The sequence below is a fragment of the Glycomyces sp. MUSA5-2 genome, from assembly GCF_037034145.1.
GTDB lineage: Bacteria > Actinomycetota > Actinomycetes > Mycobacteriales > Micromonosporaceae > Glycomyces > Glycomyces artemisiae.
The window spans coordinates 111,823-153,571 of the sequence record NZ_JBAGKG010000011.1; the positions used below are offsets into that span (position 1 = coordinate 111,823).

The following is a 41,749-nucleotide window of genomic DNA, read 5'->3' on the forward strand; positions in this document are numbered from 1 at the left end:
GTCGCCTTCAGGTCGCCGGAGTTCAGCCCGGAGATGACCAGCACGATGTCCTCGCGCCCTCCCGCGATCACCTGAAACGAATCGGGCGCCTCCGCACTCGACGCGCGGACCGTATAGCTCCGATAGTCGTCGCGGAACGAGCCCCGCACCAATTCGGCCTTGTCAGCCATGCTCGTACTCCATTCGGGAGTGTCGGATATCCGATCGAGCGGCGCCGGAAGGCCGCCGCCCGCAAGAGCGTTGACCCGGCCTCCCGGCTTTCCCACCAGACAGGAGCCGCTTGTGCGACTCCCGATGCACTAACGATATGGAGAGTTTCCGCTGGTAGCAAGTAGACTCGGCCAGCTAGTTCCTTTCCCTCTCTCCCCCCCTCAAATTTTTTCGCCAAATTTTTTGGAAGCCCGAATCCGCTTCCGATCCGGACCGAGGGGTTGGCGATTGACGGACGGCATGTCATCATGAGCGGCTACAGACCGGCTCCCACCGAATGCGGGGTACTTTTCGTGGCACGCTCGTCGATCCCCAACTGGTTCTGCACCACCGCGCTCATCGACTGCATCGCACAGACAGACGCCTCCGTATCCGAGATCGCTATGGCGCTCGGATACTCAGAGCAGACACTCACCAACTGGAAGAAGGGAACCGGGCAGCCCTCGGTCGGCGATGTGCGCGAACTCTTCACCCAGTTCGGCAACGCTGACGAGGAGCAGATTCTCGGAGTCCAGGGAGTGGTCCGCGCGAAGAAGTTCGACCTGAAGGAGCTGGAGCTCGATGCTCGCTTCAACGGGCTGCTGATCGAGAAGTGCGAGCGCCACTACAACCGGATCTTCGTATGGGAGCCCGATCGGATTCCCGGTCCCTTCCAATGCGCGCCATACCATTTCGACATCCTTCAAGTGCTCGAAGGCACCCCCGATGATCGAGCGATCCTCGGCCGCAACCGCAAGGAGCGCCGCGGGAAGACCCTGAGGGGCCGCACCCCGCCCTTTCTGAACCGGTACATCATCGGGGAAGCCGCACTACTGTGGCTTCGGGAGCTCGCGCCAAGTGAACGCCGTGAGCAACTCGAAACGCTGCGGGAGTGGAATTCGCTCCCGATCTTCGAAATCCGAATCATGGCGCGCCCCAACACCCTTGATGAGCACTTCTTCCACTTCGACCCGGCCGGAAGCGCCACCGCCGGACCGGAATTCGTGCTCATCCGGTCCCGCGACCGTACCCGCTGCGTCGAGGACCCCACTCTTGTGAAGCTGTACACCGACCAGATCGAACCCAACTGGCAACGAGCCACCTCGCTCGAAGACCACTTCGCCGCGAACCCCGACCTCTTCGCATGAGGGCGAGCGGGGTCCGCTGCTCAAAGCTCGGCCAGGTTTCACCGGTGTTCAACCTCCCGGCAGCCGACTTCGTCGGTCTCCTCGACGCCGCCCGCCGCGGGTAGCGCGTCCCAAAGTCAACGAGTAAGGGGCCCATCCTTTCCGGATGGGCCCCTTACTCGTGCCTGCTAGATGCCGGTGTCCATATAAGACTTGGGAACACGCCGCGCGTGGGGGTTGACAAACTCAACAACCACTCCTCATGCTTGCACCGACACGTTCCGTGAACATGTCGCACCAACTTCACACAAGGCGTTCATCAGAAGCGCCGCCCAGTGGCCCAGAGCTACCAACTTTGTCCACCGGGCGGCATGACACAGAAGGTTGAGTTCAATGTCGTTCACGACAGTACCGCAGTCGACGCTACCCAAAAACCGCCCGACACCCACCCAGGTGAGCCTTTCGGGCTACCAGTTCCGAACCACCCCGTACGACGCGTACGACCCCGGTCCGTGGCTCTGGCGCGCCGACCCCACCTACCAGCGCGACCTCCGCACAGGCCGCCACCGCCGAGACGAAGCCCCGGACCCACTCCCCACCACCCCCAACCACCAGGTCGTCGTGATCCGCGACCTCGCCTGGGCCCGCTTCCTCGAATCCTCGGCCCCACTCGCCCAAGCCCACATCACCACCCGCCCAACCCGCCCCCCACTCCGCAAACGCCTCACCCGAGCCCTCCGCATAGCCACCGCAATCCTCCGCGGAGCCCCATCCCCCACACCTGTTAGTTCTCGCTAGCCTTGCCCCATGCGAAAAGGCTGGGCGTGGACGGTATTCGGCGCCTTCGCGCTCCACAACCTCGAAGAAGCCCTCACCGCCCCCGCCTTCTTCGACGACCTCCCGCCCAGCCTCCCCCTCCCCTGGCCCTCCGCGGCAGCCTTCCAACTCGCCACGGCGGTCGTCACCTTGCTCGGCCTCGCCTTGGTGCTCTTCGCCATCCGCCGAGACCGCACCTGGCCGGTGACCACCCTCGCCACGATCATGCTCATCAACGTCGCCGTCCCCCACCTCCCCCTCGCAATCCTCAACAACGGCTACGCCCCCGGCGTAGCAACCGCGGTCCTCCTGAACCTTCCGATCGATCTGCTCTGGCTCACAAGGTTTCGGAAGTAAGGACCGGTTCGTCGGCTTTGCGGAGGAAGTTGAAGACCTTGTCCGGGACTTGCAGGGGTTCGGTCGGGTAGAGGGCGCGGGAGTCGGCGGCCGTTTCGGGGTTGGTGGTGAGGGTGGCGAGGTTGTCGAGGAGAGTGGTCAGGTCGTCGGTGAGGGGGTCGGTGGGGCCTGGCATGGCTCCCCAGACGTCCCAGGGGAGGAGTTCGAGCTTGGAGAGGGCGGCGGTGTCGCGGATGAGGTTGCTTGCGATCCACCAGGGGCCGTGGGTGTCGGGGCCCGGGAAGCCGCAGTGGTGGGGGTCGAGGTCGCCGGAGCGGTATCGGAGCCAGGTGGTTCCGGCGACTTCGAAGGCGTCGCGGGGGACGTCGATCGGGTCGAAGTCGATGCCGAGGTCGGCGATGAGGGCGGGGTGGAGCTGGGCGTCGGCGAGGTGCCAGGCGCCGTCGTTCCAGTACTCGGCGACCCAGTGGTCGATGTGCCAGCCGGGGACGAAGTAGGTGGCGAAGCCGCAGCGGGCGCGGGCCGGGATGCCGTGGGCGCGTAGGGCGGCGACCACGAGGAGGGTGAAGTGGCGGCAGGAGCCGAGCAGAGGCCGGTCCGGGTGGGCGAGGATCTGGTCGGTGCGGCGGAGGTGGCCGGTCGGGTGGTCCGGGTGGCCCGGTTCGTGGACGAGGCGGTCTTGGACGGCCGCCAGGAGTTCGCGGATGTCGGAGGGGAGATTCTTGGCGCCCTTGGTGAGCGGGCCGGGTTCGGCGTAGTAGGCGAGGTCGTTCATGAGGACGGAGGCTAGCGAAATTTCGGGGCGGATTTCAACATTTCGCAGGAGCGATGAATCCCGCGCGGGAGCCTCGTCTACAACTTCAACCGCATGAATCACTATGACACCGAAAAGGCGCTCATCGACTGGCTCAAGGCCGAGCACGGGCTCGGGCACGGGCACGCGAACGCTTTGGTCGCCTACCACGTGAACCCGGGCAAGTGGCCGACGTACGCCGCATCCGAGTAAGACGCCGCCCGGTCAGCCTTTACCCGATCAGGTGCCATTGGGCCGGACAGGCCGGCCGATGGTTCGCGGATGGGTACCACGGCCGTTTGATGCCGGTAATCTGCCTACTTCCTGCCTCGACTTCCCGACTTGCTGCCTAAATGATGGATTCTGTGTCCATTCGACCGTCTGCCCGATCGTCCCGTTACATCGACCTGACAGGACTCGGTCTGATGAGCACGCAAGTGATCCCGGAAGGGAAGGGACAGTTCATGAAGCTCAGATTGAGACTCTTCGCGTCACTCGGCGTGGCCCTCGCAATGGTACTGGCGGCCGGATTCGGTGTCGCCGGGCCTGCCGCGGCCGCCGAAGGCGCTGATACGGCGGTGGCTGAAGAAGCCGACCTCGGGGCGGTGCTGGACGTCCAGTACGAACCGCAGCCGGACGGCTATATCAAGATCACCGAATACGAGACGGCCACCGAAGTGACCGCGGTCGCCGCCGCATGCGAACTGGTGGTGCGCGCCTACAAACCCACGAGGTCCGGATCGTACATCCGCGGCGAAGGCTACTACAAGCTGACGGGATGCGGCTCCAGCCCGTTCGAAATCATCATGAGCCTCGACATCTACGTCAACGGCTATTGGGTGTCGGTGGCGAGCTACGACTACAAGGTCACTCCGCCGGCCAGCGGCTACCCTCGTGTGGCCGCGACCTGCAAGCGGGGCTCCTACAGCGCCGCACTGCTCGTCCAGCGAAGCGACAGAAACAAATACGTGACCAGCGACGTGCTCAATGTGTCGTCATGCTGACCAAGAGCGGAACTAGGAGCGCCATGAAGTCGCGACTACTGATCGCCAAGGTGGCGATCGCATTGATGGTCTTCGGGATCGGATCGGCCGTGGCGGTCATACCGGCGTCGTCCGCATCAGCCGCCGCCTGCACCGTCGACACCAGCATCAGCGGACCGAACAAGGTCGGGTCGAAAGTCAACGGCGTCTTGACCATCAAGGTGACCGGATGCTCGGGCCGGTACTGGACGGAGTACAGCTACCTCAACGGCCCCTCGAACGACGGACGTACGGTGACCTACAAGGGCGACCGCTCCTACTCGGTCCTGCTCAGCGCGCCGTGCCGGACCGGGACCTACAGGCTCATCCTGAAGATCATCGGCGACGGGTTCGACTCCTATGACGAGCAATCGAAGTACATCCGCTGCTGATCGCAGCATCTGAGCCGGTTCCGGATCCGCCCGGGTCCGGAACCGGCCGCGCCCCTGTTCTCAAACGCCGCCTAGCCGAAGCGCTCGGTCTTGATGCGGTGGGAGTTGTGGCCCATCGCGACGAGGGCCTTGGCGGCGGTTTCCACGAAGCCGGTCGGGCCGCATATGAAGCAGGCCGGGTCGAAGCCCGGGGTCCAGCCGTGCTCCTTAAGGTCGGCGAGGCTGATGCGGGCCGGTGGGCGGCCGGAACCGGCTGGGGCTGTCCTCGTGTAGAGGATCGTGGTCTCGACTCCGTCGGCGGCGTCGCGCAGTTCGTCCCTGTAGATGATGTCCGCCGAGGTTCGCACCGAGTAGATCAGGCGGAAGGGAACGTCAGAGCCCGACTCGCGGCGCTGGCGGATCATTGCTTGGAGCGGAACGATTCCCGACCCGCCTGCCACCAGCAGTACTGGGCGCGTTTCGGTCTCGCGCCAGATGAACCAGCCTCCGATGGGGCCCTTCAGTTCTACGTCGGCGCCCACCGGGAGGTCGTCGCACAGGTAGGTCGAAACCTCGCCGTCGTTCACCCGTTGGACCGTGAACTCCACCAGGCCGTCCCGCACCGGGGCGGCCATCGAGAAGGAGCGGACCGCCGTGTAGCCGTCGTCGGCGGTCAGGCGGATGTCCGCGTGCTGGCCGGCCAGATGGCCCGGCCAGTTCTCGGGCCGGAAGACCAGGGTCACGGCCGTGGCGGTCTCGGGGCGGCGCTCGACGAGGCGGGCGCGCTGCCAGAGGCCGGTCACCAGCCCTCCTGGTAGCGCTGTTCGAGCCAGGGGTCGCCGTAGTCGTGGTACCCGGCGCGCTCCCAGAAGCCCGGCTGGTCGTCGGTGTGAAGGGTGAGGGCCGAGACCCACTTCGCCGATTTCCAGAAGTAGAGGTGCGGGACGAGGAGGCGCGCGGGGCCGCCGTGCTCGGCGGGGAGCGGCTTGCCCTCGTACTCGGTGACGACCCAAGCCTGGCCGTTCCGTATGTCCTGCAACGGCATGTTCGTCGTGTAGCCGTCGAAGGAGTGGGCCACCGCGAAGACCGCGTCAGTTTCCAGACCTGACAGCAGGGTATCGACGGAGACGCCCCTCCACGTCGTGTCGAGTTTTGACCATCTCGTGACGCAGTGGATGTCGACCACCGGCGTCTCGTGCGGCAGCGCCGCGAACTGCGCGCGGTCCCATTCCCGGCGCTCGCCGGTCTCCGTGACCACCGAGAACGTCCAGGTGTCGAGCGCGACCGAGGGGGTCGGGCCGGCGCTCAGGACCGGGAAGTCCTCCGTCAGGTACTGGCCCGGGGGGACCCGGTCGTCGACCGTGCGCCGCCGTCCGCGGAACCCGGGTGTCAATGCGTTCATGCCGCCTCCCGCCGCAATCCTAGGCCGCGGCGGGAAGCGGCGGCGCGCGATCAGCGCATGGCGTGGACCATGCGGGTGTAGTCGCCGAACGCCTTGTCGATCATGTCGGGGTCGAGGCCGTAGTGGCGGAGGCTGTACTCGTGGCCGCGCTTCATGCCGGGGCGGGCGAGGACGTCGGCGAGGTTCTGCTCGTCGCGGGGCGTGAAGGCCATGCCGAGGCGGCGGAAGATCTCGGGCAGCTCCTCGTAGGGGTTGGCGGTGAGCTGGTGGTACGAGACGTCGACGACGCGGTCGCGGGCGAGGGTGGTGCGCACGTTGCGACCGATCTCGACCATGCGGGAAAGCATCTGAAGCCAGTCCTCGCCGATCTGGTGCGGGTCGTACTCGCGGTTGCAGATGGCCACGCCGGTCTCCATGAGCGAACACCAGGAGCCCATGACGGTGTTCGGGTCGCGGTGCGTCCAGACGATCTGCGCGTCCGGGAAGACCTTCATGAGCACGCCGAGGTGCTCAAGGTGATACGGGGACTTGAGGACCCAGCGGCGGCGGGGCGCGCCGAACTGGAGGACCTGGAGCACGGTCTTGTAGTACTCGTAGTCGGGGAGGAAGTCGTGCTCGTCGAGCCAGTTGCGGTAGCCGGGCATGCGGAACGTCACGAGCTGGTTGCGGCCGTGGGGAATCGCGAACACGCACTCCTCGGGCGACTCGGGCTCCATCGCGTGGATGTCGGGCAGCACGGGCGAGAAGAAGTGGCCGAAGCGGGCCGAGGCGCGGGAGACGCTGATGCGGCGCTTGCGGATCTTCGGGTCGATGTCGGCGCGGTCGGTGGCCTGGAGCTCCCACATGAGAGGCGCGCGGTTGCCCTCGGGAAAGGCGAGGATCTTGTGCGCCAAGGTGGTCGCCGTGCGGGGCATGCCCGTGACGACGATGGGGCGCTCGATCGGCTCGTCGAGGATCTCCGGATACTCGGCCACCAGGCGGCGCACGCGGAAGCGGTTCGTCATGCGGCCCTTGAGGTCCGCGGTGAAACCGGTCCAGCCGAGGGGCGAGATGGTGCGGACCTTGGCGACCTGGCGGAGCAGGAACCGGTAGCCCTCCAGGAACTCGTCGTCGCCCGCGGCGCTGCCGCCGGAGGCCGCCTCGGCCTGGCGCACGAGCTTGTCGAAGAAGCCGTCGACGTCGGCGGTCTGGCGCCGCATCTGGGACTGCATGGCGGCGTTGACGGGGACGACCAGGCGGGATACGCGTCGCACGGGACGGTCCTTCCGGGGAGGGGACAAGGGGGTCTCGCGCGAATCCTCGCACGCCGAGCGAAGTTGATCAAGGGCGACGATCCATTGAGGCCGTTCTCACCCCGGCGCGGGAACGGCCTCTCCCCTTCAGCGCGAAGGCAGTCCGAACGATTCGAGGACCGCGCGGAGCTTGTGCCTCCCGCCCATGGACTCCGGTCCGCGCAGGCGGGCCAGGACCCGGTCGGTCCAGTTCCCCTTGAGGCCGTACCGGGCGTTGTAGGCGGCGAGGCGCTCGTCGTAGACGTCGAGGTGGGCGTCCGATGCGTCGCTGTACTGCTCGCGGTGCAGCACCGCCTCCTGCGGCAGGCGCGGCTTCACCCCCGCGCGCTCAGCAGGGTCCGGCTCCCCCACGGCCAGGCCGAACGCGGCCACGGTGTGCGGCGGGAGCTTCAGCTCCGCGGCCACCTCCTCGGGACGGTTCCTGATGGCGCCCACGAAGACCGAGCCGAGCCCCAGGGACTCCGCGGCGGTCACCGCGTTCTGCGCCGCCAAAGCGGTGTCGATGAAGCCGATGAGCGTCGTCTCCAGGTAGTCGGCGGCGTGCACGTCGGTGCCGCGGCGGGCCGCGAGGCGCCGCGCGCGGCCGAGGTCGGCGACCCAGACGAGGAACAGCGGCGCCTGCGCGATGAACGCCTGCTCCCCCGAGAGGTGCGCGAGGCGGGCCCTGCGCTCGGGGTCGCGAACCGCGATCACGCTCCACGGCTGGAGGTTCGAGGACGTCGGCGCGGACTGCGCGGCGGCCACGAGGGTCGTCAGCTCGTCGTCGGTCACGTCGCGCGGCCCGAACCGGCGCACCGAGCGGTGCGCGAGCTGGATCCGCACGGTGTCGTTGACGGCCTCCAGCCGGGCGTCCGGGTCGCCGTAGCGTTCGGTGACCGACATGTCAGCGGGCCAGGCCGGTGCCGTGGACGCCGTGCTCGTCGATGACGGCGAGCTCCTCGTCCGTGAGGTCGGGGAAGTCGAGGGCCTGCACGTTGTGGTCGAGCTGCCAGGTCGAGCTGGCGCCGATGAGCGCGGAGGTGACCTCGGGGCGCCGCAGGACCCACTGGAGCGCGAGCTGCGCGAGCGACTGGCCGCGCTGCTTCGCGAGGTCGTTCAGGGCGGCGGCGCGGGTGCGGTAGACGTCGTCGATGACGTCGGGCTTGAGGAACGCGCTGTTCTCGGCGCGCGCGCCCGACGGGATGTCCTGGAGGTACTTGTCCGTGAGGAGGCCCTGCGCGAGCGGCGAGTAGACGACGAGCCCGAAGCCGTCGGCCGCGGCGGTGTCGAGGAGGCCGTTCTGCTCGGGGCTGCGGTCGAAGATCGAGTAGCGGGGCTGGTGGACCAGGAGCGGGACGCCTTGCGCGCGAAGGAGTCCTCCGATCTCGTGGGCCTGCTCGGGGCTGTAGTTCGAGACGCCCACGTACAGGGCCTTGCCCTGGCGCACCGCGTCGGCGAGGGCCCCGGCGGTCTCCTCCAGGGGTGTGGTCGGGTCGGCGCGGTGGTGGTAGAAGACGTCGACGTAGTCGGTGCCGAGGTCGCGCAGGCTGTGTTCGAGGGAGTTCAGGAGCGACTTGCGGGAGCCGCCCTTGAGGTACGGACTCGGGCCGATCGGGTTGCCCGCCTTGGTGGAGAGCACGAGCTCGTCGCGGTACGGCGCGAGGTCCTTGGCGAGGACGCGGCCGAAGACCTGCTGGGCGGCGCGGTGCGGGGGCCCGTAGCGGTCGGCGTTGTCGATGTGGGTGATACCGAGGTCGAAGGCGTGCAGGATGATCGCGCGCTGCGTCTCGTACGGGTGGTCGGTGCCGAACTTCTGCCAGAGGCCGAGCGAGAACGCGGGGAGGTCGAGGCCGGAGCGGCCCGCGCGGCGGTAGGCGAGGCGCTCGTAGCGGTCCTCGGCGGCGGCGTGGGTCGTCTCGAATGCGCCGTATGACACGGTTACGCCCTTTCAATCGGGAGCGGTGATGGGTGGATGGTAGCCCTCTCCAAAACTATACTAGCTTGATAGGAGAACTAGAATTCCCTGCGAGGAGACACATGAGCGCCGAATTCCTCTGGTACATCCCCAACCAGGCCCGGCCCGGGCACCGCGGCGACGACGCCGTCGAGGGGCACAACAGCCTGGAGACCCTCACCAGCCACGCCAAGGCCCTGGAGGACCACGGCTGGGGCGGCGCGCTCCTCGGCACGAGCTGGGGCCGGCCCGACACGTACACCGTCGCCACCGCGCTCGCCGCCCGGACCACGACCTTCAAGCCCCTCATCGCGATCCGGCCCGGCTACTGGCGCCCCGCGAACTTCGCGTCCGCCGCCGCCACCCTCGACCACCTCACCGGCGGGCGGGTCCTCGTCAACATCGTCTCCGGGCAGGACAACCTGGCCGCGTACGGCGACAGCGAGGGCGACCAGGCTCACCGCTACGCCCGCACCAAGGAGTTCATGCAGATCGTGCGGCGCCTCTGGACCGAGGAGCGCGTGACCTACGCGGGCGAGCACTTCTCCGTCACCGACTCGGCCCTGGAGCTGCGGCCGGTCGTCAAGGGCGAGCGGACCCACCCGAAGCTGTACTTCGGGGGCGCTTCCGAAGCGGCCGAACGGGTCGCGGCCGCCGAGGCGGACGTGCAGCTGTTCTGGGGCGAGCCCCTGGACGGCGTGCGCGAGCGCATCGAGCGGCTCAAGAAGCTCAGCGAGGAGGTCGGCCGCGAGCACAAGCCGCTGGAGTTCGGGCTGCGCATCACCACGTTCGTGCGCGACACGACCGAGGAGGCGTGGGCCGACGCCGAGGCGAAGGTGGCGACCATGGCCGCCGGGAACCAGGAGTACCTGCGGGACGCCCACCGCCGCAACGCGGTCGGGCAGCAGCGCCTCCTCGACCTCGCCGAGCGCGGCGAGGTGCTCGACGACAACCTCTACACGGCCCCGGGCAAGTTCGGGGGCGGCGGCGCGGGCACCACGTGGCTCGTCGGCTCCGCCGCCGACGTGGCCGCGTCGCTTCGCAAGTACGCCGAGCTCGGTATCACGCACTTCGTGCTCTCCGACACCCCGTACCTGCCGGAGATCAAGCGGCAGGGCGACCAGCTGCTGCCGCTTCTGCGGGATTGAACGCAGCGAGGCCGCCGGGCGCGGGTGCGCCTGGCGGCCTTCGGTTCGCGTCGCCTACTGCTCGGCGCGGCGCTCGCGCGCCTCCTCCACGAGGCGGCGCGCGAGTTCGCGCGCGCGGGCCGACTCGTCGACGAAGCCCGCGACGATGTCGTGGGTGCGGTCGCGCGCCGCGTCGGCGGCCCGCTCGTACGTCTCGATGACGAGCCCGGCCTGCTCGACCGGCGACAGGGCCGCCGCTGGAGGCAGGAACTCGACGTCGACGAGCGCGCCCGCGATGTTCGCGGTCACCGCGACCTCGCCGCCGTCGGAGACGAGCCGGACGCTGGTCGCGTCGACCAGGTGCCGGACGGGCGCCGCTTCCCCGCGCAGCACGCCCATCCGCTTCTCGAAGTCCCGCATGAACGCCGCGAGGTCGAACTCCTCGGCCGGTTCCGCATGCTCGGGGGTCTCGCTCACTTGCTCTCCTTGCTCTCACGCGGCCCTTCGGGAGCGGTGACCGCTCCCCCGCGACGTGGTCGGACAATGCTATTGCGTTGCGGGTTAACAAGAGTGGTAATCCGGATGGCCGCGGCGCCTCTGCCGCGTTCCGGTTTCACAAAACCTTCGCCTTCCGGTGCCGGGCCGCGGTCTTCCACGCCTCCATCACCAGCAGGGCGCCGAAGGCGATCCACAGTGGCACGACGAGCACCCAGACGGCCGTCAGGACCCCGATCTGCTCCGGCACGAGCGCGTCCCGAAGCGGCGACGCCAGGAACACCGCGTCCCAGACGCCGCCGAGCAGCAGCGCGATGTAGGTGTGGCGCGGCGGGTAGAACTCGTGGTAGCGCTTCATGACCTCGGCCTTGTAGCGGGGGTTGTTCTTCCAGGCATCCCAGATGATGAAGCGGCGCTCCTCGCCGATCGAGGAGGCGAACGCCCCGACCTCGTTGCGCACCACCCGTTCCCGAAGCTCTGCCTCGGTTCTCGGCAGAGTGTCGGGCGGGAGCTGCGTGAACAGCCCCTGCCGCTCGGCGACCTCGAACTGGAGGTCGTCGAGCCTCACTCCCGGATAGGCGAACCCCTTGAAGAACAGCGCGGCCACACCCGCCAGCCAGAACACGATCCCGCCGACGATCACACCGAGCTCGATGGCGCCGACCTGCGTGGCGGTCACCCGCCGTCCTGCACCGCTCCCGGCGTGCCGCCGAGGAGGCTCTTCAGCCCGGTCATCGGGTAGCCGGTCAGGAGGTCGCCCAAGGGGTTCCCGAACACGTCGAGGTTGTAGGCGCCCGTCATCCCCGGCACGTTGAGCTTGCCGGAGCCCCACAGGTTCCCCATGACGTCGTACGCGTCCTTGGCGATGTCGCTCTGGTAGCCCGACCGGTAGCCGTTGCCCGGCAGCGGTATGTCGTTCTTGATCGCCGAGGACAACTGGTCGAACTTCAGGTTCGTGCCCTGCTTGAGGGCGTCGAAGCCGAGGTCGATCTGCTTGTGGGCGGCGAACTTCGAGAGCACGCGGCCGAGGTCGCCGACGATCTCGTTGAGCTTCGTGAAGCGGGTGTTGAGCATCTGCATGGCGTCGCCGAGCTTCGTCAGGTGCTTCATGATCTTCGCGCCGACGCCCATGGCGTCGACGATGATCCCGCCGATCATCGCCGCGAACGACCCGCCGAGCGTGATCCACGAAGAGGCAAGGGCCGCAAGGGCGTACATGATCGCGCGCGACACGAAGTCGCAGATCAGCTCCAGGATCAGGCCGCGCGTGACGGCGGTCCAGATCCCCATGACCATCATGTAGCCGCCCATGACGCTCGACGCGGTGCCCGCGCCCTGTATGGCGCTGCCGAAGTCCGCGGTCAGGGTCCGGTACGACTCGGCGGCGTCGCCCTGCCACTCCGAGAGCGAGGCGACCTCGGCCTGGAGGTCGGCGCCCGCCTGGTCGAGCGCGGCGGCGATGTTGTTCCAGGTGTCCTTGGTGGCGTTGATGGCACCGGGGTCGCCCGCGACCCATTCCAAAGGCTCCCTGAGGAAGTCGACGTGCTCGATGAGGAACCCGACGCCCGCCATGATGAACTCCTTGAAGGGGTTCGCCACGAACGCCAGGAGGTCGAGCGCGGCCACGGTCCCGTTGAGCGCGTATTCGAGGCCGGAGTCGGAGTTCAGGAGGTCCTGGGCGCTCGCGGCGGCCCGGGCGCCGTCGAGCTCGCCCCACGGCGGCGCGTCGGCGGTGTCGTTGACGATCAGGTCGTTCACTAGTTCCCCCTGATGTAGACGTTGAAGGTCTCGGCGACCGAGGAGTCGCACTCCTCGTAGGCGTCGCAGGTCGCCTTGACCCGGTTGGTGGTCTCCTGGGCCGCCTCGCGGGCGGTCTCGATGAGATTGGTCGCGATCTCGGAGATCGCCATCGCCACGCCCGCGAACTGGATGTTGACGAGCCCGAAGTCGAGCACCGAGCCGAAGCCCTTGGCCTCGGCGGCCGCGTAGCACTGCGCCACAGGGCCGATCACCTTCGAGTCCACATTGTCCACATGCGTCTGGAACGCGGCCGGGTCCGGGACGTTGAAGCCGTCTCCCACGGTCAGTCCTCCCCCTGCGTGCGGGCGCGCGCCTGGCGCACGAGGTCGTTGTCCTCGCCGAACACGTCGGCCAGCGCGCCGGTGGCGTTGCGCCCGGCGTCCTCGGCGGCCTCGCGGTAGACGGCCTTGATCATCTCCGCGAGGGACTGGGCGGACATCTGCTTGATCGCGGGGGTCAGCCGCAACTCCTGGAGGGACCCGCCGACGGCCACGGTCACCTCGACCTCGCCGTCGGGCGACGCCGCCGTCGCGGAGGCGGTCGCCATCGCTTCGTTCAGGGAGGAGGCGCGCTCGACCATCGCGGCCATGCGGCCCTGGAAGTCGCGCATATAGCCTTCGGGGTCTTCGAACACGGAGGGCAAGGTTCGGTGCCTTTCGCTTTGGGGGGAGGCGGATCCGGCGACCAACGTACTGCGGTCGGGGGCCCGTTTCTGACCTGTTGACATCTCCTTGGCGACTCTCTGACGGCCCCTTCACGGCAGCGGGGGCCTGATCTTCAAGACGCCCGGGACAGCGGGTGGGCGATGCCCCGGGTGGCTCGATTCACACAAGTTTCACCATCATTACGTCGAGGTGAAACCTGATTTTGTTGATTTGCGTCAAGAGGGTGTCAAGACGCGTCAAGACTACCTACGCCGCGCCAGTGCCGCAATCCGTTCCAGGGCAGGGGTATCGAACGGATCGGGAGGTGAGGGCCGCGGCCCTCGCCTCCCGATCTCGGATGTTGTGGTCATCTGGATGTGGTGAACACTAGGGTTCGATGACGAGGCTCGCGATCTTCCCGTCCTGCAAGCGGAACCGGAGCGGGCCGGTCCCGTTGAACCGGTTCCCGGTGACCTTGAGGGTGACGGTCCAGCCGTCGCCCGCGCCTTCGGCGTCGAGGACCTCGAAGCGGCTCTCCATGCCGATGTTGTCCGTGCGGTTCCACTGCGCGGCGCCTTCGATGCCGTGGAACTCGCGGCCCCAGTCGCTCAGGAAGGCGTCCTCGGTGAACACCTTGAGGAAGCGCTCGGTGTCCCCGGCGTTGGTGGCGTCGATGAACTCCTGGATCGGCGGCGGCAGTTCGGTGTCTGGCATGGTGTTCCTCCGCGGTCGTGGTGCCTTCCGACGCTACCGCCGCCGCGCGGGCCGCCGCCGGGAATCGCCGATCCCTGGCTAGGGCCGCTCCTGTGCGACGGCGCGGCCCGCGCCGGCGCCGATCGCGCGGGCGGTGATGATGCCGTCGCTGATGCGCAGGGCCGCTTCGGTTCCGTCGCCGGTGTTCGCGAATCCGATTGCGGCCGCGAGGGTGCCGTCGTCGAGGACGACGCGCAGGCGCCGCCCGGTCGGGAAGGCCGGGCGCAGGCAGGCGGCGAGGTCGGTGAGCCTGAGCCGCACCAGGTCCGCGGTCTCGCCGTCTGCTGGGACGACCACAGTGGCCTGCTCGCCGGGACCTGCGGCGCGGAAGGCGTCCTCGGCGGCGGCGAGGCGCGAGACGCCGAGGACCGCGATCACGCCGTCGGCGCCGAGGTCGATGCGGCCGCCGAGGAGGTCTGCGGGCGAGTCGAGCGGCGCGAGGATCTCGCGGGACGCGGCCGCGGGCGCGGCGGGGTGCGCGGGGGTCCAGGCGTCGGCGAGGTCGAGGCGGGCGAGGTGCCCGCAGGCGCGGGCCCGGTCGGCCGGGTCGCCGAAGCCGGGGACGGCCTCCGCGAGAAGCCCCGAGCCGTGCAGGAGCGTGAGGGCGAGTTCGGCGAGGCGCACGCGGCGCGCGGCGCCGTCGCAGGCTTCGAGGGCGGCGGCGAGCAGCAGGGCCTCCAGGCGGGCGATCTGGGCGAGCGCGTCGCGCCCGCCCTCGTCGAGGACCCCGGCGAGGGATCGCAGCCGCAGGCGGCCTCCAGGGGCGCTGTCGGCCGCGGGCGGGAGGCGTGCGAGCCAGGCGCGGGCGAAGCGCGTGAGGGCGTCCTCAGCGGTCCGCGGAGGCGCGCCCGCCGAAGATCCCGCAGCCGGTCCGTCCCCGCCCTCCTCCACCAGCGCGACGAGCACCGCCAGGTAGAGCGCCCGCTTGCCCGGGAAGTTCGAGTAGACCGCGCCGCGGGTCAGGTCGGCGCGGTCGGCGATGCGGTCGACCTTCGCGGCCGCGTACCCGTGCTCGGTGAACTCCGCGCGCGCGGCGGCCAGGACCGCCGCGCGGGTGCGGGCCTGCTGCTCGACTCGTGTGAGTCTCGCCATGTTCACTCCTCCGCTCGACGGGCGTTCAGGATACGGCGGCATCCCGATGACGTCGCCATTTAGAGTGCCTGGGAGAGGTTTCCCAGGTCGTCGCCCGGGGAATCCTCTCGCACCGAGGAGGAGGCGAGCATATGAGCGCACAGAGGGACCTGCCGGCCGAGGCAGGAGCGGAGGCGGACGCGATCCGCATGGCCGATCTGACGGCGAACGAGGGCGCCGACATCGGTGAGCTGCACGGGAAAGAGATGCTCGACCCCGACGACTGGGAGCCGCGCCGCGGCGTGAACCCGGTGGTCGTGGCGCTCGTCGCGGCGGGCGTCGCCGCGGTCGCCGTCGTCGTGCTCAAGATCGCGTACGACCGCCGCAAGTCGGCCAGCGTCTACCGGCGGGCGCTCGATCAACTGGAGGACGCCCGGGACGCGCTGATATCAGCGGCCTCTGAGCTGCCCGAGCGCGGCCGCGAGGTGCTGCACAAGGTGGCCCGCCACTAGTTGGTGTAAGGTCGGGCAAGCTTCTCGACGCCGCCGGCACGTTGGCAGAGCGGCGTTTCATCACTTCGAACGAATCAAGGCGACCATCTCTTCGAACACCAGGTCCCAAGTCGCATCACCGAACCGGATCACTCTGCGGCACGCGGTCTCCCGACCGCGGCCGGTCGCCGCATGCCCCGACCACCCCTACACCGACTTCCGCGCCGGCGTCATCGGCGCGGGACAAGGGCCGCCCCGGCGGCCCGCCGAACAACAGGAGGAACACCAATGGCTACCGGCACCGTGAAATGGTTCAACGGCGACAAGGGCTTCGGCTTCATCGCCCCCGACGACGGCTCCGCGGACGTGTTCGCGCACTTCTCCGCCATCCAGGGGACGGGTCGCCGTGACCTCGAAGAGAACCAGCAGGTCGAGTTCGACATCGAGCAGGGCCAGAAGGGCCCGCAGGCCGCGAACATCCGTATCCTCCGCTAAGAGGCATACAAGAAGGCGGGGCGGCGGCACAAGTGCCGCCGCCCCGCTCCGCTTCCCGCTCACACGGCCTGCGGCGTCTTGCGCGCCGTGCGGGCCCGGAGGGTGAGCACGCCGCCGACGATGGCGGTGACGGCGCCGATCTGCTGCACGAGCTGGCCGATCTGGGCGCCGAGCCCGGCGTCCCCGGCGAGGTTCGCGAAGCCGGTGCCGCTGGTGATCCCCTCGATCATGAACCCGGCCTGGATGAACGCGCCGAGGACGATGGGGAGGGCCGCGGCCCAGCGGACGCGGGTCCGCATGGCCGCGAAGGCGACCGCGCCGGTCCCGAGCAGGATGATGCCGGGCGGCGGGTAGACGGGGAACTCGATGCCGGCGGCCCAGAGGGTCGCGATGCCCGCGGCGCTCACGAGCAGGCCGGTGACGGCGGTGGTCTCGGTGCGGGTCCAGTGCTGCTTGACGTTCATTTCAGGGGCTCCTCTGCGAGGTGTCGGATATCTCCATGCTCGCGGCGCGGGCCCCGGCCGGACATCGTCGCGGCGGCGTAAACCCGCCTCAGCGCCGCGGCGTAGCCCGTTGAGGAGCCCCTGAAGACCGGTCAGCGGAAGTCGGCGGCGTGGTCGACGGTCCACTGCTCGTACGTGCGGGCCGGGCGGCCGGTGACGGCCTCCGCGGTGGGCCCGTAGGCGACCGGTTCCGCGGCCGCGAGCATGTCGAGCAGCGACGCGGGCAGGAACCGCTCGGCGGCTTCGCGCGGCAGCTCCTCGACCGCGAGGTCGCGGCCGATGGCCTTCCCGATCAAGGCGACCTGCTCGCGCTGGGCCAGGTGGCCCGGCCCGTCGACGATGTACTTCTTGCCTTCGTGGCCGCCGCCGAGGAGCGCGGCCACCGCGACGTCGGCGATGTCCCTCTCGTGGATCGGGTTGACCGGCGCGTCCGGGTACGGCAGGCGCACAACGCCTTCGGACTTGATCGATTCGGCCCACCACAGCGAGTTGGTGGCGAACATGGCGGGGCGCACGAACGTCCACGACAGGCCCGACGCTTCGAGCGGGCGCTCGACGGCCAAGTGGACCTGCGCGATCGGGTTGCTCTCGGGGCCGACGACGGCCGCCGAGGACAGCAGGACCACGTGCTTGACGCCCGCGGCCTCCGCGGCGGGCACGAAGTGCTCGATGCCCTCGTGGGCGGCGTACAGGAAGACCTTCTCGACGCCTTCGAGTGCGGGCGCGAGGGTCTCGGGGGCGGTGAGGTCGAGGCGGGCGGGCAGCGCGCCGCCCGGCAGCTCGACGTCGACGGGGTTGCGGCTGGCCGCGCGCACCGGGGTGCCCGCGAGGATCAGCTGCGCGATGACGTTGCGCGCGATGGAACCTCGCGCGCCGGTGACCAGGACGGTCATGGGTGGTCTCCTTCGGTTTCCGTGGTGCTTTCGGTGGTGGTGTCCGCGGCGAGCCGCGCGAGGATGCGCGACAGGGTGTCGCCGTAGCGGGTTTCGAACTCGGGATCGTCGATGTCGACGCCGAACAGGCGCCGGGCCGTGGAACGGAAGACGGCGGGCGCGAAGACCATGCCCATCATGGCGAGCTGCACGGCGGCCGTGTCGAGGTCGGGCGCGAACTCGCCCTGGTCGCGGCGCTCGCGCACCCGCTCCTGCTCGGCGTCGATGTCCGCCTGGGTCTCCTCGTCCGGGGCGTCCTCGGCGAGCGCCCGCCACAGGGTGAGCCGCACGAGCCGCACGTCGGCGAGGTTCTTGCGCAGGTACCAGCGCATGAGCTCCGCGGGCGGGACGCCCGCGTCGGCGTGGTCGCGCTCGCTGTCGAGCCATTCGCGCTGGAGGGCCCGGTACAGGCCCTCCTTGCCGCCGAAGTAGTAGCTGACGAGCTGCTTGTTCACGCCCGCGCGCTCGGCGATGGCGCCGACGCGGGCCCCGTTGAAGCCGTGCGCGGCGAACTCGGTCAGCGCCGCGTCGAGCAGCTTCGCCTTGGTGCGCTCCGCATCGCGCACCCGTTCGCCGGGCTCGGGGGCCCGCTGCCGGTTCGTCCTGGGTTCCACAGGACGAACCCTACCACGTAATTATCCGTCTGGTTGATTGGGTCAACTTGATGGTTGATTAGCTGGCCGCGAGGTCGCGCACGCGGTACGTCAGGTGCGTGCCGGACTCGGTCGCCACGGACGAGACGGGTTCGAGCTTGATCCGGGCGTGGTCGATGCCGCCGAACAGGGCGTCGCCCGCGCCGAAGAGCACCGGGCGCAGCGTCACCGAGAACTCGTCGACGAGCCCGGCGTTGAGGTACTGGAGGATCGTCGTCGCGCCGCCGCCGATGCGCACGTCGCGGTCCCCGGCGGCCTTGCGGGCCTGTTCGAGCGCGCTCTCGATCCCGTCGTTCACGAAGTGGAAGACGGTGCCGCCCGGGCGCTCCCATGGCTCGCGGACCTCGTGGGTGAGCACGAAGACGGGCGTGTGGAACGGGGCCTCCTCGGGCCAGCCGCCCTCGCCGCCGTCGAACATGCGCTTGCCGAGGACGGTGGCGCCGGTCCGGTCGAACACCGCCTTGAGGGCGTCGTTGTCGGGGCCGGTCTTGCCGCCCGAGCCCATCTTGAGGTTCTCGCGGAAGAACGCCTGCCCCATGGCCCAGCCCTGGAGCTCGGCCCACTGCGACATCCACTGCTTGTACTCGGGCGCGTGGGTGCGGCCCTCGTTCATCGCCTGCATCGCGCCGCCGTCGACGGGCGCCATGTACCCGTCGAGGGTCATCGTCACGCTGAAGAACACCTTGCCCGCCATCAGATCTCGCCTTCTTTCTCGATGTAGGCCGCGAGGCGGCCGAGTGTCTGCTTGCCGCCTTCGACGGCGCCGTACTGCTCGACCACGAGGTCCTTGTGCGCCTTCGTCGGGAAGACCGTCCGCATTTCGAGGTCGGTCCGCTCGCCGAGGTCGGTGAAGGTGATGACCTGGTCGAAGCGCTCGGGGTCGTCCTTGAACGTGCCGTGGACGAGGCGGATGCGCTCGGGCGCGACGATCTCCTGGAACGTGATCCAGTTCGGGAAGTCGGTGCCGTCGGGCCCGTGCATGGTGAAGTCCCAGTCGCCGCCCTCGCGGAACGCGAAGGCCCGCGTCGTGGTCGTGAACCCGTCGGGGCCCCACCACTGCGCGAGGTGCCGCACCTCGGTGAACGCCTTGAACACGAGGCGCCTGGGGCCGTTGACGATCCGGGAGAGCACGATCTCCCGGTCGGCCGTCTGCTCGTCAGTCGTCATCTCGCCCTTCCTCTTCCTTCAGTTCCTGCACGTACTCGTCGAGCCGGTCGAAGCTCGCCTCCCAGAACTGCGCGAACCCGCCGATCCACTCCTGGACCGGCCGCAGGGCCCGCACGTTCAGGCAGTAGAGGCGCTGCTTGCCGTCGCTGCGCACCCGCACCAGCTCGACCTCCCGCAGCACCCGCAGGTGCTTCGACACCCCCGGCTGCGGCAGGTCGAGCTCGCCCGCGAGCTCGGACACGCCCATCTCCCGCCCCCTGAGCAGGTCGAGGATGCGCCGGCGCTGGGGCTCGGCGATCGCGTTGAACGCGTCGGAGGTGGTCGCGGCTCGTGCCATGCATCGATCATATACCCATAACGGAATATGTCAAGCGGAGTCCGGGCCGGACCCCTGAGCAGGTCGGTTCAGCGCAGCGCGCGGATGTCGGCGAAGACGCGCTCGTGCGCGGCGGCCGCGGCGGGCGAGGTGAGGTCCATGCCCTGGATGAACCCGTGGACGAGGCCGGGTTCGCAGCGGTGGAGGACGTCGTTCCCGGCCTCGCGGAGGCGGTCGGCGAAGACCGCGCCCTCGTCGCGCAGGGCGTCGTCCTCGGCGGTGACGATCACCGCCCGCGGCAGGCCGCGCAGGTCGGGGACGAGCATGGGGCTGTTCGCGGGGTCGGCGCGGCGAGCCGGGTCGGGCTCCCACTGCGCGACGGCCCACGCGAGGAAGTCCGCGTCGAGCCCGAAGCCGGTGCCCTTCTCCGCGACGCTCGGCTGCGAGAGCGTCAGGTCCGTGTTGGGGCACAGCAGGATCTGCGCCTCCGGGAGCCGCTCCCCGCTGTCGCGCAGCCGGATGCACGCCATCGCGGCGAGGAACCCGCCCGCCGAGTCCCCGGCGACGGCCCACGGCTCGGCCCAGCGGAGCACCGCGGCGACGTCGTCGATCCCGGCGGGGTTCGGGTGCTCGGGCGCGAGCCGGTAGTCCACGGCGAGGACCTCGACGCCGCAGGCCGTGGCGATGCGGCGGCAGGTGCGGTCGTGCGTGTCGAGGTCGCAGACGACCCACGCGCCGCCGTGGACGAACACCACGACCGGCCGCGGCTCACCGTGCCCGTACCGGCGCAGCCGCAGCCCGCCGGGGCCGGTGAGGTCCTCGACGTGCGGCAGCTCGGGACCGCGGGCCCGCTGCCCGCGCCGGGCCTCGATGTTCGCGCGCAGTTCGTCCAGGTCGGGGATCGTCATGCGAGTCATTCTCACACCATGCGCCCCGTGCGCCGCACCCGTCCCTACGAGAGCAGGCCGATGCGGAACCCGGCGGCGACGGCGTGCGCGCGGTCGCGGGCCCCGAGCTTGCGGTACAGGTGCCGCGCATGGGTCTTGACGGTGTCCTCGCTGAGGAACAGGAGCCGCCCGATCTCGGCGTTGCTGTGCCCTTCGCTCATCCCCCGCAGGACCTCCAGCTCCCGCTCGGTCGGGGCGGCGCCGAACGTCGGGGCGGTCCGCCGCTGCGCCGGGACGCCGGGACGGGGCCAGTTCGCCAGCATCGAGCACGTCAGCGCCGACACGAGCTCGTCGGCGTCGGCGCCGGAGCCGAACACGCCGCGGGCGCCGAGGGTCACCGCCTCGGCGGCGGTCTGCGGCGCGGTCACGCCGACGACGATCGCCGCGGTGCGCGGCCAGGTCCGCCGCACCCGGGTCAGGAACGCCGCCCCGTACGCGAGCGCCACGGCCGCATCGAGGATCGCCACCTCCGCGGGGCGCTGCGCCTGCATGGCGAGGGCGTCGTCGCCGGTGCCCGCGGTGCGCACGGCGTGGTCGATGCCGTGCCGGGCGGCGACGGCGGCGAGGCGCCGCGTCCCGGCGAACGTGCGGGAGCAGATGAGTACCGAAAGCATGCTTTTCCTGTCGGCCGTGGACTCGCAGGGCGGGCCCGTGTGGTGATCGAGCTGGTCGGCACGGGCCGGGACCGTCCCATGCGGTCTGCGACTGTGGTTCGTGCCATATAGATTGACGCGTGAGCGCGCTTCCGGTCATTGGCAGGCGGGACAGCGTTTCGGCCGGCGCGTTGTTCCCCGATACAGCACGCGCACCGGCGATCCCGGCGGAGGTGACGGTGGAGACCATCGAATCGACAAGCAGGACAGCGGAAGAGGTCATCCGGCGCATCGGCGGCGGCGTCCCGGCGCTGGCCGAGCGCATCACGGCGCGGATCTTCACGGAGATCCCGGTCTACGCGGCCGGGGCGGTGCCGCGGGAGGCGGTGCTCGCGTCGGTCGTCGGCAACGTCGAGGACGCGTTCGACCGCTTGGCGGGCCGCAAGTTCGACCTGGCCGCGGCCGTGAAGACCGGCCGCGAGCGGGCGCAGCAGGGCATGCCGCTCGCGGACCTGCTGTCCTCGTTCCGGATGGGCTACGACGAGACCTGGGACGCGATCATCGCGGCGGCCCGGCTCGCGCCCGCGATCCCCTCGGACGACGTCGTCGACCTCTCGCGCAGCTGGTTCCACCTGCACAACCTGGTCGGCGACACCATCATCCACGCGTACCGGGAGGAGGCCCAGCATCTGCTGCTCACCCGCGAGCGCGAGCGGGCGGCCCTCGTGAACGTGCTGCTGACCGGGGACATCGGCCTGGCGACCGTGGTCGAGGTCGCGGGGAAGCTGCGGCTGCCCGTGGAGGGCGTGTTCGTGGTGGTCGCCGCGGCCACCGGGCTCGGCGAGGACCCGATCCCGCGGGTCGGCTCCAGCCTGTCGGCGATCGACGTGGGCTCGGTGTGGCACCTCGCGCAGGACGCCCTGGTCGGCGTCCTGTCCCTGGAGAAGGCGTCCCGCATGCCGTCGGTCATGGAGGTCCTGGAGCGCCACGCGTCCGGGCCGATCGGCGTCAGCCCGGTGTTCGGGCCCTTGCGGCGGGCCGCATGGGCGCTGGGGCTCGCGCAGCTCGTGCTGCGCCGCCAGCCCGGGACGGCCGCGGTCGAGCAGTTCCGCGACGACCCGATGAACGTCCTCGTCGCGTCGGCCCCCGATGCGGCGCAGGAGACCTCGCGGACGGTCCTCGGCGGCCTCCTCGACCTCGCCCCCGACCGCCGCGACCTGCTCCTGTCGACGTTCAACGCCTGGATCGAGGCGGGCGGCTCCGCGCAGGCCACGGGCGAGGCGCTCACCTGCCACCCCAACACGATCCGGCACCGCCTGCGCCGCATCGAGCTCGTCACCGGGCGGAACCTCGCCCGCCCGGGCGACATCGCCGAACTCGTCGCGGCCTGCCACGCCTGGACCCAGCTCCCGCCCCAGTCCTGGGACCGCTGATGCGGCTGCGGGACCGGCCGCGCCGACGCCGGGCAGGTCCGCGACGAGCGCTTGCAGCGCTAGTGGAGGACGGTGGTCGCGCCGTACCAGACGTTGCCGTGGTCGAGCTCGACGACCTTGACGACGGTGCGGGAGTTGGGGGCGTGGACGATCAGGCCGTTGCCGATGTACATCCCCATGTGGGAGAGGTCGTTGTAGAAGACCAGGTCGCCCGGTTGCAGCTCGTCGCGGCTGATGGTCGCGGTCTGGTTGTACTGGGCGGCGGCGTTGTGCGGCAGGTCGATCCCGATCTGCGCGTACGAGCGGAGGATGAGGCCTGAGCAGTCGTAGGAGTCGGGCCCGGCGGTGCCCCACACGTAGGGCTTGCCGACCTGGTCGAGCGCGAACGAGACGACGGCGTACTCGTCGTCGGTCATGTAGGGCAGGTCGTAGTCGGTGATCGCGTCGCCCGCGGCGGCCTGCCACTCCTCTTCGAGGTCGTCCATGCGCGCGTTCAGCTCGTCCTGCTGCAGCTCCAGCTCCGCCTCCTGCTCGTCGAGGTCGGTCTGGAGGTCGTTGAGGAGGTCGAGCTGGACGGTGTACTCCTCCGACGCGGCCTTGAGCTCGTCCATGAGGTCGAAGCTGTAGAGGTTCGCGGAGTTCAGCCGGTCGAGGCGCTCGACGAACGCGTCTGGCGAGCCGGACTCCAGCAGCAGGGCCGCGTCCCCGATGCCTTGGTCCACATAGGTCGCGGTGATGTAGTCGGCGAGCTGCTCGCGCAGGGCGTTCAGGTCGGTCTCGGCCGCGGCGAGGGACTCCTCGGTCTGCGCGACCATCTCGCGGTTGTCCTGCGCCTCCTGCGCGAGCCGGTTGTACTCCTCAACGGCCGCAGTGAGATCCGCGTCGGTCTGGTCGATCTCGTCGTTGATCTCGTCGGTGCCGCGCTGGCCCCACGCGGGGGCCGAGCCGACCGCGGAGACGAGGAGGCCGCCCGCGACGGCGACGGAGGTCCATTTGCGACGGAGAGAGGGCGGCTTCACGAGCGGCGTGCTCCTTCGGGGAAGTCGGGGATGCCGCGGCGACGGGAGGCGGCGGTCGAACACGCCTACAAACTACTATCATGGTTAGTAGATGACAAGGGGCGGGGCCGGGCGTCGAGTCGTCCGGCCCCGCGGGTTTCCTGATTCGGGTCAGGCGGCGGTGGTCACCTCGGCCTTCGTGCGGCGGACCGTCGCGAGGGCGAGCACGACGCCCGCGACCGCGATGGCCGCGGCGGCGGTGAACGCGGCCGAGAAGCCGTCGGTCAGCGCCTCGGGGTTGCCGAGTTCGTTGGCGCCGAACGGGACCGCGATGGCGGTGACCACGGCGAGGCCGAGCGCGGAGCCGATCTGGTAGCTCGTGTTGACGATGCCGGAGGCCAGGCCGCCCTGTTCGGGCGCGGCGCTGGAGATCGCCATCTGGAGCGACGGGATGAACGCGAGCGACATGCCGAGCGCGGCGACGAGCGAGGCCGGGAGCACGTCCGCCGCGAACGTCCCGTCAGGACGGACGAGCGAGAGCCAGCCCAGGCCCGCGGCCAGCAGGAGCAGGCCGGTGGAGATCATGGCCTTCGAGCCGAACTTCGCCGTCAAGCGCGGGGCGATGACGACCATGCCGAGCATGATGAGCGCGGTCATCGGCAGCAGCGCCGCCCCCGAGGGGAAGGCCGAGTAGCCGAGCACCTGCTGCAAGTACAGGTTCAGGAAGAACCACATGGGGATCCACGCCGCGCCGAGTAGGGCCTGGGCGAGGTTGGCCGCGCCGAGGTTCGCGGCGCGGAAGACCGCCAGCGGCATGAGCGGCTCGCGGCGCTTGGCCTGCACGACGAGGAACAGCGCGAGCAGCACCGCGGCGCCGGCCAGGACGCCCCAGGTCTGGACCGAGGCCCAGCCGGTCTCGGGGGCCCGCACGATCGAGAAGACCGCGCCGCCGAGGCCGAGCGTGGCGAGGACCGCGCCGAGCACGTCGATCGAGCCGCGGGCGCCCGCGCCGCCGGGCAGCAGCGCCGGGGCGGCGGCCACGGCGAGCACCGCGATCGGCACGTTGATGTAGAAGACCCAGGGCCACGAGGCGTACTCGGTGATGAGCCCGCCGAGGAAGACCCCGGCGGTGCCGCCCGCGGGGGCCGCCGCGCCGTACACCGCGAACGCCTTCATGAGCTCTTTCGGGTTGGCGCCGAACAGCATCATGAGCAGCGTCAGCGCGGAGGGCGCGATGAGCGCGGCGCCGACGCCCTGGACGGCGCGCCCGGCCAGCTCGACCGCCGCGTTCCCGGCCGCCCCGGCCAGGAGCGAGCCCGCGCCGAGGACGATCCAGCCGAGGCTGAAGACCCGGCGCGCGCCGAGCAGGTCGGAGAGCCGCCCGCCGAGGAGCAGCAGGCCGCCGAAGACGACGACGTAGGCGTTGAAGACCCACGACAGGCTCTCCTGCGTGAACCCGAGTTCGGCCTGCATCTCGGGCAGGGCGACTCCGATGATCGAGGTGTCCATGATGACCATGAACTGGGCGAGGGCGATGAGCCCGAGGGCGGTCCAGCGCCGCGAGGCGGGCGGTGTCGATGTCCGTGACATGACTGCTCCTAAATACCGGTAGGGGGTATGTGCAGCAGTAGTTCTAACATACCCCCTGGGGGTATTGCAACCGCGGTGTCGCGGATCGCATGGCCGCCCCCGCTCAGCCCGGCCGGTCGGCTACCATGGGCGCGTCTACCCCCTCGGGGTATCGGGAAGGGCTGGTGCATTGACCGGGTTGCAGGCGCTCTGGAAGGCCGCGCTCATCGTGCTGGCCATCGGGGTCGCGCTGATGCACTCGACCGGCCACGCCTGCGCCGGGGACGTCTGCCCGCCGGAGTCGGCGACCGTGGCCGTGCTCGACCCGCACGCGTCAATGGCGGACGACCGCGGCCACGAGGAGGCGCCCGGCAGTGGCATGAGCCCCATGCAGGTCTGCATGGCGATCCTCACCGGCCTCGCACTCGCGGTGTCGCTGTGGGCGATCCGGCGACTCGCGCGAACGATTGCCGACTGCGACGCGCTGATGCAGTTGCGCCGGGCCGTCGCCGACATGCCGCCGTCACTGCCTCCCGGGGGACGACTGTCCTACATAGAACTCTCGGTGTTCCGCATATAGGCCGAACCGCTGGTCCGCTAGACCGCTTCGACCCGTATACGCGACAACACCTTCGACAGGAGAGTTCTCACACCATGAGCAAGACCTTCACGCTGCGCCGCGCGCTGTCCGCCGGCCTCGCCGCCTTCGCCGCGCTGTCCCTCGCCGCCTGCTCCGACAGCGGCGACGACGAGGGCCACGACATGGACTCCATGGAATCGGAGTCCGAGTCCGCGGCCGACGCCGACTTCAACGACGCCGACGTCTCGTTCCTCCAGATGATGATCCCGCACCACGAACAGGCCGTCGCCATGTCGGACCTGGCCGCCGCCCAGGCCGAGGACCCCGAGGTCGTCGCCCTGGCCGCCCAGATCGCGGCCGCGCAGCAGCCTGAAATCGACGAGATGACCGGTCTCCTCGATGAGTGGGGCCAATCCGCCGAGATGGAGGGCCACGACGGGATGTCCATGGGCGGCATGGCGACCGACGCGCAGATGACCGAGCTCGAAGCGGCCCGGGGCGCCGACTTCGACCGCCTCTTCGTCGACCTCATGATCGCCCACCACCAGGGCGCGGTCGACATGGCCGAAGAGGAGCAGGCCGAAGGACAGAACGCCGAAGCCGTCGCCTTGGCCGACGCGATCATCACCGCCCAGACCACCGAAATCGAGACCCTGGAAGCGATCCGGACCAGGCTCGGGTAACCGCAGACGGGGGCCCTGCCGGATCGGCATGGCCCCCACGGCGCGCCGAAGCGGCGCGCACGCCTTGGTTACCGCCTGGTCCACTGCTGGTTGGCCTGCCCGCTGCCGCAGGCCCAGAGCTGGACCTTCGTGCCGTTGCCGGTGCCCCAGCCCGACGCGTCCAGGCACAGGCCGGACTGCACCCCGGTGATGGTGCCGTTCGCGTTGACGTTCCACTGCTGGTTGGCTTGTCCGTTGCAGTCCCAGATCACCACCGCGGTGCCGTTGCTGGTGCCCTGGCCGACGGCGTCCAGGCACTTGTTCCCGTACACCATGAGCTGCTTGCCGGCCGTGTAGGTCCACTGCTGGTTGGCGCCGCCCCAGCAGTCCCACAGCTGCACGCCGGACCCGTTCGCGGTGCCGGCACCGGCGACCTCAAGGCAGCGGCCGGACTGGGCGCCCACGATCTCGGTGCCGTCCGCCGAGCCGATGCTCCCGGGCACCGATCGCAGTGCGGCGTACCAGACCGCGGCCATCTTGTCGTATCCGGCGGCGGTGGGGTGGACGCCGTCGTCAAGGTCGGCGGCGGTCAGGGCGCTGTGCATGTCGACCATGTGCACGTGCTTGCCCGCGTTCACCTTGCTCTGCACGATGCCGGGGATCGCCGCGTTGAAGCTGTTCACCGCCGCATCCCCCTCAGCCCACCCGAGCGGGGTGATCTGCGCGACGAACACCTCGGCGTTCGGCGCCGCCGCGGTGATGTGGTCGATCAGTGCGGACAGCCGGTTCGGCGCGCCGGCGACGTCGTAGTTCTGGAGGATGTCGTTGGTGCCGATGTGCAGCAGCACGGTCTGCGGCTGGTAGGTGTTCAGCCAGCCGACGACGTTCGCGTCGATCTGGTCGATGCGCCAGCCGGGGTGGCCTTCGTGGTCGTGGTCGCCGAGGCTTCCCGGGCCGTTGAACTGCGACCCGACGAAGTCCGTGGTGTACCCGCCGCCCGCGAGGCGCTGCCACAGCCCGATCCGGTATCCGCCCGGCGTGGCCGTGCCCTCGGTGATGGAGTCCCCCAGCGGCATGACCCGCACCCCGCCGTTCGACTCCGCGCTGGCGGTGCCGATCGGCGTCGCCGCCAGGCCCACCGCCAAGAGTCCGAGCGCCACGATCCGGCCGAGCCACCTTGCCCTTGTTCGCATCTCTTGCTCCTCGAATTCGTAAGACCGTTTCCGTTCCAGGTGGTCGTGGGGACTCGACCGGCGGCGCGGTTATCGCTCACATACCGCACCTTTGGCCATGAAACATCTGATGATTTTTCCGGCTATCCAAACTATAGAGAGATATCGATGTGTAAGTCAACGGCTCGGCCGGGGTTCGGGCGGTCCGGTGGAGACGACTGTGGGGCCCTGCCGAATCGGCAGGGCCCCACAGGCCACGTACGTCGACATGCGATGAGTGGCGGAGGATATGGGATTTGAACCCATGATCGGGTATCACCCGAAACCCGCTTAGCAGGCGGGCGCACTAGGCCACTATGCGAATCCTCCAGGATTCGCATGAAGACGTACGAGCATCGAGCATACCGGTAGGGCGCAGGCAGGGCCAAGCGGGTTCGGGTCGGTCAGAGCCAGCTCACGTGGGGTGCGACCAGGAGGTATCCGACGAAGGCGGCGATGTCGAGGAGGGTGTGGGCGACGACGAGGGGGCCGGTGCGCTTCCACTTGAGGAAGCACAGGGCGAAGACCGCGCCCATGACGGCGTTGCCGATGAAGCCGCCGAAACCCTGGTAGAGGTGGTACGTGCCGCGAAGCAGCGAATGCGCGGCGACGATCGCGACGGGGCGCCAGGCGAGCTGCTGGAGGCGCGTGACGAGGTAGCCGACGCCGACGACCTCCTCGACGATCGCGTTCTTGAGGGCGGCGAGGACGAGGACCGGGACGGCCCACCAGACGTCGTTGAGGTTCGCGGCCGCGATGGTCGCGTTCAGACCCAGGGCTCGGGCGGTGAAGTAGAGCGCGAGGCCGGGGATGCCGATGCACGCCGCGAGGGCGGCGCCGCCGAGGAGGTCGAAGGCGGGGCGGCGGGCGTCGAAGCCGATGGCGCGGAACGGGTTCCCGCGGTCGAGGCTGAGGAGGTGGAGCGCCAGCGCGACCGGGGCCATCGCGAGGGCGAGGCTGACGAGCTGCTGGGCGAGGTCGTACCAGGGCCGCTCGGCCTCGGCGCGCGCCGAGTTCATGGACTGGACGGAGTCGGCGAGGCCGCCGGGCTCGGTGAGGGTGCCGACGATGGAGACGAGCGACCAGATCGCGGAGGCGCCCAGGGAGAGCAGGAGCACGATGACGACCTCGCGGCGGATCACGCGCGGGGCGAGGAGGGGCGCGGCCTCGGTGCGGTTCGACATGCGACCAGCGTGCCAGAGCCCCGAACGGGGACGCCGCGACGGGACCGGTCGCACCTCGTGTGCGACGCGTCGCCGCAAGTCAGGGGCATGATCGAAGGCGTTAGGCGAGGTGCTGTGAATCTCATCCCACTCGGCGACGCTCACCCTCACGGCACCTCGCCTGCCTACACCCCGTCGCCGCGCCGCCTCTGTCGGTTTATTGACACTCCGCCGTTCGCATCGGGTAAGGTTAGCCAGTCCTTACCTGAGAGGGGTATCCTGATGCGGCTCGCGACTGCGGAAGCCTTCACCGGCGCCCCCGTGCTCGCGGCGATGCCGCTCCCCCACCCGATGCGCGCGCTCCGCACCGTTGCCGCCCGGGTCGAGCACGAGGTCAGCCCCCATCCGATCGCCGGGATCAGGTCCTGGCTCTACGGGGACGAAGCCGCCGACGCGGTCGAGTTCCCCGCGATCGAGCTCGCTGCGGGCGAGCGCGTCGAGGAGCTCATGGCCGCGGCCGGGGACCTGTGGGGCGGCTCCGCCCACGCGAACGCGGCGCTGGCGTGGAAGACCTACTGCTACTGGACCCTCGCGCCCGCCGTCCTCGGCTACGTCGCGGCCCGCCGCGTCCCGGTCATGGACGCCGCGAACACCGTCTTCCGCGTGAGCGCCGACGCCCCGATGTTCTCGGTGCGCCAGGTCCGCCCGCGGTTCCTCGCGCTCCCGCACGACCCGTGCGCGGGCCACCCCGACGTGGAGGTCGTCGCGAACGAGGAGGTCCTGCTGGACCGCTTGCGCGCCACGGCCTTCGATGGGCATCTCGCGCCGGTCCTCGACGCGTTCCTGGCCCGGGTGCGGGTCGGGCGCCGCACGCTCATGGGGTCGCTGGCCTCGGGCCTGTCGTACGCGGTGGCGTCGATGGCGGCGGTCGTGCCCGACGCCGACGAGGTGATCGCGAAGACCCTGCTCGACGCGTTCGACGTCGCGCACCTGGTGGACGTCTCCACCGGCGAGGACGGCCGCCTGGCCTACCGGCGCCGGACCTGCTGCCTGGCGCTCACCATCGAGGGCGGGCGCACCTGCTCGACCTGCTGCGTCCAGACCGATCGGTGCTAGCGGCCGCGTTTGATAGATTGACGCGTGCCTTCACCGGCGCTGGAGAAGTCGCATAGTGGACTAGTGCAGCGGTCTTGAAAACCGTCGTGGGTGTCACAACCCACCGTGGGTTCGAATCCCACCTTCTCCGCCAGAGCTGCAACGATGGCCCTTGACCAGGAGTTTCCTGGTCAAGGGCCACCCTTGTGTGAAGAGACCGAGTCCGGCTAGGTCCGGCCGGGGACGGCCGATATCGGCTCGCCGGTCAGATTCCGGTCAGATTTCTTCCTCACCTGCTTGCTTCCCTGCGAGTCGCCGGATGAGCTGGTCAGCCTCTTCAGGCGACATCATGTCGAAGAGGGTCAGCAACAGCTGTGCGCGCTTCTCAGCTTCCCGCTCTTCCTGGCTCGGCTCCTTCGCCTCTGCTGGCATCGAATCGAGGATGCGCCTCATTGCACGCCTCGCACTGCCATCGACGCACTTTGCGTAGATTCGCAACAGCGTCTCGATGCTGTGCCCGGCCCACTCGGCGACCTGTGCAGGGTCACCGGTCGCTGCCAGCCAGCCGGAGACGCAGGCGTGCCGGAGGTTGTAGGGCACCGCGGCGAGGTTGCGCCCAAGCTCCTCGGGCGTGAGCGCTTCGGCCCGTGCTTCGCTCCACTTGCGGCCGTAAGTCTCCCTGCTCGGTGTCGCGCCACGGGGCCCGACGAACAACTCACCATTCGGGCCGAAGCCGAAGCGGGAGATGTGTTCCCGAATGCGTCGCACCAACTGCGGGTGAATCGGCACCACTCGCACCGTCTTCTCGGCCCGGTGCTTGAGGCGGCGACGGGCGCGGCGTCTACGGCTGTCGTTGTAACGGGCAGTGACTGACGGTTCGGCCCGGTGCAAACGGAACTCCCCGAATGCTTCCAGGTCGTCTTCGGCCGGGAGCGTGAAGTCTCCCTTGCGAAGGGCAACTACCTCCTCCGGGCGGAGACCGGCGTAAGCCATGACGGCGAAGAACGTCTCTAGCCGCTCCCCCAGCTTGCCGAGTCTGCCGACCGCGGCCAACAATCGGGTGATCTGCTCCTGATTCGGCACGACAGCCGGGTCGACCGTGTCGTCACTCTGCTCCTTAACCCAGGTGACCGAACCGAGTGGGTTGGTCTGCAAGGCCCGAATTTCCTTGGCGTACTTCATCGCCGTGTTGAAGGTGGCTCGGCGGCGCTTGAAGTAGTTCACTGCCGCCTTGGTTCCGTCTTGCTTGCGGCTAAGGCGGTCAAGGACTGCACGGACCAGGCCCGGTCCCTGCTCGTCGTCTTCGAGCAGGGACAAATCAACGGTGTTTGCCTCAAGCCAGTTGATGGCCGTGCGGTGCTCATCGGAGAGGGCATCCCCATGGAGGCGGTCGCCATATGCCCACTGTTTAAGGGCCGCCCGGACCTCGGCGTCGCATGGACTCGCCTTGTCCTCGATGACAAGTGCAAGGGTCGCTTCGCTCAAACCCTCAGCGATGCTCTGGCGCTGTCCACCGCCGATGTGGGGCCACCGCACATCCGTGTACTGGAGTGTGAAGGCGTACCAGGAAAGAGCCGACTGCTCCCGCAACTCCGACTCCGGAAGGCCGGATTCTACATCGAAACGCTCACCACGCTTGTGCGCGGCAATCAGCTCGGACTTGCGGTTGTCGGCGGCCGTCTTGCTGCGAAGCGGCGCGCGCTGACGCTCTCCCTCGACTGTCCATCGAACGGTGTACGTCTTGCCCTTCTTGCGGCTGGTCACCTCGTGGTCCCAGAAGGTGACCTTGTAACTCCACCGTGGCATCAGGCGTTCGCCTCTTCGAACTGCTCGATCCACTTGTCGAAGACGGCGCGGCGGATGCGGACTTGGTTGTTCGGGAGCTTGATCGTGGCGGGCGTCAAGCCTTTGTTCTTCCAGTCGTTCCAGGTGCTCTTGGCAATGTTCAGCTCGGCGTAGACCTCTTGCAAGGTCATGAACTTCCCGCTGGACGTGCGCACGGCGTGTGCGTTGACGGTGGCGGTTGTGGGTGTCATGCTGGGTGTTCTTCCTTTCTTGGCGGACGGGAAGACGAGAGCCGGTGACGAGCTGCTAGGCGAGGTCATCGGCTTTTGCCATATCGGGATGCAGGTCGTAGCGCGGCGAGGGCGGACGTCCGCCCTTGCGGCGCGGCTGGGGCCGCTCGCGGAGGTAGCCGTGGTCGACCAGGCGGGCGGCGGCGTCGCGGATGGCGTCGGCGGTCGCCAGGCCCCGGCGACCTCTCAGGGCGCGGTGCATGTCGCGCACGCTCATGCCCGACTGCCCGTGGCGGGCGAGCCAGTCGAGCAGGGCCGCCGCGGGGCCGGTCTCGGCACCGGCCCCCATGTACGACCAGACGCCCAAGGCGTGGTCGGCGAAGTAGTAGCCGAGCATGGTCGCGGCGTCGAGCGTGTCGGCCTCGACCGGCGTCGCCGCCCCGGTGTTGGGGTACTTCGCGAGGTGCAGCAGCCCGGCGAGGCGGACCACGGCCCCGGTCCACTTGTTCGCCCATGACAGGACCGGCTCCCATTCCCCGCCGGGCCCGAGCCGCGGCTCCCGCTCGCGCTCCAGCGCAACGACCTTCGCGCGCGCCTCGGCCGTCAGCTCCAGAACCACGGGCTCGGTGCGCGGGTGCATGGCGTAGACGAGTCCGGCGAGCTTGCGCGCATACTCGGCCTTGACCGCAGCCGGGACCGGCGACGGGGACGGGTTACGGGACCCGACCTTGGAGGCGGGGAGCGTGAACAGGAACCGCGCCAGCAGGCCCCGGTCCTCGAACCCCGGCATCCGGGCCGCGTCGCGAAGGACTTCGGGTTGGACGGCGAGACCCAGGGTCAGCGCCGGGGCGGCGACGTACTCGGCCGGAGCCGACTTGCGCACGACGCGGAGCATGTCCCCGGCGTGGCCCTTGAGGAACGCGTCCAGGTCCGGGACGCCGGAGTACCGACCCGCGATAGTCGCGAAGATCCCGCCCTCGGCCGACAGGATCGCCAGCCGCCCGCCCTGCTCGGCCAGCAGCGTCTTGGCGGCCTCGGGCGTGATGTCGTCGGCGACCAGCTTGGGCGAGACGGGGACGGCGACCTCGTCGGCCTCGCGCGCGGCGGACTTCGCGCCGTTGGCGAGGTCCGGGTCACCCGGGTTCTTGGAGGCGGCGGCAAGGGCCTGCTCGGCGGCGCGGCGGGCAATCTCGGCCTCAGTGACGGCCTCGATGATCCGCGGCCGCGCCTCCTCGGCGAGCGTGGCCTCGGCGTCGAGGATCGGCCGGACCATCGCCGCGAACACCGACGACTTCCGATTGCCCGGCGGGAGCGCCGTGCAGGTGAACAGGTTGCACGGCTCGGCCCAGTCGGGCCCGGCCTGGACGGCGAGCCGCCCTTGCGCCGCGGTCGAGAGCGCGGCGAGGGCGATCGATCCGGCGAGGTCGGTCGGGGTCTGGGTGGCCTCGGCGACGGCCTCGACCATGTCCCCGACCCAGTCGGGCAGGCACGCGGCCGGAAACGCGGGCAGAGCGCGCGCCTCGGTCAGCGGGACCGGGGCAGGCCACGCCTCGCCGGGCCCGGCGAGGGTGTTGAGCGCGTCGCGGGTGCGGTCGAGGACGGCGGCGACGGTCTCGCCAGACAGGTCGGCGTACTGGCCCAGCCGCGTGGCAACGGCCTTGATTTCCCGGCGGCGGGCGGCCTCGGCGATGCGGCGGGCGTAGTACGCGCCGCTGTCGGCGGAGACGACGGCGGTGACGCAGTCGTGGAGGTAGGGGCCACCCCCGGCCTTGGCGAGGGTGCCCTCATCGGCCAGGCGGGCGGCGACGGCGACCGGTTCGGTCGGGTCCCCGGCGGTGTGCTGGGCGGCGATGGCCTCCCAGATCAGCCCATGCCGGGGCACCTCGAACGATCCGGCGTCGACCAGAGCGGCGATATCGGCGACGGTGCGGCCGTCAAGCATCGCGGCACCGAGGACGACGCGCTCGGCCTCGTGATTCGGGTCCTTGGCTTTCATGGCATTCGGTCTCCTTGTCTGGGGCCGGGGCCGCCGCACGGCGGCCCCGGCGTGGATGTGGTGGCTAGTGGCGGTCGAGGTGGCCGTCACGCAGCAGGGCGTAGGCGGCGGCGAGGATGTCGGCGTGGTCGAAGGCCATGCGGCCGGGGACCATGGCGTCGTCGGGCGTGACCCAGACGGCGCGGGCGGCGTCGGAGCCGGGCCGCACGTACGGCCGGTGGCGGAAGGCGACGACGTAGGCGACGGAGACGACCCGGCCCCGCGGGTCGCGGTCGACGGCGTCGAAGATGTCGACGCGGCGCAGTTGGGACGCGCTGACGCGGAGGCCGGTCTCCTCGGCGGTCTCGCGGACGACGGCGGCGAGGCTGGTCTCGCCGTGGTCGACGTGCCCGCCGGGCAAAGCCAGGCGACCCTTGAACGGGTTGGTACCGCGCACGATGGCGAGAACGCGGTCCTCGGCAAACACGACAAGGTCAGCGGTGTAGCGAATGAGCGCGCGGCCCTGGGCGTCTACGAGATTGGTCATGGTGGGTTCTCCTTCGATCGGTTGGCGGAAGGGTCGGGTTACTTGGTGCCGTCGCGGTATTCGCGGCGGGCGGCTTCGTAGAGGCGGCGGCCGAGGCGGACGCGTCGGCCCGAGCCATTGCAGGCGTTGCAGTAACCGGCGGCGTTGCGGCCATCGGCCTTGCACCACCAGCAGCGGCCGTAGGGGAAGGCCCAGCAGCGCAGGACGTAGGCGACGGCGAGGCTGAGGGCGATAGCAGCGGCGAAGAGGGTCACGGGTGCTCCTTCCGGACGGTTTTCGGGTGAGGTCGGGGAGGGGCGCTAGCGGCTAGCGCCCTGGTCAGTGATCGTTGTGAGCGCTAGCGGGCCTGCTACCGGTAGCGGAGGGCCCGCTAGCGCTAGCGGCCCCTAACGGCCTCCCGTCCGGCCCTCACGGGCCGCGTCGAGGTCGCCGCGGTTCAGGCCGCGGCGGTTGATCTGCTTGGCGCCCGAGCGGCGCGAGACGCCCTTGGAGGCGAGGCCGAAGGGCTTGACTGCGGCCGTCAGCGCCTCGGTCTTCTCCTCGTCGGCGAGGTCGGCCCAGTGCCCGTACACCTCGGGGCGCAACTGCGCCAGCCGGTCCACCAGCACCGTGTTCCAGACGTTGTCCTGCCCGTCGGGCCAGACGGCGGCGAGGTCGGCGAGCAGGTCGAACCGGGGCCCCTCGGCCTCGGCGACCTCCCCGGCGGCGTGGCCGGCAAGGGTCCCGCGGGCGACGCGCAGCGCGCGGGCGCGGGCGGCGATGGCCTCGCCCTTGGGCCCGTCCACGAACGCGCCCTTGACAATCAAGGCCGTGTCGGCGGCCCCGACCAGGTAGAACACGCCCCGGTCGCGCTTGGTGAACATGGTGGCGCGGATGCCGTTCTTGTAGGCCGAAGTCCCCAGGATCATGTCGTTCTCGACCTGCCCCATCACCCGCAGGCACGCGCGGGTGCCGACGTTCGCGCTGACACCGGTCGGAAGCGAGTCCTTGTCGGGCCGCTGGGTGGCGAGGATGAGGATCACGCCGAGGGCGCGCCCGAGCTTGACGATCTTCTCGGCGAGCACCGCGGCCTCCTTCCCGTACTCGGGGTGGGAGAACAGCTCCTGGCACTCATCGATCGCGACCACCAGCGGGTGCAGGCCGAGGTCCTTGCGGGAGGCCAGTTCGGGCGTGACCTTGTTCTCCGGGCACAGGTCCCTCGGCAGGTCCTTGATGATCCGGGCCCGCTTCTTGCACTCCTCTCGCAGGTCGCGCAGCGCCTTGAGCGCGGCCTCGATCTCCTCGTCGTCGGCGCCGGAGGCGTAGCGGGTGGCGTACTGCTCGGCGAAGGCGAGGTCACCGGTCCCCTTGAGCTCGAATACCTGGACCTCGGCGCGGGCGTCGAGTCCGGCGGCGAGGACCGGGAGCTTGACCAGGAACGTCTTGCCCATGCCGGGGATGGACCCGACCAGCCAGTTCGTGAACATGAGTTCCCCGGTGACGGCCTGCCCTCGGGGGTCGATGCCGAGGGGGAACGGCTGGAACAGGTCGACGGTGCCGCCCTTGGCGAGGGGCCAGGCGACGGCCTTGGCGTCGGCGAGGTCGGTGTCTCCCACCCAGAGCACGAGGCGGCCGGGGTGGGCCTCGGACTGGCCCTCGGGCCAGACGCAGCCGAGGGGGCGGGCGAGGGCGGCGGCGAGCTTGTCGCGCCGGTCGATGACTTCAACCGCGGTGGTCCCGGCGGGAAGGTCGAGGACGGCGCGCCAGCCGGAGCCGTCGCGGGTGATCGGGTCGACCCAGTGGACGCCGTCACCGCCCTTGGACATGGCCGACAGGGCGGCGATGCCGATGCGCGACAGGGCCTTTTCGACCATGGGCGCGGTCAGCGGGCGCAGCTTCGCCTTGACCACCGCGCGGGTGACGAGCGGCTTGTCTGCGGGCTTCCCGGCGAGGCCGAGGGCGGCGACGGTCCCGCCGAGGGCCGACCACGCGACCGGGTCGGGCGCGCCGAGGCCGAGGTACAGGCCCGCCCCGGCGAGGCCCGCGGCAGCCGTGAGTGACAGCGCGCCGCGGAACCGGACGTGACGGTCCCGCAGCCGCACCAGGCCCTGATAGGCGGTGTAGTCGCGGGCGGTGACCGCGTCGGCCCGGACCGGGCGGCCCTCCGCATCGGAGGCCCACCGCCACACCGACCCGACTACGCGGGCCGTCCCGACCGGCGACCACGCTGCCAGGCGCAGCCCGTAGAGCGGCAGGCGCACACCGTGGTACGCGCACCGGTACGCCGCCAGCTTCCCGAACCGGGTCGCCTCGGCGACCAGACCGGACCGGGACCGGACCCAGGCCGGGAGGATCGGCGCGCGGCGCTCCGAGGTCGGGGCGTTCCACGCGGCGTGCGCGGCGGCGTCGTCCACGGGGACGGCGGCGGCGTCGGTGTAGTCGTCGTCGGGTGTGATGGTCTCGACCTCGGGGCGGCCCGTGATGTCGGCCTCGGCGGCCTGCCAGTCGAAGTTCTCAATGGTCATAGTCGTTGGCTCCCTTCCAGTTCAGAGCGGTGAAGGTGGGGCGGTGCGGCGAGCAGCAGAGCCGCACCGCCCCCGGTGAGCAAGGTCAGTCGGCGGCCGGAGTCTCGGCCGGGAGGGCGTAAGAGGAGTCGGCGGCGAGGGCCAGCAGGCGCTTGGCCCGACCGGTCCCGACACCGAGGACGGTCCGGGCCCGGTTGATGGACACGGCCGTACCGGTCTCAGCGGCGAGAGCGCGGAGCCGGGCCACCATGGCGGCGTCGTCGGCGGCGTTGGTGCGCTTGGCCTCGGCCGTACCGGTACGGGCCCGGCGGGCCTTGACGGCCGGAGCATCCTTCTTGGACTCGCCCGCACCGGTCTGCTTGTCCGCCTTGGCCTTGGACCGGTCGAGCTTGACCGCGTCCCGCTTGGCGGCCTTCCCGGCGGCCTTGGCGGTACGGGCGGCCGTCCGGTCGGCCTCGGTGGCGGCCTTGGCCGCTTCGGTACGGGCCTTGGCGGCGGCGCGGTCGGCTTCCACGGTGGCGAGGAGTGCGGCGGCGTCGGCGCCGACGCGGGATTTCACGTCGAGGGACCAGGCGGCGAACGTCGAGGGGAAGTAGCGCAGCCACCGCCGCACCCCGAACCGGACGCCGGGCTCGGGGATCAATCCGAGCTTGCGGAGCGCGTCGCGGTGCTTGGCGCCCGAGCGGACCTCGAACACGATGATTGCGACCAGGCTGGAGGAGCCCATGATCGCGGCCATGAGCGGGTCCTCGGCGTGGGCGATGACCTGGATGGCCGCCGCGAACAGTGCCGCGACCCAGGTCATGACGCGCGGCGTCAGCGCGCGCTCACCCTTGAGGCGCTGCTGACTGGCCGTCAGCGCCATGGCGAGGGCGGTGCCTTCCAGGAACGCGGCCATGCCGATGCCGAACCACAACGGCCAACCGCGCTCGGTCGCAGCATTGATCTGGGAGTAGACCGCGACACAGACGGCCATGGCGTAGATGCCACCGGAGTAGACGCCGGGCATGTTCCCCGCGACGTAACCGGTCACGCGAGCCACCGCGGCAGTACGGCGAGCAGAACGGGCCGCGCGGGCCGCGCGGCTCGCCTCCGCCTTCCGTGCGGCCTCGGCGGCCTTCGCGGTCGCCTTGGCCTCGCGCTCGGCGGTGCGGTTGGCGATCCGCTTGGCCTCAAGCTCGGCCTCGGCGGCGGCGGCCCGGATCTTCCGATCGGTCTCCGCGTCGCGGACGGCGATCTTGGCGTCCGCCTCGGCGGCGAGCTTGCGGGCCTTGGCTTCCGCCTCAGCCTCAACGTAAGTAGTCACCACGGCGCACCCCTACGACAGCGAGAACGTCGGGAAGCCGGAAGCGAGGGTGTCGCCGAGGGCGCGGTCAATGTCGAAGGCCACGAACCGCTCAGGGGCCGGACCGGCGAGAGCCGTCTCCAGCTCGGCGAGGTCGGCCTCAATGCCGGGCCACTCGATCTCGATCGCGTCGAGGTCGGACACCGTGGGTTCGGCGTCGAACCAGTCGGGCCGGTCGGGGGTCGCGAGTGCGGTGCTCATTGGTTGTCTCCCTTGATGTCTTGGCGGACGGGAACGGCTTGGCTTCATCAGTGCCGGAGGAGCCACCTGCCGACAGACCACGGGCCCGAGGGCCCGGGTTTCGCCGCTAGTGCCAGCGGGGGCGGTACGTTTGGCCGTTAGCGGTGATCTCGCCGGACCCGGCAACGCCCTGGTCGACCTCGCCGGTAACGGTGTGGACGCGGATGTCGCCGGAGCCGGAGACGCGGAGGCGGGCTTTGCCGGTGACGGTGCCGCCGTGGCGGATGTCGCCCGAGCCGGTCACCTGGGCGCGCAGCCGCGTGGTGGTCCCGCCCTGCACGGTCACGTCGCCCGAGCCGGAAATCTTGAGGTCGGCGGCCCCGGCGACGGACCCGAGGACGCAGGTACCGGAACCGGTGACCTGGACGTCGGCGTCGAAGGCCACCGCGGCGACGGTGACGCGGCCGGAGCCGCGCAGCTCGCCCTCGAAGTCGTTGACACCCGCGGCGACGAGGTCACAGCGGACGGACGGGGCGAAGTCGAGGAACCCGGCGAGGTCGTCGGTGATGCCGACAGCACCGATAAGGTCGCGCACCGCCAGGTCGAGGCGCGCGGGGATGACCACGACGAGCTGGATGGAGCGGTCGAGGTCGACCTCGCGGCCGTCGAGGATGACCGTGTCGCCGAGGCTCCCGGAGCCGGTGACGGTGGTCCCGGAGACGACGCGGCCGTTGATGACGGTCATGCCGGTGACGGTGACGTTCCCGCCGATGTAGTTCACCGAGCCGGAGGTGCGGGCGGTGCCGGGCTTGAACGGGAGGGTGCCTTCCAGGCGGAGGGTGCGGCCGGTGACGGTGCCGCGGAGGGCGGCGAGCATCGCGGAGTCGCCGCCGTGGGCGACGACGGTGATGGTGTCGACGCCGGGCATGGGGACCACGGCGACCTGGGCGAGCATCTTGCCCAGGATGATCTTGTCGACCTCGGCGGCGGCGTACTGCTGCTGACCCAGGCCGGGGCCGGTCGGCAGGCTCGCGCGGTTGGCGAGATCCGTTGAGGCGGTGGGGAAGCGATGAGCGTTCAAGGTGTTTCTCCTGGTGTCTTGGCGGACGGGAACGGCTTGGCATCATCAGCGGGTCGGGTGCCACCCGGGCCCGGACGCGGGAGAAACCCGCGTTTCGCCGGTCAGAGGGTGACGGTGAGGACCGCGGAGACCAGGAGCCATCCGAGGTGCCAGGACTGGTCCAACTTGTAAGCGGCCTCGGGGTCGCCGGAGTCGATCCAGCCGCCGTGGCCGGTCAGCCGGGCCAGGAAGACGAGGGGCTTGCGGCGGTCCACCACGTAGTGCGTGAGGCCGTTGACGACGAGACCGACGACGACGCCGGTCGCCGTGAGGGTGTCGAGGATGCCGAGAGCGGCGGTGACGGCGAGAACGGCGACCAGGCACGTCGCCAGGTAGGTGAGGACGTGGGTGAGGCACGCGCGGTGACCGGCGGCCCCCGCGGTGCCCTTGGCGCACGCGGAGGTGTGCGACTGCACCCAGTGGTCCCCCACCGCGTGAGCGGCGTACAGCGTCGGCGCGACGGCACCGAAGGCGATAGCGGTCTCGATCTGCTCGGGGGTCATACCTGTGTGCTCCTTGATGTCTTGGCGGACGGGAAACGCAACGCGTGTCATGTCGCTGATCACTCAAGGTGATGAGCGATACAAGGAAGTTATCAGTTGATAAGCCAACGAGTCAACTGATAGCTCAAATGTTCCCGAATATTGAGATTTCGGGATTGATCTTGCAGGTAGGGGAGTTGACCGGAAGCGATCAGATGATAAGCTCATTCTCAACTGAGAGGACCCGCATGGCAGACGAACAGGCCCTGACGACGGGGGTTGCGAAGCACGAGCAGATCGCTCGGATCATCAGGAACGACATCGAGGCGGGCAAGCTCCGACATGGGCAGAAGTTGCCTTCCGACCGCGAGCAGGCAGAACGCTTCGGGGTCAGTTCGCCCGTGGTCGCGAAGGCCATGAGCATCTTGACGGCCGAAGGGCTCGTCCAGTCCAAGCCGAGAGCTGGCCGCATTGTCAACGCGCCCAACCAAAACGAGGCGCGAGAGGTGGAGACAACTGTGCCGCACCTGATCGTGATCGGCGGTTACGCCGGGAGCGGGAAGTCCGAGCTTGGCCGCACGTTGGCCCGCCTCACAAGCTGGGCAATGATCGACAAGGACACCACGACTCGTCCCGTGGTTGAGAAGGCTCTTGAGGTGCTGGGGACCTCGCCGAACGACCGTGAATCACCGATCTACCTCAATGAGGTGCGGCCCCGTGAATACGAGGCCATGATGGCAACCATCACTGAGAACCTGAACTCAGGGAGCAACGTGATTGCAACGGCTCCGTTCATTCGAGAGCTGCACGATGAGGCATGGCTCCAGCGCCTCCAATCGTTGTGCGACAGCACGGGAACCCGCCTGATTGTGGTCTGGGTGCGTTGCGATGCGGAATCGATGCACACCTATCTGAGGGGACGTGGCGCGGCGCGCGACACGTCCAAGCTCGATAGCTGGGACACCTACCTGAAGGGCGTTGACCTTCAGTACCGGCCTCTCGTGGATCACTTCATCATCGACAACTCTCTGGGCGGTGCTCCGCTGATCGATCAGGCAAAGGACCTCGTCGCGAAGATTGCCCATGGACAGAATTGACAGAATGGACAGAACTCGGTAAAGCATGTCTTGACCTGCGGATACGCGAGCGTCGCGGACATGGACAGAACTCGGACAGAACCGTGACAGAACTCGGCGGCCAGCCCTAGCCGCCGAGTTCTGTCCATGTCCGGCCGGGTTCTGTCACAGTTCTGTCCATGCCGACGCTCGGAGCGTTTCACCAGGTAGACCGCTCCTGTACCGAGTTCTGTCCATTCTGTCAGTACTGTCCCGGGGCCGTCTCGCGTCAGGCGTGGCTAGGCGGCGAGGTAGCCGCGCACGCGCTCGTACTGCGTGTCGCGCCATGTCTGGGGGCGGCCGGTCGCGGTGCCGCGCCAGACGACGCCGCCGAGGCGGCTGCCCGTCCAGTAGAACGTGGCGACCTGCTCGTCAGGGGCGCGGCCGACACACAGCACCAGAGCCCCGTCCAGCCGGTTGGCATCGAAGTACAGTTCGACAATCTCGCTGCGGTCGTCCCAGGTCC

The 41,749-nt window shown here is 69.8% G+C and carries 51 protein-coding genes and 2 tRNA genes (1 of these 53 cut by a window edge); 14 read left to right on the forward strand and 39 right to left on the reverse strand.

The features are described 5' to 3' along the window. A protein-coding gene (locus WA640_RS25425) for a hypothetical protein (RefSeq protein ID WP_106363127.1) crosses the window boundary here: on the reverse strand, window positions 1-170 show its 5' portion. 121 nt of this gene lie to the left of the window's left edge; the window shows 170 of its 291 coding nt (coding positions 1-170); it begins with the start codon at window positions 168-170; its stop codon lies off the left edge, out of view. Window positions 171-458: 288 nt separating this feature from the next. Between WA640_RS25425 and WA640_RS25430 the strand changes: the two genes are divergently transcribed. Both WA640_RS25430 and WA640_RS25435 read left to right on the forward strand, forming a co-directional pair. After that, entirely contained in the window at window positions 459-1,337 is an 879-nt protein-coding gene (locus WA640_RS25430; protein ID WP_335991607.1) for a Scr1 family TA system antitoxin-like transcriptional regulator, read from the forward strand. Window positions 1,338-2,123: 786 nt separating this feature from the next. After that, window positions 2,124-2,489 (forward strand): HXXEE domain-containing protein, encoded by a 366-nt coding sequence (locus WA640_RS25435; RefSeq protein ID WP_335991610.1) that lies wholly within the window; start codon window positions 2,124-2,126, stop codon window positions 2,487-2,489. On the opposite strand, the gene WA640_RS25440 is transcribed toward WA640_RS25435, so the two are convergent. Next, window positions 2,470-3,264, reverse strand: a complete 795-nt coding sequence (locus WA640_RS25440; protein WP_335991613.1) for a transglutaminase domain-containing protein — start codon at window positions 3,262-3,264, stop codon at window positions 2,470-2,472. The two genes, WA640_RS25435 and WA640_RS25440, sit on opposite strands and share 20 nt — an antisense overlap. Before the next feature lie 93 nt (window positions 3,265-3,357). Between WA640_RS25440 and WA640_RS25445 the strand changes: the two genes are divergently transcribed. After that, complete coding sequence (locus tag WA640_RS25445) at window positions 3,358-3,495, forward strand: DUF4287 domain-containing protein (RefSeq protein ID WP_335991615.1); 138 nt, start codon at window positions 3,358-3,360, stop codon at window positions 3,493-3,495. Window positions 3,496-3,707: 212 nt separating this feature from the next. Then, a complete protein-coding gene (locus WA640_RS25450) occupies window positions 3,708-4,286 on the forward strand; it encodes a hypothetical protein (protein ID WP_335991619.1) in 579 nt (192 codons plus the stop codon). Here WA640_RS25450 and WA640_RS25455 read toward each other — a convergent pair. After that, window positions 4,267-4,482, reverse strand: a complete 216-nt coding sequence (locus WA640_RS25455) for a hypothetical protein (protein WP_335991622.1) — start codon at window positions 4,480-4,482, stop codon at window positions 4,267-4,269. The two genes, WA640_RS25450 and WA640_RS25455, sit on opposite strands and share 20 nt — an antisense overlap. Between WA640_RS25455 and WA640_RS25460 the strand changes: the two genes are divergently transcribed. Further along, window positions 4,475-4,696 carry a hypothetical protein gene (locus WA640_RS25460; protein WP_335991624.1) on the forward strand — a complete coding sequence of 74 codons (222 nt, stop codon included), beginning with the start codon at window positions 4,475-4,477 and terminating at the stop codon, window positions 4,694-4,696. The genes WA640_RS25455 and WA640_RS25460 overlap by 8 nt on opposite strands. Before the next feature lie 71 nt (window positions 4,697-4,767). Here the strand turns inward: WA640_RS25460 and WA640_RS25465 are convergent, their stop codons facing one another. The 5 genes from WA640_RS25465 to WA640_RS25485 all read right to left on the reverse strand — a co-directional run bounded on the left by WA640_RS25465 (window position 4,768) and on the right by WA640_RS25485 (window position 9,284). Beyond that, complete coding sequence (locus tag WA640_RS25465) at window positions 4,768-5,508, reverse strand: ferredoxin reductase (protein ID WP_442904830.1); 741 nt, start codon at window positions 5,506-5,508, stop codon at window positions 4,768-4,770. Then, entirely contained in the window at window positions 5,475-6,077 is a 603-nt protein-coding gene (locus WA640_RS25470) for a molybdopterin-dependent oxidoreductase (RefSeq protein ID WP_335991629.1), read from the reverse strand. Before WA640_RS25470 ends, WA640_RS25465 begins: the two co-directional genes overlap by 34 nt. Before the next feature lie 50 nt (window positions 6,078-6,127). Beyond that, window positions 6,128-7,330 (reverse strand): sulfotransferase family protein, encoded by a 1,203-nt coding sequence (locus tag WA640_RS25475; RefSeq protein ID WP_335991631.1) that lies wholly within the window; start codon window positions 7,328-7,330, stop codon window positions 6,128-6,130. A 126-nt stretch (window positions 7,331-7,456) separates the two neighbouring features. Next, the gene (locus WA640_RS25480) at window positions 7,457-8,251 is read right to left on the reverse strand and encodes an NADPH-dependent oxidoreductase (RefSeq protein WP_335991634.1); all 795 of its coding nucleotides are present in this window, start codon (window positions 8,249-8,251) and stop codon (window positions 7,457-7,459) included. A gap of 1 nt (window position 8,252) precedes the next feature. Further along, window positions 8,253-9,284 carry an aldo/keto reductase gene (locus WA640_RS25485; protein WP_335991635.1) on the reverse strand — a complete coding sequence of 344 codons (1,032 nt, stop codon included), beginning with the start codon at window positions 9,282-9,284 and terminating at the stop codon, window positions 8,253-8,255. A gap of 101 nt (window positions 9,285-9,385) precedes the next feature. Here WA640_RS25485 and WA640_RS25490 point away from each other — a divergent pair, with 101 nt between their 5' ends. Further along, the gene (locus WA640_RS25490) at window positions 9,386-10,450 is read left to right on the forward strand and encodes an LLM class flavin-dependent oxidoreductase (protein WP_335991637.1); all 1,065 of its coding nucleotides are present in this window, start codon (window positions 9,386-9,388) and stop codon (window positions 10,448-10,450) included. Between the two features lie 54 nt (window positions 10,451-10,504). Here the strand turns inward: WA640_RS25490 and WA640_RS25495 are convergent, their stop codons facing one another. The 7 genes from WA640_RS25495 to WA640_RS25525 all read right to left on the reverse strand — a co-directional run bounded on the left by WA640_RS25495 (window position 10,505) and on the right by WA640_RS25525 (window position 15,213). Next, a complete protein-coding gene (locus WA640_RS25495; RefSeq protein WP_335991639.1) occupies window positions 10,505-10,906 on the reverse strand; it encodes a hypothetical protein in 402 nt (133 codons plus the stop codon). Window positions 10,907-11,042: 136 nt separating this feature from the next. Next, the gene (locus WA640_RS25500; RefSeq protein WP_335991641.1) at window positions 11,043-11,603 is read right to left on the reverse strand and encodes a hypothetical protein; all 561 of its coding nucleotides are present in this window, start codon (window positions 11,601-11,603) and stop codon (window positions 11,043-11,045) included. Continuing rightward, complete coding sequence (locus WA640_RS25505; RefSeq protein WP_335991643.1) at window positions 11,600-12,682, reverse strand: WXG100 family type VII secretion target; 1,083 nt, start codon at window positions 12,680-12,682, stop codon at window positions 11,600-11,602. The genes WA640_RS25500 and WA640_RS25505 overlap by 4 nt, the downstream gene beginning before the upstream one ends. Then, window positions 12,682-13,005 carry a hypothetical protein gene (locus WA640_RS25510; protein WP_106363103.1) on the reverse strand — a complete coding sequence of 108 codons (324 nt, stop codon included), beginning with the start codon at window positions 13,003-13,005 and terminating at the stop codon, window positions 12,682-12,684. The genes WA640_RS25505 and WA640_RS25510 overlap by 1 nt, the downstream gene beginning before the upstream one ends. A gap of 2 nt (window positions 13,006-13,007) precedes the next feature. After that, window positions 13,008-13,358, reverse strand: a complete 351-nt coding sequence (locus tag WA640_RS25515; protein WP_106363102.1) for a YbaB/EbfC family nucleoid-associated protein — start codon at window positions 13,356-13,358, stop codon at window positions 13,008-13,010. Window positions 13,359-13,755: 397 nt separating this feature from the next. Next, window positions 13,756-14,082 carry a nuclear transport factor 2 family protein gene (locus tag WA640_RS25520; protein WP_335991647.1) on the reverse strand — a complete coding sequence of 109 codons (327 nt, stop codon included), beginning with the start codon at window positions 14,080-14,082 and terminating at the stop codon, window positions 13,756-13,758. A 78-nt stretch (window positions 14,083-14,160) separates the two neighbouring features. After that, complete coding sequence (locus tag WA640_RS25525) at window positions 14,161-15,213, reverse strand: helix-turn-helix domain-containing protein (RefSeq protein ID WP_335991649.1); 1,053 nt, start codon at window positions 15,211-15,213, stop codon at window positions 14,161-14,163. 131 nt (window positions 15,214-15,344) lie between these two features. On the opposite strand from WA640_RS25525, the gene WA640_RS25530 reads away from it, so the two are divergent. Continuing rightward, complete coding sequence (locus tag WA640_RS25530; protein WP_335991652.1) at window positions 15,345-15,704, forward strand: hypothetical protein; 360 nt, start codon at window positions 15,345-15,347, stop codon at window positions 15,702-15,704. Window positions 15,705-15,971: 267 nt separating this feature from the next. After that, entirely contained in the window at window positions 15,972-16,178 is a 207-nt protein-coding gene (locus WA640_RS25535; protein WP_106363098.1) for a cold-shock protein, read from the forward strand. A 59-nt stretch (window positions 16,179-16,237) separates the two neighbouring features. Here WA640_RS25535 and WA640_RS25540 read toward each other — a convergent pair whose 3' ends face one another. From WA640_RS25540 to WA640_RS25575, 8 genes are all read right to left on the reverse strand, one after another. Beyond that, window positions 16,238-16,642: a hypothetical protein gene (locus tag WA640_RS25540; RefSeq protein ID WP_335991655.1), complete on the reverse strand. Its 405-nt coding sequence runs from the start codon at window positions 16,640-16,642 to the stop codon at window positions 16,238-16,240. A 131-nt stretch (window positions 16,643-16,773) separates the two neighbouring features. Beyond that, complete coding sequence (locus WA640_RS25545) at window positions 16,774-17,574, reverse strand: SDR family oxidoreductase (RefSeq protein ID WP_335991657.1); 801 nt, start codon at window positions 17,572-17,574, stop codon at window positions 16,774-16,776. Then, entirely contained in the window at window positions 17,571-18,227 is a 657-nt protein-coding gene (locus tag WA640_RS25550; RefSeq protein ID WP_335991659.1) for a TetR/AcrR family transcriptional regulator, read from the reverse strand. The genes WA640_RS25545 and WA640_RS25550 overlap by 4 nt, the downstream gene beginning before the upstream one ends. 58 nt (window positions 18,228-18,285) lie before the next feature. After that, the gene (locus WA640_RS25555; protein WP_335991661.1) at window positions 18,286-18,960 is read right to left on the reverse strand and encodes a dihydrofolate reductase family protein; all 675 of its coding nucleotides are present in this window, start codon (window positions 18,958-18,960) and stop codon (window positions 18,286-18,288) included. Then, a complete protein-coding gene (locus WA640_RS25560; RefSeq protein WP_335991663.1) occupies window positions 18,960-19,433 on the reverse strand; it encodes an SRPBCC family protein in 474 nt (157 codons plus the stop codon). Before WA640_RS25560 ends, WA640_RS25555 begins: the two co-directional genes overlap by 1 nt. Continuing rightward, entirely contained in the window at window positions 19,423-19,770 is a 348-nt protein-coding gene (locus tag WA640_RS25565) for an ArsR/SmtB family transcription factor (RefSeq protein WP_335991666.1), read from the reverse strand. Before WA640_RS25565 ends, WA640_RS25560 begins: the two co-directional genes overlap by 11 nt. Before the next feature lie 68 nt (window positions 19,771-19,838). Then, on the reverse strand, window positions 19,839-20,657 hold the full coding sequence (locus WA640_RS25570; protein WP_335991668.1) for an alpha/beta hydrolase: 819 nt from the start codon (window positions 20,655-20,657) through the stop codon (window positions 19,839-19,841). Between the two features lie 44 nt (window positions 20,658-20,701). Continuing rightward, window positions 20,702-21,310, reverse strand: coding sequence for a helix-turn-helix transcriptional regulator (locus tag WA640_RS25575; RefSeq protein ID WP_335991670.1), 609 nt, complete (start codon window positions 21,308-21,310; stop codon window positions 20,702-20,704). Between the two features lie 218 nt (window positions 21,311-21,528). On the opposite strand from WA640_RS25575, the gene WA640_RS25580 reads away from it, so the two are divergent. Next, the gene (locus tag WA640_RS25580; RefSeq protein ID WP_335991672.1) at window positions 21,529-22,722 is read left to right on the forward strand and encodes a PucR family transcriptional regulator; all 1,194 of its coding nucleotides are present in this window, start codon (window positions 21,529-21,531) and stop codon (window positions 22,720-22,722) included. A gap of 59 nt (window positions 22,723-22,781) precedes the next feature. Here WA640_RS25580 and WA640_RS25585 read toward each other — a convergent pair whose 3' ends face one another. Together WA640_RS25585 and WA640_RS25590 are read right to left on the reverse strand one after the other, a co-directional pair. Next, entirely contained in the window at window positions 22,782-23,741 is a 960-nt protein-coding gene (locus WA640_RS25585; RefSeq protein WP_335991673.1) for a C40 family peptidase, read from the reverse strand. 150 nt (window positions 23,742-23,891) lie between these two features. Beyond that, window positions 23,892-25,310 carry an MFS transporter gene (locus WA640_RS25590; protein ID WP_335991675.1) on the reverse strand — a complete coding sequence of 473 codons (1,419 nt, stop codon included), beginning with the start codon at window positions 25,308-25,310 and terminating at the stop codon, window positions 23,892-23,894. Between the two features lie 169 nt (window positions 25,311-25,479). On the opposite strand from WA640_RS25590, the gene WA640_RS25595 reads away from it, so the two are divergent. Both WA640_RS25595 and WA640_RS25600 read left to right on the forward strand, forming a co-directional pair. Further along, window positions 25,480-25,869 carry a hypothetical protein gene (locus tag WA640_RS25595; RefSeq protein WP_335991676.1) on the forward strand — a complete coding sequence of 130 codons (390 nt, stop codon included), beginning with the start codon at window positions 25,480-25,482 and terminating at the stop codon, window positions 25,867-25,869. A gap of 74 nt (window positions 25,870-25,943) precedes the next feature. Beyond that, window positions 25,944-26,552 carry a DUF305 domain-containing protein gene (locus tag WA640_RS25600; protein WP_335991677.1) on the forward strand — a complete coding sequence of 203 codons (609 nt, stop codon included), beginning with the start codon at window positions 25,944-25,946 and terminating at the stop codon, window positions 26,550-26,552. 68 nt (window positions 26,553-26,620) lie between these two features. On the opposite strand, the gene WA640_RS25605 is transcribed toward WA640_RS25600, so the two are convergent. From WA640_RS25605 to WA640_RS25615, 3 genes are all read right to left on the reverse strand, one after another. Then, a complete protein-coding gene (locus WA640_RS25605; protein WP_335991678.1) occupies window positions 26,621-27,724 on the reverse strand; it encodes a ricin-type beta-trefoil lectin domain protein in 1,104 nt (367 codons plus the stop codon). A gap of 257 nt (window positions 27,725-27,981) precedes the next feature. After that, window positions 27,982-28,072 (reverse strand) — tRNA-Ser (locus tag WA640_RS25610). Window positions 28,073-28,146: 74 nt separating this feature from the next. Further along, window positions 28,147-28,926: a CPBP family intramembrane glutamic endopeptidase gene (locus WA640_RS25615; protein ID WP_335991679.1), complete on the reverse strand. Its 780-nt coding sequence runs from the start codon at window positions 28,924-28,926 to the stop codon at window positions 28,147-28,149. 261 nt (window positions 28,927-29,187) lie between these two features. On the opposite strand from WA640_RS25615, the gene WA640_RS25620 reads away from it, so the two are divergent. After that, complete coding sequence (locus tag WA640_RS25620; protein ID WP_335991681.1) at window positions 29,188-30,021, forward strand: (2Fe-2S)-binding protein; 834 nt, start codon at window positions 29,188-29,190, stop codon at window positions 30,019-30,021. A 41-nt stretch (window positions 30,022-30,062) separates the two neighbouring features. After that, a tRNA-Ser gene (locus WA640_RS25625) sits at window positions 30,063-30,154 on the forward strand. 122 nt (window positions 30,155-30,276) lie between these two features. Here WA640_RS25625 and WA640_RS25630 read toward each other — a convergent pair. The 10 genes from WA640_RS25630 to WA640_RS25675 form a co-directional block, all read right to left on the reverse strand. Further along, window positions 30,277-31,764 carry a tyrosine-type recombinase/integrase gene (locus tag WA640_RS25630; protein WP_335991683.1) on the reverse strand — a complete coding sequence of 496 codons (1,488 nt, stop codon included), beginning with the start codon at window positions 31,762-31,764 and terminating at the stop codon, window positions 30,277-30,279. 41 nt (window positions 31,765-31,805) lie between these two features. Continuing rightward, window positions 31,806-32,036, reverse strand: coding sequence for a helix-turn-helix transcriptional regulator (locus WA640_RS25635; protein WP_335991684.1), 231 nt, complete (start codon window positions 32,034-32,036; stop codon window positions 31,806-31,808). A gap of 55 nt (window positions 32,037-32,091) precedes the next feature. Then, window positions 32,092-34,011: a DUF3987 domain-containing protein gene (locus tag WA640_RS25640; RefSeq protein ID WP_335991686.1), complete on the reverse strand. Its 1,920-nt coding sequence runs from the start codon at window positions 34,009-34,011 to the stop codon at window positions 32,092-32,094. A 64-nt stretch (window positions 34,012-34,075) separates the two neighbouring features. Continuing rightward, entirely contained in the window at window positions 34,076-34,537 is a 462-nt protein-coding gene (locus WA640_RS25645; protein WP_335991687.1) for an NUDIX hydrolase, read from the reverse strand. A 38-nt stretch (window positions 34,538-34,575) separates the two neighbouring features. Then, complete coding sequence (locus tag WA640_RS25650) at window positions 34,576-34,791, reverse strand: hypothetical protein (protein ID WP_335991688.1); 216 nt, start codon at window positions 34,789-34,791, stop codon at window positions 34,576-34,578. Between the two features lie 132 nt (window positions 34,792-34,923). Beyond that, entirely contained in the window at window positions 34,924-37,041 is a 2,118-nt protein-coding gene (locus WA640_RS25655; RefSeq protein ID WP_335991690.1) for a cell division protein FtsK, read from the reverse strand. An 85-nt stretch (window positions 37,042-37,126) separates the two neighbouring features. Beyond that, window positions 37,127-38,347: a hypothetical protein gene (locus WA640_RS25660; RefSeq protein ID WP_335991691.1), complete on the reverse strand. Its 1,221-nt coding sequence runs from the start codon at window positions 38,345-38,347 to the stop codon at window positions 37,127-37,129. A 12-nt stretch (window positions 38,348-38,359) separates the two neighbouring features. Continuing rightward, window positions 38,360-38,587, reverse strand: coding sequence for a hypothetical protein (locus tag WA640_RS25665; protein ID WP_335991692.1), 228 nt, complete (start codon window positions 38,585-38,587; stop codon window positions 38,360-38,362). Between the two features lie 106 nt (window positions 38,588-38,693). Beyond that, a complete protein-coding gene (locus tag WA640_RS25670) occupies window positions 38,694-39,647 on the reverse strand; it encodes a GIN domain-containing protein (protein ID WP_335991693.1) in 954 nt (317 codons plus the stop codon). A 101-nt stretch (window positions 39,648-39,748) separates the two neighbouring features. Then, window positions 39,749-40,189: a DUF3307 domain-containing protein gene (locus tag WA640_RS25675; protein WP_335991694.1), complete on the reverse strand. Its 441-nt coding sequence runs from the start codon at window positions 40,187-40,189 to the stop codon at window positions 39,749-39,751. 227 nt (window positions 40,190-40,416) lie between these two features. On the opposite strand from WA640_RS25675, the gene WA640_RS25680 reads away from it, so the two are divergent. Beyond that, entirely contained in the window at window positions 40,417-41,265 is an 849-nt protein-coding gene (locus tag WA640_RS25680) for a GntR family transcriptional regulator (RefSeq protein ID WP_335991696.1), read from the forward strand. A 257-nt stretch (window positions 41,266-41,522) separates the two neighbouring features. Here WA640_RS25680 and WA640_RS25685 read toward each other — a convergent pair. Next, a partial coding sequence (locus WA640_RS25685) for a hypothetical protein (protein ID WP_335991697.1) occupies window positions 41,523-41,749 on the reverse strand: 227 nt, incomplete at its 5' end.

What these genes read in the sequence shown, in the direction of transcription:
- WA640_RS25470 (WP_335991629.1), bottom strand. Translation starts at nt 6,077, where the DNA reads ATGAACGCATTGACACCCGGGTTCCGCGGACGGCGGCGCACGGTCGAC.
- WA640_RS25605 (WP_335991678.1), bottom strand. Translation starts at nt 27,724, where the DNA reads ATGCGAACAAGGGCAAGGTGGCTCGGCCGGATCGTGGCGCTCGGACTC.
- WA640_RS25435 (WP_335991610.1), top strand. Translation starts at nt 2,124, where the DNA reads ATGCGAAAAGGCTGGGCGTGGACGGTATTCGGCGCCTTCGCGCTCCAC.
- WA640_RS25540 (WP_335991655.1), bottom strand. Translation starts at nt 16,642, where the DNA reads ATGAACGTCAAGCAGCACTGGACCCGCACCGAGACCACCGCCGTCACC.
- WA640_RS25635 (WP_335991684.1), bottom strand. Translation starts at nt 32,036, where the DNA reads ATGACACCCACAACCGCCACCGTCAACGCACACGCCGTGCGCACGTCC.
- WA640_RS25620 (WP_335991681.1), top strand. Translation starts at nt 29,188, where the DNA reads ATGCGGCTCGCGACTGCGGAAGCCTTCACCGGCGCCCCCGTGCTCGCG.
- WA640_RS25445 (WP_335991615.1), top strand. Translation starts at nt 3,358, where the DNA reads ATGAATCACTATGACACCGAAAAGGCGCTCATCGACTGGCTCAAGGCC.
- WA640_RS25640 (WP_335991686.1), bottom strand. Translation starts at nt 34,011, where the DNA reads ATGAAAGCCAAGGACCCGAATCACGAGGCCGAGCGCGTCGTCCTCGGT.
- WA640_RS25575 (WP_335991670.1), bottom strand. Translation starts at nt 21,310, where the DNA reads ATGCTTTCGGTACTCATCTGCTCCCGCACGTTCGCCGGGACGCGGCGC.
- WA640_RS25480 (WP_335991634.1), bottom strand. Translation starts at nt 8,251, where the DNA reads ATGTCGGTCACCGAACGCTACGGCGACCCGGACGCCCGGCTGGAGGCC.
- WA640_RS25680 (WP_335991696.1), top strand. Translation starts at nt 40,417, where the DNA reads ATGGCAGACGAACAGGCCCTGACGACGGGGGTTGCGAAGCACGAGCAG.
- WA640_RS25665 (WP_335991692.1), bottom strand. Translation starts at nt 38,587, where the DNA reads ATGAGCACCGCACTCGCGACCCCCGACCGGCCCGACTGGTTCGACGCC.
- WA640_RS25570 (WP_335991668.1), bottom strand. Translation starts at nt 20,657, where the DNA reads ATGACGATCCCCGACCTGGACGAACTGCGCGCGAACATCGAGGCCCGG.
- WA640_RS25615 (WP_335991679.1), bottom strand. Translation starts at nt 28,926, where the DNA reads ATGTCGAACCGCACCGAGGCCGCGCCCCTCCTCGCCCCGCGCGTGATC.
- WA640_RS25565 (WP_335991666.1), bottom strand. Translation starts at nt 19,770, where the DNA reads ATGGCACGAGCCGCGACCACCTCCGACGCGTTCAACGCGATCGCCGAG.
- WA640_RS25490 (WP_335991637.1), top strand. Translation starts at nt 9,386, where the DNA reads ATGAGCGCCGAATTCCTCTGGTACATCCCCAACCAGGCCCGGCCCGGG.
- WA640_RS25560 (WP_335991663.1), bottom strand. Translation starts at nt 19,433, where the DNA reads ATGACGACTGACGAGCAGACGGCCGACCGGGAGATCGTGCTCTCCCGG.
- WA640_RS25645 (WP_335991687.1), bottom strand. Translation starts at nt 34,537, where the DNA reads ATGACCAATCTCGTAGACGCCCAGGGCCGCGCGCTCATTCGCTACACC.
- WA640_RS25600 (WP_335991677.1), top strand. Translation starts at nt 25,944, where the DNA reads ATGAGCAAGACCTTCACGCTGCGCCGCGCGCTGTCCGCCGGCCTCGCC.
- WA640_RS25450 (WP_335991619.1), top strand. Translation starts at nt 3,708, where the DNA reads ATGAGCACGCAAGTGATCCCGGAAGGGAAGGGACAGTTCATGAAGCTC.
- WA640_RS25440 (WP_335991613.1), bottom strand. Translation starts at nt 3,264, where the DNA reads ATGAACGACCTCGCCTACTACGCCGAACCCGGCCCGCTCACCAAGGGC.
- WA640_RS25675 (WP_335991694.1), bottom strand. Translation starts at nt 40,189, where the DNA reads ATGACCCCCGAGCAGATCGAGACCGCTATCGCCTTCGGTGCCGTCGCG.
- WA640_RS25520 (WP_335991647.1), bottom strand. Translation starts at nt 14,082, where the DNA reads ATGCCAGACACCGAACTGCCGCCGCCGATCCAGGAGTTCATCGACGCC.
- WA640_RS25655 (WP_335991690.1), bottom strand. Translation starts at nt 37,041, where the DNA reads ATGACCATTGAGAACTTCGACTGGCAGGCCGCCGAGGCCGACATCACG.
- WA640_RS25555 (WP_335991661.1), bottom strand. Translation starts at nt 18,960, where the DNA reads ATGGCGGGCAAGGTGTTCTTCAGCGTGACGATGACCCTCGACGGGTAC.
- WA640_RS25535 (WP_106363098.1), top strand. Translation starts at nt 15,972, where the DNA reads ATGGCTACCGGCACCGTGAAATGGTTCAACGGCGACAAGGGCTTCGGC.
- WA640_RS25525 (WP_335991649.1), bottom strand. Translation starts at nt 15,213, where the DNA reads ATGGCGAGACTCACACGAGTCGAGCAGCAGGCCCGCACCCGCGCGGCG.
- WA640_RS25545 (WP_335991657.1), bottom strand. Translation starts at nt 17,574, where the DNA reads ATGACCGTCCTGGTCACCGGCGCGCGAGGTTCCATCGCGCGCAACGTC.
- WA640_RS25430 (WP_335991607.1), top strand. Translation starts at nt 459, where the DNA reads ATGAGCGGCTACAGACCGGCTCCCACCGAATGCGGGGTACTTTTCGTG.
- WA640_RS25530 (WP_335991652.1), top strand. Translation starts at nt 15,345, where the DNA reads ATGAGCGCACAGAGGGACCTGCCGGCCGAGGCAGGAGCGGAGGCGGAC.
- WA640_RS25455 (WP_335991622.1), bottom strand. Translation starts at nt 4,482, where the DNA reads ATGGTCAAGACGCCGTTGACTTTCGACCCGACCTTGTTCGGTCCGCTG.
- WA640_RS25590 (WP_335991675.1), bottom strand. Translation starts at nt 25,310, where the DNA reads ATGTCACGGACATCGACACCGCCCGCCTCGCGGCGCTGGACCGCCCTC.